This window comes from Tateyamaria sp. syn59, from assembly GCF_007995245.1.
GTDB lineage: Bacteria > Pseudomonadota > Alphaproteobacteria > Rhodobacterales > Rhodobacteraceae > Tateyamaria.
Genome location: NZ_VCBA01000018.1, coordinates 1 through 57,671, shown reverse-complemented (window position 1 = coordinate 57,671; position 57,671 = coordinate 1). Strand labels below are relative to the sequence as shown.

General features: G+C 63.6%; 45 protein-coding genes (1 of these 45 running past the window's edge). 7 read left to right on the top strand and 38 right to left on the bottom strand.

Annotation, left to right across the window (positions count from 1 at the left end; translation table 11 throughout):
• Both FD715_RS20470 and FD715_RS20465 read left to right on the top strand, forming a co-directional pair.
• Positions 1 to 455: the 3' portion of a phage tail protein gene (locus FD715_RS20470; RefSeq protein WP_147114480.1), read on the top strand. It extends 151 nt beyond the left edge of the window; 455 of the gene's 606 nt are visible here — the last part of the coding sequence; the start codon falls outside the window, past its left edge; its stop codon occupies positions 453 to 455.
• A 14-nt stretch (positions 456 to 469) separates the two neighbouring features.
• Positions 470 to 1,108 carry a phage tail protein gene (locus FD715_RS20465; protein WP_223275008.1) on the top strand — a complete coding sequence of 213 codons (639 nt, stop codon included), beginning with the start codon at positions 470 to 472 and terminating at the stop codon, positions 1,106 to 1,108.
• Between the two features lie 28 nt (positions 1,109 to 1,136).
• On the opposite strand, the gene FD715_RS20460 is transcribed toward FD715_RS20465, so the two are convergent.
• Genes FD715_RS20460 through FD715_RS20450 form a run of 3 tightly spaced genes read right to left on the bottom strand, consistent with a single transcriptional unit; the run spans position 1,137 to position 4,172 of the window.
• Positions 1,137 to 1,463, bottom strand: a complete 327-nt coding sequence (locus tag FD715_RS20460) for a hypothetical protein (protein ID WP_147114478.1) — start codon at positions 1,461 to 1,463, stop codon at positions 1,137 to 1,139.
• Positions 1,450 to 3,300, bottom strand: coding sequence for a carbamoyltransferase N-terminal domain-containing protein (locus FD715_RS20455; RefSeq protein WP_189799578.1), 1,851 nt, complete (start codon positions 3,298 to 3,300; stop codon positions 1,450 to 1,452). The genes FD715_RS20460 and FD715_RS20455 overlap by 14 nt, the downstream gene beginning before the upstream one ends.
• The gene (locus FD715_RS20450) at positions 3,297 to 4,172 is read right to left on the bottom strand and encodes a hypothetical protein (RefSeq protein ID WP_147114475.1); all 876 of its coding nucleotides are present in this window, start codon (positions 4,170 to 4,172) and stop codon (positions 3,297 to 3,299) included. Before FD715_RS20450 ends, FD715_RS20455 begins: the two co-directional genes overlap by 4 nt.
• A gap of 117 nt (positions 4,173 to 4,289) precedes the next feature.
• Here FD715_RS20450 and FD715_RS20445 point away from each other — a divergent pair, with 117 nt between their 5' ends.
• Genes FD715_RS20445 through FD715_RS20435 form a run of 3 tightly spaced genes read left to right on the top strand, consistent with a single transcriptional unit; the run spans position 4,290 to position 5,840 of the window.
• Positions 4,290 to 5,195, top strand: a complete 906-nt coding sequence (locus FD715_RS20445; protein ID WP_189799577.1) for a sulfotransferase — start codon at positions 4,290 to 4,292, stop codon at positions 5,193 to 5,195.
• Positions 5,196 to 5,226: 31 nt separating this feature from the next.
• Complete coding sequence (locus FD715_RS20440; RefSeq protein ID WP_147114469.1) at positions 5,227 to 5,454, top strand: type II toxin-antitoxin system Phd/YefM family antitoxin; 228 nt, start codon at positions 5,227 to 5,229, stop codon at positions 5,452 to 5,454.
• A complete protein-coding gene (locus tag FD715_RS20435) occupies positions 5,451 to 5,840 on the top strand; it encodes a type II toxin-antitoxin system VapC family toxin (protein WP_147114466.1) in 390 nt (129 codons plus the stop codon). The genes FD715_RS20440 and FD715_RS20435 overlap by 4 nt, the downstream gene beginning before the upstream one ends.
• A gap of 49 nt (positions 5,841 to 5,889) precedes the next feature.
• Here the strand turns inward: FD715_RS20435 and FD715_RS20430 are convergent, their stop codons facing one another.
• From FD715_RS20430 to FD715_RS20390, 9 genes are all read right to left on the bottom strand, one after another.
• Positions 5,890 to 6,879: an alginate lyase family protein gene (locus tag FD715_RS20430; protein ID WP_147114463.1), complete on the bottom strand. Its 990-nt coding sequence runs from the start codon at positions 6,877 to 6,879 to the stop codon at positions 5,890 to 5,892.
• A gap of 3 nt (positions 6,880 to 6,882) precedes the next feature.
• Positions 6,883 to 9,612 carry a sel1 repeat family protein gene (locus FD715_RS20425; RefSeq protein ID WP_147114460.1) on the bottom strand — a complete coding sequence of 910 codons (2,730 nt, stop codon included), beginning with the start codon at positions 9,610 to 9,612 and terminating at the stop codon, positions 6,883 to 6,885.
• A gap of 17 nt (positions 9,613 to 9,629) precedes the next feature.
• On the bottom strand, positions 9,630 to 10,877 hold the full coding sequence (locus FD715_RS20420) for a hypothetical protein (RefSeq protein WP_189799576.1): 1,248 nt from the start codon (positions 10,875 to 10,877) through the stop codon (positions 9,630 to 9,632).
• A gap of 102 nt (positions 10,878 to 10,979) precedes the next feature.
• Positions 10,980 to 11,783: a hypothetical protein gene (locus FD715_RS20415; RefSeq protein ID WP_147114455.1), complete on the bottom strand. Its 804-nt coding sequence runs from the start codon at positions 11,781 to 11,783 to the stop codon at positions 10,980 to 10,982.
• Positions 11,765 to 13,438 carry a right-handed parallel beta-helix repeat-containing protein gene (locus tag FD715_RS20410; protein WP_147114452.1) on the bottom strand — a complete coding sequence of 558 codons (1,674 nt, stop codon included), beginning with the start codon at positions 13,436 to 13,438 and terminating at the stop codon, positions 11,765 to 11,767. The genes FD715_RS20415 and FD715_RS20410 overlap by 19 nt, the downstream gene beginning before the upstream one ends.
• The gene (locus FD715_RS20405; RefSeq protein WP_147114449.1) at positions 13,431 to 14,849 is read right to left on the bottom strand and encodes a mannose-1-phosphate guanylyltransferase; all 1,419 of its coding nucleotides are present in this window, start codon (positions 14,847 to 14,849) and stop codon (positions 13,431 to 13,433) included. Before FD715_RS20405 ends, FD715_RS20410 begins: the two co-directional genes overlap by 8 nt.
• Entirely contained in the window at positions 14,846 to 15,910 is a 1,065-nt protein-coding gene (locus tag FD715_RS20400; protein ID WP_147114446.1) for a hypothetical protein, read from the bottom strand. Before FD715_RS20400 ends, FD715_RS20405 begins: the two co-directional genes overlap by 4 nt.
• A 9-nt stretch (positions 15,911 to 15,919) precedes the next feature.
• Positions 15,920 to 17,398 (bottom strand): glycosyltransferase, encoded by a 1,479-nt coding sequence (locus FD715_RS20395; protein WP_147114443.1) that lies wholly within the window; start codon positions 17,396 to 17,398, stop codon positions 15,920 to 15,922.
• Positions 17,399 to 17,429: 31 nt separating this feature from the next.
• Entirely contained in the window at positions 17,430 to 18,749 is a 1,320-nt protein-coding gene (locus FD715_RS20390; protein WP_147114440.1) for a nucleotide sugar dehydrogenase, read from the bottom strand.
• 318 nt (positions 18,750 to 19,067) lie between these two features.
• Here FD715_RS20390 and FD715_RS20385 point away from each other — a divergent pair, with 318 nt between their 5' ends.
• The gene (locus tag FD715_RS20385) at positions 19,068 to 19,994 is read left to right on the top strand and encodes a heparin lyase I family protein (RefSeq protein WP_189799575.1); all 927 of its coding nucleotides are present in this window, start codon (positions 19,068 to 19,070) and stop codon (positions 19,992 to 19,994) included.
• Here FD715_RS20385 and FD715_RS20380 read toward each other — a convergent pair.
• The 3 genes from FD715_RS20380 to FD715_RS20370 all read right to left on the bottom strand — a co-directional run bounded on the left by FD715_RS20380 (position 19,991) and on the right by FD715_RS20370 (position 23,064).
• The gene (locus FD715_RS20380) at positions 19,991 to 20,191 is read right to left on the bottom strand and encodes a hypothetical protein (protein ID WP_147114433.1); all 201 of its coding nucleotides are present in this window, start codon (positions 20,189 to 20,191) and stop codon (positions 19,991 to 19,993) included. The two genes, FD715_RS20385 and FD715_RS20380, sit on opposite strands and share 4 nt — an antisense overlap.
• A 374-nt stretch (positions 20,192 to 20,565) precedes the next feature.
• Positions 20,566 to 21,669: a ParB N-terminal domain-containing protein gene (locus FD715_RS20375; RefSeq protein ID WP_147114430.1), complete on the bottom strand. Its 1,104-nt coding sequence runs from the start codon at positions 21,667 to 21,669 to the stop codon at positions 20,566 to 20,568.
• A gap of 3 nt (positions 21,670 to 21,672) precedes the next feature.
• Complete coding sequence (locus tag FD715_RS20370; protein WP_147114427.1) at positions 21,673 to 23,064, bottom strand: AAA family ATPase; 1,392 nt, start codon at positions 23,062 to 23,064, stop codon at positions 21,673 to 21,675.
• Positions 23,065 to 23,578: 514 nt separating this feature from the next.
• On the opposite strand from FD715_RS20370, the gene FD715_RS20365 reads away from it, so the two are divergent.
• The gene (locus FD715_RS20365) at positions 23,579 to 24,739 is read left to right on the top strand and encodes a replication initiation protein (protein WP_147114424.1); all 1,161 of its coding nucleotides are present in this window, start codon (positions 23,579 to 23,581) and stop codon (positions 24,737 to 24,739) included.
• Here FD715_RS20365 and FD715_RS20360 read toward each other — a convergent pair.
• The 23 genes from FD715_RS20360 to gspD form a co-directional block, all read right to left on the bottom strand.
• On the bottom strand, positions 24,736 to 26,121 hold the full coding sequence (locus FD715_RS20360; protein WP_147114421.1) for an ATP-binding protein: 1,386 nt from the start codon (positions 26,119 to 26,121) through the stop codon (positions 24,736 to 24,738). The two genes, FD715_RS20365 and FD715_RS20360, sit on opposite strands and share 4 nt — an antisense overlap.
• Positions 26,118 to 31,454: a DUF4157 domain-containing protein gene (locus FD715_RS20355; RefSeq protein ID WP_147114418.1), complete on the bottom strand. Its 5,337-nt coding sequence runs from the start codon at positions 31,452 to 31,454 to the stop codon at positions 26,118 to 26,120. Before FD715_RS20355 ends, FD715_RS20360 begins: the two co-directional genes overlap by 4 nt.
• The gene (locus tag FD715_RS20350; RefSeq protein ID WP_147114415.1) at positions 31,451 to 32,740 is read right to left on the bottom strand and encodes a contractile injection system tape measure protein; all 1,290 of its coding nucleotides are present in this window, start codon (positions 32,738 to 32,740) and stop codon (positions 31,451 to 31,453) included. Before FD715_RS20350 ends, FD715_RS20355 begins: the two co-directional genes overlap by 4 nt.
• A 4-nt stretch (positions 32,741 to 32,744) precedes the next feature.
• Positions 32,745 to 36,005: a hypothetical protein gene (locus FD715_RS20345; RefSeq protein WP_147114412.1), complete on the bottom strand. Its 3,261-nt coding sequence runs from the start codon at positions 36,003 to 36,005 to the stop codon at positions 32,745 to 32,747.
• 12 nt (positions 36,006 to 36,017) lie between these two features.
• Positions 36,018 to 39,080 carry a hypothetical protein gene (locus FD715_RS20340; RefSeq protein ID WP_147114409.1) on the bottom strand — a complete coding sequence of 1,021 codons (3,063 nt, stop codon included), beginning with the start codon at positions 39,078 to 39,080 and terminating at the stop codon, positions 36,018 to 36,020.
• Positions 39,080 to 42,694: a hypothetical protein gene (locus FD715_RS20335; protein WP_147114406.1), complete on the bottom strand. Its 3,615-nt coding sequence runs from the start codon at positions 42,692 to 42,694 to the stop codon at positions 39,080 to 39,082. The genes FD715_RS20340 and FD715_RS20335 overlap by 1 nt, the downstream gene beginning before the upstream one ends.
• Positions 42,691 to 43,086, bottom strand: a complete 396-nt coding sequence (locus FD715_RS20330; RefSeq protein ID WP_147114403.1) for a GPW/gp25 family protein — start codon at positions 43,084 to 43,086, stop codon at positions 42,691 to 42,693. The genes FD715_RS20335 and FD715_RS20330 overlap by 4 nt, the downstream gene beginning before the upstream one ends.
• 3 nt (positions 43,087 to 43,089) lie before the next feature.
• Complete coding sequence (locus FD715_RS20325) at positions 43,090 to 43,389, bottom strand: PAAR domain-containing protein (protein WP_147114400.1); 300 nt, start codon at positions 43,387 to 43,389, stop codon at positions 43,090 to 43,092.
• A gap of 11 nt (positions 43,390 to 43,400) precedes the next feature.
• Entirely contained in the window at positions 43,401 to 45,131 is a 1,731-nt protein-coding gene (locus tag FD715_RS20320; protein ID WP_147114397.1) for a phage baseplate assembly protein V, read from the bottom strand.
• A 15-nt stretch (positions 45,132 to 45,146) separates the two neighbouring features.
• Complete coding sequence (locus FD715_RS20315; protein WP_147114395.1) at positions 45,147 to 45,854, bottom strand: hypothetical protein; 708 nt, start codon at positions 45,852 to 45,854, stop codon at positions 45,147 to 45,149.
• Between the two features lies 1 nt (position 45,855).
• Positions 45,856 to 46,026: a hypothetical protein gene (locus tag FD715_RS22595; protein ID WP_189799574.1), complete on the bottom strand. Its 171-nt coding sequence runs from the start codon at positions 46,024 to 46,026 to the stop codon at positions 45,856 to 45,858.
• A 1-nt stretch (position 46,027) separates the two neighbouring features.
• On the bottom strand, positions 46,028 to 46,477 hold the full coding sequence (locus FD715_RS20310; RefSeq protein ID WP_223275007.1) for a phage tail protein: 450 nt from the start codon (positions 46,475 to 46,477) through the stop codon (positions 46,028 to 46,030).
• A gap of 10 nt (positions 46,478 to 46,487) precedes the next feature.
• Entirely contained in the window at positions 46,488 to 46,919 is a 432-nt protein-coding gene (locus tag FD715_RS20305) for a phage tail protein (RefSeq protein ID WP_223275006.1), read from the bottom strand.
• 27 nt (positions 46,920 to 46,946) lie between these two features.
• Positions 46,947 to 48,482, bottom strand: a complete 1,536-nt coding sequence (locus FD715_RS20300) for a phage tail sheath subtilisin-like domain-containing protein (protein ID WP_147114392.1) — start codon at positions 48,480 to 48,482, stop codon at positions 46,947 to 46,949.
• Positions 48,483 to 48,495: 13 nt separating this feature from the next.
• Complete coding sequence (locus FD715_RS20295) at positions 48,496 to 49,245, bottom strand: hypothetical protein (protein WP_147114389.1); 750 nt, start codon at positions 49,243 to 49,245, stop codon at positions 48,496 to 48,498.
• Positions 49,242 to 49,799, bottom strand: coding sequence for a DUF4255 domain-containing protein (locus FD715_RS20290; protein ID WP_147114386.1), 558 nt, complete (start codon positions 49,797 to 49,799; stop codon positions 49,242 to 49,244). The genes FD715_RS20295 and FD715_RS20290 overlap by 4 nt, the downstream gene beginning before the upstream one ends.
• A 312-nt stretch (positions 49,800 to 50,111) precedes the next feature.
• On the bottom strand, positions 50,112 to 50,612 hold the full coding sequence (locus tag FD715_RS20285) for an SRPBCC family protein (protein ID WP_147114384.1): 501 nt from the start codon (positions 50,610 to 50,612) through the stop codon (positions 50,112 to 50,114).
• Between the two features lie 87 nt (positions 50,613 to 50,699).
• Positions 50,700 to 51,917 (bottom strand): RNA polymerase sigma factor, encoded by a 1,218-nt coding sequence (locus FD715_RS20280; protein ID WP_223275005.1) that lies wholly within the window; start codon positions 51,915 to 51,917, stop codon positions 50,700 to 50,702.
• Positions 51,914 to 52,267 carry a YciI family protein gene (locus tag FD715_RS20275; protein WP_147114378.1) on the bottom strand — a complete coding sequence of 118 codons (354 nt, stop codon included), beginning with the start codon at positions 52,265 to 52,267 and terminating at the stop codon, positions 51,914 to 51,916. Before FD715_RS20275 ends, FD715_RS20280 begins: the two co-directional genes overlap by 4 nt.
• Before the next feature lie 148 nt (positions 52,268 to 52,415).
• Positions 52,416 to 52,808, bottom strand: a complete 393-nt coding sequence (locus FD715_RS20270) for a polyketide cyclase (RefSeq protein ID WP_147114376.1) — start codon at positions 52,806 to 52,808, stop codon at positions 52,416 to 52,418.
• A gap of 269 nt (positions 52,809 to 53,077) precedes the next feature.
• Positions 53,078 to 54,295 carry a type II secretion system F family protein gene (locus tag FD715_RS20265; protein ID WP_223275004.1) on the bottom strand — a complete coding sequence of 406 codons (1,218 nt, stop codon included), beginning with the start codon at positions 54,293 to 54,295 and terminating at the stop codon, positions 53,078 to 53,080.
• A complete protein-coding gene (locus FD715_RS20260) occupies positions 54,292 to 55,749 on the bottom strand; it encodes a GspE/PulE family protein (protein WP_223275003.1) in 1,458 nt (485 codons plus the stop codon). Before FD715_RS20260 ends, FD715_RS20265 begins: the two co-directional genes overlap by 4 nt.
• The coding region (gene gspD, locus FD715_RS20255) for a type II secretion system secretin GspD (RefSeq protein WP_147114370.1) at positions 55,739 to 57,671 on the bottom strand (1,933 nt) is incomplete at its 5' end. The genes FD715_RS20260 and gspD, both read right to left, overlap by 11 nt.

Sequence of the window (57,671 nt, the reverse complement as noted above, 5' to 3'; positions counted from 1 at the left end):
CGCTTGATGGTCAAATCCTGCCCATCAACCAGAACCAGTCCCTCTATTCGATTCTAGGCACAGCTTTTGGCGGGGATGGGCGGACAAGTTTTGGCCTGCCCGATCTGCGCGGTCGGCTGGTCGCAGCCCCCTCATCATCAACGCGCGTGGGCTTACGGGGCGGCACCGAAACCACCACCATGACGGCTGCTCAGCTTCCCTCACACACCCACACCGTCTTTGCCACCAACCTCGACGGCGACAAAGGCGGCCCGCGTGACAAGATCCTGGGCGCATCCCGCATCAACGGCGTGGGCGAAGAGACAATCTACAGCGACACACCCACACCGAACAAATTCATGGACTCGCGCATGATCGCGAGTTCCGGTGCCGGGGCGCCGATCCAGATCGGTGACCCAAGACTGGCCGTCACCCATTGCATCGCGACAACCGGCATTTTCCCGTCGCGCAATTGACCCGAGACAAAGGCATGAAAAAGATGATGAAACGCGTATCTTCAAAAACCGCCTGTCTGGGCGCCGCCGCGGTCCTGGCGTCCCTGGTCGCGACAACCGGTTCGGTCAAGGCACAAGCAGCCGAACCCTATATTGGCGAGATCATCGCGACGGGCGTCGCCAGCTTTTGCCCACGCGGCTGGGCCGCTGCCGAAGGGCAACTGCTCGCCGTGTCGCAAAACGACGCCTTGTTTTCGCTGCTCGGCACGATCTATGGCGGCGACGGGCGCACGACATTCGGGCTGCCGGACCTGCGTGGCCGCGTGCCCACGCATCCGGGGCAGGGGCCCGGCCTCAGTCCGGTTAGGTTGGGTCAGCGCGACGGCAATGAACAGGTCGCCCTGACACAGGCGCAGAACGCCCCACACAGCCATATGGTACAAGCGACAAACCTCGACGGTGACAAGGGTGGCCCCAAGGACAAGCTTTTGGCGGCAGCGCCAAACCGGGGCGTCGGCCAGGAAACGATCTATTCTGATCAAGGTCCGAACGTCACCATGGATTCCCGCATGATCGGCACCACCGGCAACAGCCAACCTTTCAGCACCCTGGACCCCAGCCAGACAGTCCGGTACTGCATCGCTCTGGTCGGTATCTACCCGTCACGGTCATAGTCCGGCGCGAAAGGATCGTGCCCCGCGATCAGACCACGGGGTAGACAAAAGACAGGATACGCGGGGCAGGCGCCTCGCGGTCCGCCAATGTCAGACGGTCCTCTGCAATGTCCTCTGCCAACCTTTCGGCCAATTGCACCAAACCGGGATCGTCCGTCTGACGCGCAATCTGCACCAGCAACGCGTCGCCCTGACCATACACATCGCCAAAACTGCGCAAGGGCGCGTTCAGCGTTTCGTCAGCGGGCTGCAACAGGGTGCCGGCGTCCGGATGCTCTGCCGCCGCAGGCTGGCCCGCCTCCGTCAGATACCGGTGCAGTACGTCGTTCAGTTCGGCAATATCAATCCGGGTCAAAACGGGTCCTTCCCACGGCCTGGCTGGCCCAATCGGGCTGCTCCGATTTGTGCACAAGAAAGTCGCCGATGGCGAGGACGTCCATATGCGTGTTGAGAAAACAGTTGATCGCGTCCTGTGGCGTACACACGATCGGCTCTCCGCGGACGTTGAACGATGTGTTCAGCAACATCGGGCAACCGGTCTGTGCCTCAAACGCGCGTAGAACCGCGCCAATACGGCTGCCATTCTGCGCCGAGGTGTCCGGATCAACGGTCTGCAGTCGCGCACTGAAATCCACATGGGTGACGGCGGCTACGTCACTGGTGACAGCCGTTTGCAATGCCATCGGACCCGCCGCGCCACGTGCCCGCGCCTGGCGAATATTGGCAGGCCCGCGATGCTGTTCCCGCAGCTTTGACACCAGCAGCATGTAAGGGCTGTGATGCGGCGCTTCGAAATAGTCCACCGCCCGATCTGCCAGCACAATCGGGGCGAAGGGCCGCCAATCCTCACGAAACTTGATCGACCGGTTCACCCGGTTCAGGGTCTTGACCCCCCGCGGATCTGCGAGGATCGACCGATTGCCTAGGGCGCGCGGCCCATATTCCATCCGGCCATGGAAATGGCCCACGATCTTCTGATCGGCCAACGTAGCGGCCAGATCGGTGGCATAGCGTTCCGGATCGGGTTCGTGGCAGTAGGCAAGCCCGGCGCTGTCCAGCGCGGACTGAATGTCACCCGCATCAAAATCGGGACCCAGCAGGCTGCCGAACATCCGATCACGCTTGGCATGTTGCGGCGATGGCGCGCTTCGATGCGCCAACTCAAGTGCAGCACCAAGCGCACCGCCCGCATCACCCGACGCCGGTTGCACCCAAAGCGCCTCCAGCGTCGGCACGGTGTGCAACAGGTAACTGTTGGCCACGCAGTTCAACGCCACACCTCCGGCCATGCACAACCGCCGCTCACCCGTGGTTTCGAGCGCAGTGCGCGCCAGGCGCGCCACCGCATCCTCCAACACCGCCTGCGCCGAAGCTGCGACATTCATGTGAAATGCAGTCACGGGGGCGTCGGGCGCGCGTTGCGGCTGCTTGAACAGAGTTTCAAACAGGGGCGACGTGGTCGACAGGCTCCGGTCAAAGCCGAAGTAATCCATGTTCAACGCGAATGACCCGTCATCCCGCAGGTCAATCAGGTGGTCCCTGATCAGCTTGCGCATGTTCGGCACACCAAAGGGCGCCAGACCCATCAGCTTGTATTCGCCGGAGTTTACCTTGAACCCGCAAAACTGGGTGAACGCGCTGTAGAACAGTCCCAGAGAGTGCGGAAAGGTGATCTCGCTGATCGCCCTCAACCCCTCGGCATCGCCGTGCCAGATGCTGGTCGTGGACCATTCTCCGACCCCGTCAAGGACCAGCACAGCCGCGCTGTCAAAGGGCGATGGGTGGAATGCCGCAGACGCATGCGACCTGTGATGGGGCACAAACAGAATGTCATCGGGTGACCGGGCCACCTCACACAGCATATGCGGCAACTCCTGCGACACGGCACGCAGCGTGCGCAGCATATTCGGCCACATCTGCGCACCCCCCGGTGCAACCCGCCGCGCAGTATAGAGGATGCGTGCCGCTTTCAGCCCGGGATCTTCGTAATAGGCGACCTTGTCCGGTTTGGTGCCATCAGGCAGTTGTGACAGGCAATAGGCGATGGCCTTGTGCGGAAACCGCCAATCCCCCTTTTCACGCGTGAAGCGTTCTTCCTGTGCTGCCGCAATGATCCTGTCGCCCTGCACCAGCGCGGCAGCCGCATCATGGAAATGCGAGGAAATACCAAGGATCGTCGGGGCCGCGCTCACAATCTGACCCCGCTATACTGCTCGCACAGCTCTTCGATGATAGGCAGAAGGCCGTTGGCGTAATGGGTATTGGCCGCAACATTGGGGTGCGCGTCATCGGGCAGAAAGCGGTGGTGCGCGTCATGGGGTGTCGCGATGTCGTGCACCCGGTCCAACCGATCCTGCACCATGCGATTGAACGCAGGGTCCATCTCGTCAAGCAGGGCAAAGGCGACAGGCATGTTCGCGGCCTGTGCCGTCTCCTGCACCAGGTTCAGAACAGCCGCCGAGGCCAGGTTGATCATGAAATCGTCGGGCAGAAAAATGTGGAACACCGCATCGCGGGTCACAGGCTGCCAAATCGGGTGATAGACGATCTCCGGCCGACCGTCAGAGGCCAGGCGCGCAACGGGCACATGTTCGATCCCTTGCCGGTGCCAGGCGGGTGCCAGGTATTGGCGCATCCGGTAAGGGTGCGCGATGTTGCGATAACGGTGATCCCCGATGATGTTGAAAACGGCCACGTCCACCGCTTGTCGGGCGATATCACGCCGCAACTGCAACAGGTTCTGCACCGTGCCATGCCCGCTGATGCCGCGGTTCAGGATGCGCAGGTCCGGCAATTGCGCCTGAAGCTGCCCGGCAAAGGTCTCCTCATCCGCCAGCGCCTTGCCATAGGTGAACGAACAGCCATAAAGCCCAACGCGCAGGCCCGCCTTGTTCCCGTCGGAGCCCGGCACATGCCGCCACCCGTCGGGATCAATCCTTTGCACGACACCCGGCCGAAAGCCGACATTGACCTGGTAGCCCGGCGTCAGCGACCACCCGATCACCGGGTCCGGCCGAAACAGCGCGCGCGGCGTGCTGACGATATTGGGTTCAGAGGGGGTCATCACGCAAGGCACAGCAACTTGATGAAATGTCGGGTTTGTGACAGGGGTGAAGAATGTCCATATCCATGAACACCTTATGCCCAAAGCCGGGTGTGTTCCAGCGCTTTAAGGCGGCCTGTGTCTGATCGGCGGCCAACCGTTCCATCGCGCGCCCTTCCCGGTCAGCCGGTGGCCATCGGCGGGCTTGGCGGCAGCGGCACACGCCTTTTTGCCACCGTGCTGCGCGCAGCCGGGTTCGACATCGGCACCGCGCTCAATCGGGCCCTGGACAATCTGTGGTTCTCCATCCTGTTCAAGCGGGCCGCCTGGGTGCAGCAGACAGGCCAGACAGCGCTCGATGACCGCGCAGTGGCCGACACCATCGACCTGTTCCACCGCGCCAGCACGACAGGCTTGCAACACGGCTTGCGGCCCACTGACACAACGCTTCTCGATCACCTCGCAGCGACGGTGCATCCCAACGGCCCTTGGAAGGCAGGGCCGCGCGCCCCACTGATTGACAGACTGCGCGCATCCACCGGCCCCGCAACCCCACGCCTCTGGGGATGGAAAGAGCCGAACACCCACGTCTTTCTACCCCATCTGAACCACCATATCCCCGGCCTGCGCTACATCCATATCGTGCGCAACGGTCGGGACATGGCCCTGACCACGAAGACCTGGCAGATGCGCCATTGGAGCCATGTGTTCGACCTGCCTCAAGAGGGGGACATGCAACACCGGCAATTGCGGTTCTGGACGGTTGCAAACCGTGCCGCCATATCCTTTGGCGCGGACCATATGGCGGGGCGGTTCCTCCTCGTGGATTACGACGATTTTTGCACCCGGCCCGCGCCGCATCTTAGGCGTATCTGGTCCTTTCTGAACGTGCCCCCCGGCGCCACAGACGTCGTCGACATCGCACCCACGTCCATCGGGCGCGGGCAGGCCGTGAACCTGTCACAGTTTCCCAAGGATGATGTGCTGGCCGCCACCGCACTGCAGGAAGAGGTCGCGCGCATGGGGCGCCCCGACGGCCCTTGAACAAGTTGGCTAAGTTAGCTATGTCTAACCCATGCAGTTCAATGTCCACACCGCCAAAAGCCAATTGTCCAAACTGATCGAGGCTGCCCTCGCAGGCGAAGAAGTGATCATCGCCAAGGGCAATCGCCCGGTCGTGCGGCTGGTGCCAATGGCCCAGTCGGGCTTTCAACTGGGTGTTTTACCGGATGTAGGGGCAGGGCCCGACTTTCTCGAACCGCTCGACGCCGACACGCTGGAGGCTTGGGAAGGCGGCGCGTGACCAGTGTTCTTCTGGATACACACAGCTGGGTATGGACACTCACCGACGATCCGCGACTGACCCAGGCCGCTCGCGCGGCGATCACCAATGCAGCGCAGGTGCATGTCAGCCCAATCTCCTTCTTCGAAATCGGGCAAAAGGTACGTATCGGCAAATGGCCGGAAATGGAGCCGCACGTGCACAAGCTTGCCAGCTACCTGCGTGATCAGGGCGGCGCGGTGGCCACGATGACACCCGACATCTGTATCCGCGCCAGCACAATGGAGTGGGACCACCGCGATCCATTCGACAGGCTGATCGGCGCCACGGCAGAGGCGATGGCAGCGCCTTTGATCTCGGCCGACGCGGTGTTTGACGATCTGTCGTCTGTTGTCAGAACGTGGTGATAATCAGGCTTATGTAAATTTTTACCACCGTCTCAATCTTACTGACCCGCTACTGACCCCAGATACGGGTCTGATCCCCGCCCAGTTTCGAGTACCGCAAGGGACGGCGGCTGGCGACAACCGCTTCAAGCGCGGGATCGGCCCGCAGGGTCAGCCATGCCTCGGCCCACGACAGCTGGAAATCTTCAAGCCCAGCCAACCCGGCATCCATGGTCTGCGGGACACCCGCGATGGCAGCACTGGCAGCACCACCACTGGCCAGATCTGTGATCGTAAAATCAACAATCCGGTCCAGCGCACGGGTGCAGCGGCTCATGACTGGGACGCCTTGCCGCTCAAGCAGAGCGGCGGTGACAACCATCGGCGTGATGGCGTGAACCTGATAATGCAGCGCCAGATGCCGCCGGCGCATCTCTTGTGGCAGGCTGCCATCCGGCGCGGCCGTGCAGGCGACATAATTCAGCGACCACGCCGCCCATCCCCGCGCAATCGGATCCTGCGTCACCAGTGACGTCGCCGCAGCCGCCAAGGCCGCCCAGGCGCGCAAATTGCCGGACGCCGCGCCGTTCGGGGCTGTTTCCCAGAACGTCATCTGCTCGGCCATGCGCCGGTCCAACCACCCCTGCACAGCAGCCAGATCGGCGGTTTTCGCCGACGGGGCCACCTGCGCGGCAACCAACGCCAGCGCCGCCAGCCGGGACCCAAGGGTCAGCTCAACCGTTTCGGTCCCCAATTGCGACAGCGCGTCGGCCCGCGCCCAGTCCGCCAGCGCGGACATGACACAAGCCCCTTGCGCCGCGTCCCCCTCGCTCAGCGCCGCGTCGGTTCTCGCTGTGACAAGCGACACGAAATCATCCAACGCCGCCAGCGCCTGTTTTGCCTCTTCCTCGGCCTCGATGTCGATCTGGCTGCGGCTCTCGTCATCTTCGGCGTAGCGGCTGTCAAAGCTCAGGCTGACAACCGGCTCAGGCACCGTGCCACAGGCCGCAAATGCGTTCAGCGGCATCAGGACAAAAACGGCGGCAAGCAGACGGCGCATCGCTTATCCCTCGTCATTCAGGCGCAGCGACCGGGCCAGCGCGGCCGCGCGTGGATGGCCCAGGGCGCTGGCCTGATCCAGCAACGCTGTCGCCGCCGCCCTGTCACTGGCACGCCCCAACCCAAGGCCAAGGGCAAAGCCTGCCTCGAACATGGCGTCACGATGGCCCTGCCCCGCAGCGGTTTCCAGCCATTTGAGGGACGCCGCCAAATCCTCCGATGCCGTCGCGGTGTCGCGCAAAAGCATACCAAGCTCATAGGCCGCATCCCGGTCCCCCGCCGCCGCCGCGCGCTCAAGCAGCACCGTGACGTCCACCCGCTCGCGCACCCGGTCGCGGATCTCGTCCGGGGCCAGCCGGAATTGCTCTGCGATCAGCGCTGTTTGCGTCTCGTCTCGACTGATCAGGGCGATCAACAGATGTTCAACCGCAGCCTCCGGGTCATAGGTGCTGAGGTCGGGATTGGCGGTCAGTTGGATCAGGCGATAACGGGCGCTGGGGTCGTTGCTGGCCAGCGCACGCTCGGCCCGGTCCACCGGGTCAGGCGCGGCACCGTCATCGAACAGGCCCATCTGCCGGTTCGACAACCGCAGCTTCGACAGAACGTGGCCGCCCTCGAAATGCAGCCCGATGGTGCGCCAGTGATAGCTCAATTCGCCGTCCCCGCGTATCGCATAGGCATCGCCCAACTCGTCCGCATCCTTGGTGCCGCAATTCATCAGCGACACGGCCCGGTCGATATAGTCATCGACCTGACGGTCGCCGATATGCGGGATCGCGAACATAAGGGCCAGAAAGTCGCCCCGCGCCTCGATCTTGTCGGCGAACTGGGCAAAGACCTCCGCCTCGGTCCGGGTGCCGCGTTGCAGACGCGACAGCAGCCGAATGGCCGCCCCCTCGCCCCGGTTGCCCGCCATGGTCAGCAGGTGGACAATCTCGTCCGCAATCTCCGGGTCGCGCCCGTTGTATTCCACCAGCGCGATGGCCAGGTCGAGCGCACTGGTCACCCCATTGTTCAGGTAGACCCGGCGAAAGAACTCGATGGCAAGGTCCCGTTGCGCCGGTGTCGTGGCCAGTTCAAACTCCAGCTCAGCAAAAGCCTCCAGCGCCTGATCCGACCGGTTGAGCTCACTGGCCCAGAACCGCAACGCAGGCGACGAAGCCAGCGGATTCGCCTGTACCCGCTGCGCGTGCGAGGCCACCATCTGGATACGCCGCTCCAACGCAAGCGACTGTATCTTCCCAATCGCCTCGGGCGAGCGGTCAAGCGACAGCGCCAACAGATCCGTCGCCGACACGGTGACATTGGCATGACCCGACCCGCGATAGGCCGCCGCCCAGGGATCAGCCAGCGCAAGGCGCGGCGCATCATTGATCTGACAGCGGTAAAGACTGTCGAGATCGCGCATCGCCTCGGACATGCCATGGCGCGAGACGGCCTCGGTCAACAGGTTCTCCGCCCGGACAATCGCCGCCGGATCGTCGCGGTAACGCACCAGCATGCCCGCGAGGCGGCGCTGCCCCGGACCGTCCCCGCGCCGCACCGCCTCTTCCAACAGGGCCATCGCCTCGGCCTCACCCGCCCACCGGCCCTTGCGCACCAGCACCTCGCCCGCAAGCCGGTCAAACACGCGGCCCGGCGCCTCGGGCAACTCCGCAATCTCGCGCAGATATTGCAGAAACGGGCCATCGTCATCCGCTTCCAACCCGTCGATATTCACCACCAGCTGCAACAGCGGCGTGATCGAGGCGCGCGTGCGCCGGTCGTCCTGACTGTGGTTGAAGCCAAGGATCTCGGCCAATTCGTCCTCACTGACCGCCCCGGACGACACCAGCGCCGCCCCGGCCCGGTCATCAACGGCAACGCCCAGCTGAACCGCACGCTCAAGATAGGCGCGCAACGCGATATTGTCCTTCTGGTCCGCGTCGGCGTTCAGGTGGAACTCGACCACGCGCCAGGCCGCTTCCGCCCCACCCATATCAGCGGCAAAGCGAAACCACGCCAGCGCATGCGCCGGGTTCGCGGCCACCAGATCGCCCCGGATGTACTCCTGCGCAATCCGCGCCGCACGCCGGCACACGCCACGATCAAGACCGCCCAGAATCCCGCCAAAGGCCATGTTCACGGTCAGATCCAGCGGCGCATCCCAACCCTCGACCAACCGGCCTTCCTGCTCCAGCCGCGCGATCTCCAGAAGGGCGTCGGCACTGCCGCCAAAGGCCGCCTCGCGCAACAGCGTCTGGGCATAGGCCGGATCAGGCGCCACGCCGATCCCGTCCTGATAATACCGCGACAAAACCAGCCGCTGGGTGTTGGTCATGTCGCCCACCCGGTCGCGCAGCTGCACAACTGCGCCCTCGTCGGCGATGGCCTGCATGCGGCCCGCGCGCAGCATCAGTTCGATCCGGGCAAAGGCCGCGTCAAGGTCGGTAAAGGTGTCGTCAATTTCGGCCCGGCGCACGATCAAGGCACTGATGAACGCGAAAAAGCGGTCCGCATCCTCGTCGGTGTAATTGCGAATGTCGCGGCGCAGATAGCGGATGCGCTCGCGATCGGTCAGCTCATCCTCCGTCCCCTCGACGGTCAGATCGTCCTGCCCGGGTGCTGCTGGCGCAGGCACACACACATCGCGCGGCGCAATGGGCGGCGGCAGGAAATCCAGGTCCAGCGGGGCAGCCTGCGCGTGCAGGGCCACCGGGGTCAGTGCAAGGATCAGTGTCAAGGCGCGAAACATGTTTGCGGCCCCCCTGCTCAGAAACAAACGTTGAGTTGCGGCGCAGTACCGAATGCGGAACTGCCCGAGATGCGCACAGAGGTGACACCGTAATCTGCAAGCCCGCCCACCGGGACAAAGAACTGCCCGGTCAGCACTTGGCCGTCATGGCGATAGATGCTGCGGCTGCGCGCAAACCCGTCCGCGCCCACGAAATCAAACCGAACCGCCGCCACGCCTGTGCCTCCCGTGTTGAAGGACAGCGCCGTGCGCTCCGTTAGTTGGGCGGAGGACAACTCCGCCGTCAACGCCCCGCTGGCATCCGCCGCGCGCACCGGCACAGGCGCGCTGCACGTGGCACCTGCCGCGGCCGTCAACTCCCGGATCGGCTGATCGCCAAATTGGCCCAGCGGGGCCGACACGGGCACCTCCCACACCAGCACCTTTGGCGGCGCCGTCTGGAAATCCTGCGAGGTCAGATAGGTGGAAATCGCCGCAAACGCACCACCACCGGGCACGCCGTAGCCGAGGGTGCGCAGGCCCGTCGCCTCACTCAAGAACCCCGGCAGGTTCAGCGCCGATGTCTCGGTGATCTCCGTGCCGACGACAATCTGCGTGTCCGTATTGGCCCCGAACTGCCCTGCATTGGTCGTGAACGCGTCAGTGGACACCGCTGGCAGCTCACTCAGACAGGCGGACTGCAGCCCACTGCGCATAGCTGAGGCAAGCGTTTGCGTCCCCGCCGGGACGGACGTGAAGGATGCGGTGCGCGCATCCGTCAGGGACGCGTGATCCGACAGCGCCCCGGCAACGGTATCCGCAAGAATGCGCGCGCCGGTGGCCGTGGGCCTCGGGTCCGCTTCGAAAAACGGTCGCTCCCCCGCCAACGCCGCCGCGCGCAAGGCCACAAGCGGGTCGGCCACAACCACCCCTGCCCGTTCCAGCCGCGCAACCGTGTCGACATGCACCGCCGTGGCCACGCTCGCGTCGTACCCAAGGTCAGCGGCAAAGGGCGGCAGCATATGCGACATCACCTGCGCCCGCGTCGGCACCGGCAGGAACACAAGTGTCGTGCCACGGCCCGCAAGCGCGGCGCTCAGGTCGGCGACATGGGCGATCGTCTCTTCGGCCAACCCGTGATGGGATTGCAGCTCTGGCCGAATGGCAAAGAACACCCCGTCGCGCCCCTCGACCGCAGCAAGGGCCGGATGCGTTTCAAGCCCACGGCATCCATACGGGGACAACGCATGCGCGGTGCCTGCAAATGCCGTGAATAAGAATGTCAAAGCCGCAGCGCATCTTGCGCGCGTTCTGCCTGTTCCAGTACCCGGTTTCATTGCAAGCCCCCGCTGCTGTCCGGTTGTGTTGGTTCTGCTTCTTCGTGTTGTCTACTCGTCCGCGCCCTGCCCCACCGCCGTGTGCCGCAGCAGGTTCGCCGCCGTTGTCGAAACGGCAAGATGATTGGATTGCGCCGCCACCTGCAACAGGGCGCGCGCGTCGGTCAGGTGCTGGTCGCCTGCCGCACCGGCCTCTGCCGCGCGTTCCAGCAGACCCATGGCCATGCCCAGTTCGATACGGCCATCGCCCTGCTTTTGCGCCTCTTCAAGGATGCGGACGCGCGTCCGCTCCGACAACGGCCCAAAAAGCCGACCCTCGCCGTTGAAATCCACGACAGCCTCAAACGCCAGCCGGTTCCCGGCCCACGCATGGGGATAGAGCACCTGAATATACTTGTTGATCCGGGCCTTCGGCTCTGTCTGAGGATCAAGGCTGTGCATGGCGTCGATCATCGCGCCCAGTGTCCAGACACGGCCCGTTCCGACCGCGATGGCCGAGAAATAGGCAAGATCCGACGGCGTGCCCTTAACCGTCTTGGCCTGCAACAGCCGCACATAGCGCTGTGCGGCCAGCCCATCGCCCGCCTCTGCCAGCGCACGCAACTGGTCTGCGGTCACCGGTTCACCGGCCTGCATCGCCTTGCGCGCGCGGCGCAGTGCCGTGCTGCGCAACTGCTTGTTGCTGGTCAGTCCCGGATCAACCACGACTGAGACACGCTCGGCCTCCACACCCGCAGGCGCAATCACATTCGGGATGCGCGAGGCCGGTATGTCCTGCGCCACCGCAGGCGCAAAAGGCAGTGCCAGCGCCGCGACAAGGATCGCCACCGCCCGCATCACGAGGCGCTTCCGCACAGGGTGCTCATCTCGCCCAGCGTCTCGGCCTGACCGTTCTTGAACCGCACCATGCCTGTGCCCGTCAGATCCCGCGCCACCGGCCCGGTCAGCCGGGCGATGTCGCCATCCAGCAGACGCGGCAGCTGCCGTGCAAAATCGTTCTGCGAAATCTCGATCTCGGCGCCGGTCGCCGCAGCAAGGCCCGCGCCATTGGCGCGAAAGATATTGCCGGTGACAGAGGTGCGCGCATCCGCGCGCTGCGCCGACACCCAGATGCCCGCGCTGCCATTGCCCACGACCAGATTGTCGCGCACGACGGTGCCGTCGCTCTTGCGCACCTCGATGCCCTTCTGATCGTTGTCGAGGATCAGATTGCCATGGGCCAGCCCGCACCGCGTGCCCAGAAACTTCACGCCCGCGCCGGCGCGGTTCCACACAAGGTTGTCCTGCACCTCCACGTGGTCCGACCCCCGGTCGACCAGAACGGCCACCCGCTCGCCATGCAGGAAGATATTGCGCGACACCTGCGCATGGCTCGACCCGGTCTCAACCCGGATCGCGTTGGTGGGCGACCGGCCCGCAAAAAGGTTGCCCTCGACCCGCGCATGCGGCGCATTGATCAGGTTCAGCGTATTGTTACGCGCGTCATAGAACGTGTTGCCGGTCAGTTCCGCACCATAGATGTTGGCAAGGCTCACGACCTTCAGCGCGTCGAACCGGCTGTCCTCGATGACCACCCTGCCCTTGCCCTGATTGATCAGGTCGCCCGCAACCGACAGCCCGCTGAACTTGGCTGTGTTGCCGAACCCCAGACCGCGAAACGTGGCATTCTTCGCGATCAGCGATCCGCCACCTATCACGGTCACGAACGGCACAAAACTGGGGGTAAAGCTGTTCTCCTGCCCGGCCACCTCGACCGTGGCGCCCTCGATATCAAGCGTGCCCATGGACAGCACAAACGCGCCACTGTCCCGCGCCAGCGCCAGCCGCTCGCCCGGGCTCAGGCGCAGCGTCGCGCCCGGCCAGATCACCACCGGCATGGTCAGCGTCCCGTCCATCCGCGGCGCCCGCCCGTGCAGCGCCGAAAACGACTGCAGATCCCGCAGCGTCACGGTCCCCGACGTCACGGACAGCGCAACCGGACCCGCCGGGCCCTGCGCGTTCACAACCGCCTGATTGTTCTCACCGGTATAGACCTGCGCCAGCGACGCCAGAAACAGACGAAAATTCACGGTGCCGACATCGACCGCCGCAGATGGGGCCGCAGCGGAGACGCCGGCCAGCCCCAGACCCGGCGTCGCGGCCGTAGCCACCGGCGCAGGCGGCGCGGAGCCGAACAACGCGCCTGCCGGGCGCAAGCCGGCGGCGGCGCCTGTGGTGGCTTGCGGCGCCTCGCCAAACAGAAACGACCGCGCAGGCTGCGGGGCCGCTGGCTGTTCCGTCGGCACATCCGGAAACTGCACTGGCGCCGGAACAAACAACCGCGACCAGATCGCCTCGACATCAACTGGACCGCCCCGATCCTCCGCCAGCTCAGCGTCGATCTCGGCAAGCGTCTTGCGCAGATCAGAAAGGTCAACCGCGCCCAGGTCCCCAAGCGCGGTCTGAGGTGCAAACACCACCAGCAAGGCGGCCAGAACCGACCGCCAGCTATGTTGGCACGACCTAGCCATACAAGGCCCGGCCCATGGATTTCGGCTGAAAGTCGGTGGACGCAAGGGTCACGAACAGCAACTCGGCAGGCTCATCCGACAGGTTGGTGATGGTGATGGCGCCATCAGGGTCGGTATAGATGCGACCGCCCTCGCCCACTGTCTTCTGCCAGGTCGACCCGACGGCCTGCAACCGGCCACGCACGACCAGCGCCTGACGCGCATCGCCCGGCTCGATGGTCATGGCGCGGCCCACGGCAATCTCTGCGGCACCCACCTGGTAATTGTCGCTCTGCGCCAGCGCGGACACGGTCTTCTGATCCACCATGGGCACCATGGCGGGCTTGGCTTCGGCATGGCGTTCGGTTTCGGGGCGCGCGGTTTTCTTCAGCTCGTCCACGATGGCCTTGACGTCCTGCGTCTGGTCCATCCGTGCCACCAGCAACGCGTCAGGCGTGTCGATCACGATAACATCCGACAGCCCCACGACAGACACAAGGCGGCTGTCGGCGCGGACCATGGTGTTCTGCGCATCACGGGCAATGACATCGCCCTGCAACACGTTGCCCGCGGCATCCGGCTTGGAAATGCCATACATCGCCTTCCAGCTTCCAACATCGTCCCAGGACACGTTCAGCGGCGCCATGGCGATCTTGTCGGTGCGCTCGAACACAGCGCTTTCCGTGGGCTCCGCCGTGGCCTGGCCAAAGCTGCCGGAGGCAAGGTGCAGCGCACCGGCCTCGTCCACGGCCTCCTCAACCGACTGGGCGACGAACGCAGCCGTGTCGGGGTCGAACGCGCGATACTCGTCCAGAATCGTGCGGGCCGAAAACATGGAAATCCCCGACGCCCAATAGGCGTTGCCCGACGCGATCAGCGCAGTCGCCTCGTCATAGGGGGGCTTTTCGACAAACCGCTCAACCGCACGCACGGCATCAAATCCATCCAGCGGACCTGCGTCGACAATGTAGCCAAAGCCCGTCTCCGCAAAACGCGGCGGAATGCCAAAGGTCACGATCTGCCCGGCCTGTGCCGCAGGCAGACAGGCGGTCATCGGCGTGGCCAGATCCCCCTCAATCACGTGGTCGGCAGGCACGACGACAAAAACGGTGTCCGGATCCTCGGCATGCATGACCTCGGCCGCAGCCAGAACAGCCGGACCCGTATTGCGGCCCATCGGCTCACAGATGATGCGGGCAGACACCTGCAGCTCTTGCAACTGCTTGCGCACCGTCCCCTGGTGAATGCGGCCCGTCACGATGACCGGCTCGGCGAATGTGGGGCCGCGATGACGCTGCACGGCCGCCTGAAAGAACGTCATGCTTTCGGGCCCGCCAATGCGCTGGAATTGCTTGGGGCTATGCCGCCGCGAAATCGGCCACAACCGTGTGCCGTTTCCTCCGCATATGATCAGGGGTGTGATCCGCGTCATTGTCCATTCTCCTGCCCGATGCCGAACGCGCCGAGCAGTGTTTTTGACAACCGCAAACGCGCCGACTTGTTCATGTCGGACGGCCCCAGGCTCCCACCTTGCACCGTCAGGTCAACGGGAACGAATAGATCACCTCGAAGCGCCGAAGCGCGGGTTGTGTCACGTACCTGAACGGTCACGGGCAATGTGCGCCCATCACTCATTTCAATCGTCGCAGGGTCACCCTGCAAGGCACGTGTCAGACCTTCGATGCTGATCAATGTCCTTAACCTGATTGCATCGCTATTGTCGAAAATTGTCAGAATTAAGTCCGTAGGAAGGACAGTTGCGCCTTCAAATACATCCGTACTGACAGAGACCTGCCCCTCGCGCGGCATTTGAAAGCTCAATACGTCACCGGTCGTCGATGCGATGGTATAGGCGACCTCTCCGGGGGCGGCCTCGGGGTCCAGATATGTCAGCTGTCCCGCAACCGTGGCCTGCATCGCCAGCCCCATCCGGTCAATGAAGACGGGGTGCATTTCATACGCCGTCGTATAGCGCGAGAACACGGCCGTCCCGGCAATGAACGCGATAAACAGGGACACAAGCGCCACGCCAATGGACCGCAGGCGATCCCGGTTCGACTTGGCCTCCGCCGCCTTGGGCGATTTCGGCTGTGTCGGCCCGGTATAGGCCATCATCCCCTTCAGCGTGACGATGTCGCCCGCGATCACGCTGTTGATGATATAGCGCAGCTGCGCCAGATGCGCGCCCGTCGGTTCGGAAAACAGCAGGACAGACGTGCCGTCATCGCCACGATCCGTCGCCGTCATCTGCGCCATCAGCGTGATGGTGAAATCCTCGAACGGAAAGCTGAGCGTGGCCAGTTCCCTTGACCCGGACATCATCGTGCCCCTGGGCAGGGCAATCTCGATCTCGGTCACAGAGATGCGCTTGCCCTCGAATGTCTGACCCGCCACCGACAGGGTGAACGGCATCGTCAGCATCGGGTGCTCGTTCTCAAGCCCAAAGCCGACCGGGACGGTCGGCGTATCACTTGGATTGGTTGCATCTTTCATATCGTGCCCCTACTCCAACGTGTTCAAAAACATGATGGCCAGCGTCAGCCATGCAAAGCCAAGTGCGTGAAAGGCGGTACTTTCCGCCATTTTCAGGCGGTCATAGAAGGGGATGGCGCTTTTGCCGCCCCCACCCGCGCCCTGCCGTGTCCATTTTTGCCGGTCCAGCCGGAACAGGACGAATGTCTTGATGATCGCGCCCGCCACCTGCCCGAAATACAGGATGAACGGATGGGTGACCGGGAACCATTCGCGATTGAAGACCGCGATATAGGTGCAGAACATGTACCGGGTCAGCATCACCCAGCTGATATACAGCGGGATGATGATCGGCGTACCCAGCAGCGCGGTGATGATCACCGAAGTCGGCCCCACCAGTGTGGTCCAGCAGCTCACCCGCTGATCCAGGATCGACCACCACGTGAAAAAGCCCATGTCGCGGGGGCCCATGGCAATCGCGCGGCCGTTGGTGCGCATCATGTTCCCGAACCAGCGCACCATCAGAGTCTTGGCACTGTCGTAGAATGTGTCGCGCGGCTGGGTCTCATAGCTGCGGCTTTGCACATCCGGCAGGTACGCCGTCTCGAACCCGCGGCTCAGCAGCCAGAACCAGGTCGACTTGTCATCGCCCGTCAGAAAGTTCACCCGGCCCAAGCGCCAGTGATCCAGATAATCCTGCCCCACCGCCCGCACGAATGTCGGGTCCGTGGCCAGATCCGCGCGAAACACGCTCATCCGCCCGGTCAGGGTCAGCACCCGGTTCGACAGGCCCATCGAACACATCATCACCTGCCGCTGGTTAAAGCGCAGCGTGAACCAGTCCTTGAACGCCCCCTCGCGGTCGATGATGGCGGCCTCGTCCGTGGTCAGCGCACCGGTCTTGGGATCGGTAAAGACGGGCGCAGACCGGGCCCAGATGTCCTCGGGCACCAGCGTGTCCCCGTCGACAAACACCATGATGTCGTTATGCGTCGGTGAAAAGCTGGCCAGGATGCGCAGCGCCTGGCTCATGGCGTCGCGCTTGCCGTTCGACTTGATCCGGTCGATCACCAACGCCACGTGATTTGGGTCGATGTTCATCGCCCGGTAGATGTCGCGGATCAGCCGCTCATCCATCCCGTCCACCACGGAGGCCACAATGGTCGCCCCATCCCGCGCCGCCATCGCCGCCCGAAAGATCGAGCGGTAGACAGGCAGCGTCGTGTCCTGATCCACCATGTAACTGGTGACCATGAAAAAGCAGTGATGCCGCGCCCGGCTCTGGGCAAAGCGCGCATCCCGCGCCTTGCGCCAGCGCGGATAGACCCGCAGCTTGAAGACAAGCGCCCGCGAGAAGTTGAGCACAGCCCAACTGTAGCGCCAGATCCCCAGCGCGCCGATGATCAGGACGGTGCCTTTCGCGCCCTGCATGTCCCCCAGGAACCCCTGGGGGGTCACGCACAAGAGCAGCACCGCCACCGAAAAATAGGCCAGATGTGTCAATGCCATCAGCACGGACGCACACTCCCCTCCGGGCGGTTTACCAGCAGATGCCTTGGTACTGGCTGTTGGATGTCATCTCGCGGTTGAGACGGGTCAGATCGACAACGGGCCTCTGCTCAGCCGCAGATTTCAGCCGCTCGACCGTGTCCTTGTAGAGGTTGCCCACAAGCACAGTGCCCGAGCCTTCGATCAGCTCATCCAGATCCGCGACCATCCGGTCCTCAAGATCCGGCACCTCTTCGTTGCCGCGGCCTGCACCGGGCGTGCCGGTGTCATAGGCTTCCTGCACGAACGGGTCATACACGTTGACCTCGACACCCTTGTCGATCAGCCGCGCGGCCAGCGAAATCAGCGGGCTCTCCCGCAGATCATCCGTGCCCGGCTTGAACGAGATCCCGACAAAGCCGACCTTCTTGGTGCCGCTGTCGATGACCATCTGCTCGGCCTTGGCAATCTGCGCCTCGTTCGCATCCAGAACCGCGTTCAGAATGTGCGCGGGCGTGCCAGTGCTGTTGGCCAGATAGCGCAGCGCGCGCACGTCCTTGGGCAGGCACGAGCCGCCAAAGGCAAAACCGGGGCGCATGAAATAGGGGCTCATCGCGATCTTGTCGTCCGAGCACAGGATCTCCATCACGGTCTGCCCGTCGATGCCGCTCGCCTTGGCGATGTTGCCGATCTCGTTGGCAAAGGTCACCTTGACCGCCCGCCACGTGTTCGACGTGTATTTCACCATCTCGGCGGTGCGAATATCCACCTGGTGCATCTCGCAGGGCAGATCCTTGTTCAGACCCTCCAGAATGTGGCGCGTGCCCTCATCCAGATAGCCAAACACGATCAGGCCGGGATCATAGTAATCCGCAATCGCCGTGCTCTCGCGCAGGAACTCGGGGTAATAACCCACACCGAAATCCTTGCCCGCAACCTTGCCCGAATACCGCTCCAGCGTCGGAATGCAGGCTTCGGTGGTCGACCCCGGCACGATCGTCGATCGCACCACGACCGCATGGTAGATCGACTTGTCCCCCAATGCCGCGCCGATGCTTTCGCACACGGAGGTGACATAGCTCAGACCGACGGACCCGTCGGGTGCGGACGGCGTGCCGACACAGATGAACGATGCGTCGGTGTCCAGCACGGCCTGGGCGAAATCGTCCGTGGCGCGCAGTTTTCCCGATGCAACGACCTCTGCCACCAATGCGTCGATACCTTCTTCGACGATTGGGCTTTGGCCCGCGTTGATTGCTTTGATTTTTCCCAGATCGACATCGACCGCAATGACGTCATGCCCGTCGCGTGCCAAACACGCTGCGGAAACAACACCCACGTAGCCAATGCCAAAGACGCTAATCTTTGCCATTTCTGCTTTGCCTCAACGTACCCCCGGTTCTTTGCCTGGGGCTTCATTACTTTCTTCTATGCCTCTCACGCCCATAAGCGGGAAAGCGCCACATCCGGACACGCCCAAAAAACCCGAACGGCTGTGGTAATTCTGTCACGACAGTCACCCGTTTTTCCGCAGAGAGGTGAACGCAACCCGCCTTCCTGTGCAAAATATGCCAAAGGCAAGCGCCACAAAAACACGGCATCAAACGCCGGATCTGTCATCAAATGCCCAAATCAGCAGTCCGCAAGTAACGGGAAAACGAGGCAAATGCAGGTAATCAAGATGTGCAGCATGCTGGTCGCATGCACCGCATTGGGCGGCTGTTTGTCCGTGATCGAGCAGAACATCACGCGCTTGGCCAGCGACACAGGCGCGTTCGGCAATCCCTCTGTGCCACAGGGCTACACCCGCAATTTCAGCCCGGCACCCCACAACTTCCGCTACGGCCTCAGAACGGCAGGCGACCCCGTGCGCTACGGGGACCGCTCCGAACGGTTCGAACTGCGCAACGGCGATTGCGGCGGCTCCGATTGCCTTGAGCCCCGCTCGCGGGCCGAGATTCGGATGACCGATGACATCAATCCGGCGCGGGTCGGTCAGGACACCTGGTACAGCTACAGCTTCTACAACGCCACCGTCCCCTCCTTTACCAAAGAAAACTCCCTCCGACTGGTCTTTGGCCAATGGACCGTCGGCGGCGACAACCGGCCCGTGTTCCGGTTCCTGCAGCTTGGCACGGACGAAGGCGACTTTGACGCATGCGACCCCTCCATCTGCGCCGAAACTGGGGCGGCCAGTGGCGATCTGGTGGTCCACCTCAGCGACATCGCAAACGCCCGCGGCTGGGGATCGGCGCAGAATGATGGCTACGTCTGCCGCCTGTTCGATATGCAGGCAAAGCGCGGCACGTGGGTCGACATCACCGTGAACACCAATTTCGGCACCGGCCCTGACGGCTATCTCAGGGTCTGGGTCGATGACACGCTGAAATGCGACTATTCCGGCCCGCTGGTCAGCCCGCAAACCGCTGGCTCATCCACCACGCCGCATCACCGGCGCGGCGTGTTTTCCACATGGCACAAACGGTGGGACAAGGCGACGAACAACGCCCCCAAGCCAAACCTGATCGTGTACTATGATGAATTCAGGGCAGGACGGTCACATTTTGAAACCGACATCCGCTTTTCAATCGCGTCGGGCTCGCAACCCGTCGACTAAGCCTTGATGTTGACGGTGGTGCCGTCGACAAAGCTCACGGTGACCACATCACCGTCGACCGACACAGCCCCCTGCCCCGCCATCGCGCCATTGCTGCGGGCAAACCGCAGGGCACCGGATTGACCCAACACCGCGTGGGCGTCCTGTCCAGGTTCCACGTCGATGGTCTTGACGCTTTGGTCTTTCAAGCAGCGCATGGCATCGTCCTCGTCAGCAGCCTCGTGCAACGGTCGTTTGGCATCCGTACACACTCGTCCCTATGCGACCTTCCCAGGTGCCGCACAGGACGTTTCCCCGTGAAGTTGATACCGCGTTCCGGGCCTTTCTGGCAAGAGTTGGGCACAATTCGGGCGGAATTGGGCACAGTTCAGGGACTAAGATGCTATTTTTGACGCCGCCGATACAGTCTCTGCACAACCATTTTTGTGCCGGATCCGGCTGACCTACGGCACCGTACCCAAGGCACCGCAGGTGGCGTTTTCACGGCTGGTCATGCCCGCAAACTCGCAAAAACAGACCCTAACAAGGGCAAATGGCCGCTGGCTCCAGAAACCGGGTTTCGCCACGAAACCTAGGGCGCTTCCAGCAGCCGCCGGATTTCCTCGATCAGACTGTCCATCAGCTCGGCATCGACAGCGGAGCCCGCGATCCGGATGACATACCCCGATGAATCGCTCTCTTTGCGCAGGGTGATCCCGTTGGACAGCTGCAGCGTGTCGTTGCCATGCCAGCCGGGCTTGGGCACCTTCAGCTTGGGCCGCCCCCCGCGCGCCGTGACCTTCGGGCCGTTCTCAAACTCCGGCAGCACAGCTTCCAGCAGGGCCCATTCACTCTCCGGGTCGGTCCCCTGCCCCGTCGCCAGAACCTCGCGCAGCCGGTCCTCGCCGCCCGCCCGCAACGCCGCCGACAGCCGTAGCCCTTCCTTCTCCTTGATCCGCTCCGGGAACACCAGCAGGTCGCCCAGCTCCTCAAAGATCAGGGCAAAGGACCGGATCTTGGACCGCTTCGCCTTCGAAGCGACAGGAAACATCGCGTTGACGGCCCCTTCGGTGTTCTCAAACGCACCCTGCTGCGCCGCGATCACCGCGATGCGCCCACGCTCGTAGTGGCTCAGCGACGCGCGCACCTCGTTCTCTTCCACCATGGCGGCAAAGCGGTCGGCGTCGGCCTTTGGCTGCCGGAGGATCGCGCGGATGCTGTCATAGGGGCCGGAGCCATGCAGGGCGCGCAGGTTCTGGACGGCCATGTAGCGGCGGTAGCCCGACAGCAGACCATAGGCCGGCGCGCCGTCCGCCTGCTCTTCGAGGGCGAAGATCTCGATGGGCAGCCGCACCCCGTTGGCGGCGATGGACAGCTGCAGCTCGGTCAACTCGTCCTGCTCCAGCATGCTGCGGTCACGGATCATGGCGTCGGGTTTGACTTGATCCAGCGGCACGTCCAGCAGGATCAGGCCCTGCTCCTCCGCATCCCGCAGACGGGTGGCATCGGCCTTGTCGCGGGCCTGTTCGGCGCGGGTGGCGGGATCACCAAAGCTCAGCTCTCCGGCCGTCTCCGCCGCCACCTGGGCAATCGGGGCCGCGGCGCGCGGCGGAGGGGAGGTTTCGCGGCGAAACTCCTCTTCGATCTGGTTCATCTCAGCGGCCGTAGGGGCCTCAAGGCGTCTGCGCTTGGCCATGTCTTAACCCTCCCTCTGTTGCGGCTGCATCATCTGGCTGTCCCGCCACCACGTCCCCAGGATCACCTCCTTGACCTCGGCCCAGGTCTGGTCGAAGGCCTCGCGCCCCCGGACATAGGTGTCCCGGTTGAACTGGCGGTGGTCGGCCTCGTAGATGCCGTTCACCTGCTCGGCGGCCTGCCCGACCATGGCCGTCAGATCCTGCCGGTAGGTGGCCATGAAATCCCCGAAATAGGCCTGGATCACGTTGGCCAGATCGGTCTGCTGGGAGGCGTCAAAGCGGGTGATGAGAGTGCGCACGGCGTCCCATTCAAACTTCATCTCCGGCAGCCCGTCGCGGCGGCGCACGCTGTTCTCGCCGTCCTCGATGGAGGCGAAGGTCGAGTAGAGCATGTCGAAGAAGCGGCCCGTGGAATCGAACTCGAGGAAGCTGGCGCCAAGGGGCACGACGAGGATGTCGGCGGCGGCCAGGGCGTTGATCGTCAGGTAGCCGAGGGCAGGGGGGGTATCGAGCAGGATGATGTCGTAATCGTCAAGAATTCCCTCGCTGTCGAAGGCGTTCGTGAGCGCGTCCCAGAGGGGCCACGACCGGCTTTGCAGGCGCCAGACGGGCACCTGAAACTCGGCCCAGTAGAGGTTCAGCTGAGCGCCGATCAGGTCGATATTGGGCCAGTGCGTGGACTGGATGAGGTTTCGCGGCGAAACCTCCAGGGCTTCTGTTAACGTTTCGTCAAAGGGCAGTGCGGTGCCCCCCTGCGCCTGCCGGATGGCGTTTTCGCCCTGCATGTGGCGGGCGAAATCCTTGGCCATGAGCGGGAAGGCTGTCTGCCATTCATCCTCGACCTGACCGCCCATGATGGAGGTCATAGAGCCCTGGCTGTCAAGGTCGACGACCAGAACCTTGTAGCCATCAAGCGCCGCACTCATCGCGAGGTGGGCGCAGGTGCTGGTCTTGCCCACGCCGCCCTTGAAATTGGCGACGGCCACGATCTTGGCGGGCAGGCCCTCGGGGCGCCAGGATTTGTATTCCTTGTTCGCGGCCCCCTCGGCAGCGAAGTGATCGCGCAGCGCCATGATGTCCTCAAGGGTGAACCACTTGGTGTTTCCCTCACCAGTGCCCTGGGGCAGGTCCGGATTGGCCTTGAGCACGCGCCGGAGATGCGCGGGGGCAACGGGCAGCAGGTAACGGCACACCTCCCATGTGGAGAAACTCCGTAGACGCTTGCGCCCATCGGGGGCATAGCCGCGCCGCGCCAGATCATCGCGCCCCTTGGCCCCGAAGGCGGCAGCCTTGGCGAATCGCGCGGTATCTATAGGATCGGACAGGCGGGACGCGGCGGTGGCCGGGTCGATGTTGAAGTAGGGCGGCATGTGGGGTTTGCTCGGGGACGTCATGGAACCTCGGGGATGTGCGCGTCTTTTGGCGACTTAGGATATTTTATCGCACATGATGGATGTAAAGTGAATCCATCGTACGGTAAATTCACCCATTCTTAGGACTCGAAAAGAAGAACACGTCCAAAAAGATTGAAGAATCTTTCAGGACTTTAGAGTCTTTTCCTAAAAATACCTATTTAAATTCAAGGGGGTAAGTTCATTCAGGTGCCGGTCTGCGGGATGAAAGGCACCCTTATGCGGGACCAGAGGCGCCAGTCTACGGGACAAGAGGTGCCGATTCGCGTGGTATGGGGCACCCAGAGTCGGGATGCAGCGTATTAGACCCTAAGTGGGCGATTTAGACGCTCACCCTCAGAGCACCTATCCCGTATTCGGGTGCCTAAACCTTCCGGCTTGCGCCAAAGGCACCCCTTTGCGGGACGCCAGACCGCCACCAAACAGGCACCTTGAGCGGACTTGTCTGCGGGTGCCTTTCGGGGGATACTGTTGGCAATCAATAAGGCGAGCAGCCATGCAGGACATCGACCGGGAGAAGCTGAGCGGAGCGCTGCGGCGCAGTGCCGTCAAAAAGCATGTCGCGGCCATTCACGTGTCGGGCAAGCTGACGCTGCTCCAGCGCAAGTTGTCGAACGTGTTGCTGCTGAACGCCTATGACACGCTGACCAGCCAGGCCACACATGTCATCGATGCGCGCACCTTGTGCATGATGATCGGCTATAATTCGAACGACATGGACACGTTGAAACAGTCGCTGCGGGGGCTGGCCGAGACGGTGGCGGAATGGGACATGCTGGATGCGAAGGGGCAACAGGAATGGGGGGTTTCGAGCCTGCTTTCCTATGCCAAGCTGAAGGGGGGTGTGTGTGAATACGCGTATTCCCCGGCGCTGGCGGAAAAGCTGAACGACCCCAAGGTGTTTGCCCTGATCAACCTGAACATCCAGCGCCGGTTCACGTCCGGTCATGCGCTGGCGCTTTATGAGAACTGTTACCGGTTTGTGCGGACAGGCAGCACGGGGTGGTGGGACCTGGGCCTGTTCCGGCGCCTAATGGGGGTGGGCGACAGTGCCTATTACGAGACCTACAAGCATCTGAACGCCAAGATCATCAAGCCCGCGGTGGCGGAGGTGAACAAGTCGTCGAACATCATCCTGACGCCCGAGATCCGCAAGCGGGGCAGGGCGGTCAGCGACATCCGGTTCAAGATCAAGGAGAACCCGCAGCTGGCGATTCTGGATCTGGACGACGGGGAGGGGGTGCGCAACGCGCCGGTCTATGCCCGGCTGCGCGCGCTGGGGGTCAGCGACCGGTTGGCGCGCCAGTGGGTGGCCGAGCATGGGGAGGACCATGTGGCCGCCAAGATGGACTACGTGGCGGGCCAGCACGGCGTGCGCAATCCGGTGAGTTACCTGACAGCCGCGATGCAGGCCGATTACGAGGCCCCTACGGCGCCTGTGACATCGGATCGGGCTGCCCGGCTGAAGGTGGTGCAGGATCTGGTGGCGGGGCGCAGTCCAACCCAGCGCGATGCAGACAAGCGGTTGTTTCTGAGCCAGCTTGACGGGGCCGCCCGCGATGATTTCGAGCGTCATGGCTGGATGTCGGCGCTGAATGCGCAGGCCATCCGCGCGTTCTGGGAGGACCTGGTGCCCGGGGCGTTTGACGGGGTTTAGCCCTTGCCCTTGCGCTGGTCCGATTTGGGGCGGAAGACGCGGCCTTCCTTTTCGATTTCGCGGCGGATGCCGAGTTCGAGGTCGCGCAGTTGCAGGGTGGTTTCACCGCGTGCCGCCGCCTCGATCGCGGCGAATTGGGCGACGTTTACGATCCCCCCACCGGTGAGTTCGTAGCCGTTGATGGCGTCGATCATGGCGGCCCGGTCGGGGGCCGGGCCGCAGTCGGGCAGGGCCCTGTCCCAGATGGCGGCGCGTTCGGGCGGGGCCGGTTCGGGAAAGCGGATGATCGAGTTGAATCGCCGCAGGAAGGCGTCGTCGATATTGGCCCGCAGGTTTGAGGCGAGGATGCAGAGCCCGTCGAACTCCTCGACCCGTTGCAGGAGGTACGACACCTCCTGGTTGGCATAGCGGTCGTGGCTGTCCTTGACCGCGGTGCGTTTGCCAAAGAGCGCGTCGGCTTCGTCGAAGAACAGGATCCAGTCGCGGCGCTGTGCGGCCTGAAAGAGTGTGGCGAGGTTCTTTTCCGTCTCGCCCACGTATTTCGAGACGATGGCCGAGAGGTCGACCCGGTAGACGGCCCGCCCGGTGGAGCGGCCCAGAAGGGTGGCGGCAAAGGTCTTGCCCGTGCCGGAGGAGCCGTGAAAGAGCGCGCGGTAGCCTTGGCGCAGGCGTGGGCCAAAGCCCCAGTCGCTGGCCAGCTTTTTCTCGTGCCGGGTCCAGCGCAGCAGCTCGTCCAGTTGTTCGCGGGTGGCGGGGGGCAGGACGAGGTCGTCCCAGGCCAGTTGGGTGCGGATGCGCCGGGCCGGGAAGGCGGCGGAGAAGGGCGGCGCCTCGGCTGCGCCGAGCGTGAGCCGGTCGGCCCAGTCGCGTGCCATGACGAGGCGCCCCGCGAGGGCGGGCGCGCCCTCTTCGGGTGTTTCGAGCCGCAGGATGCCCGTGAGGGCGAACCAGTGGTCGGGGCGAAAGAGGCGCTGCACCTCGAACCTTCCTTCGAGGTCGGCATCGGCGAGCAGGTAGGCCGCCGTTTGGCCCGTGGGCAGGAAGGTGCGCGATCCGTCATGCCGGATGCCGCCGATTTCGGGGAAATCCCCCTGTTGCGACAGGGCTGCGCGAATTTCACGGTCGAGCAGCATGGGCATGGCGTGCGGGGCCAGCGCGAGCAGGAGGCAGATGTATTCGGCAAAGCTGGGCCGCCGGTCGCGGATGAGGTTGCCCAGTTCCGATCCGTCATCGAAGAAGTCGATGGCGATGGCACCGTCCGGGGCGATGTCGTCCCCCTTGATTCGCGCCTTGATCAGCCGGGCCAGCAGGGTGAACGCCTCTTCGAGGTTGGCGGTGTTGTCGGCGCCCAGATCCTCGGGGCCGTGCGTGGGGCGGTTCACAGGCGAATGTCTCCGGCTTTGAGGGCGTTGTAGGTGTTGTCGACATAGCGTTTGCGGGTGTTGGCGTGGTCATCGCCGCCATGGGCGATCAGCTCGGCCTTGACCTTGGTGTAGAGCCGCGAGCGCATGTTGGCGCGCGAGCTGAACGGGGATTTGGCGATGAGGTGGGTGGTGACGAAATGGGTGGTGACGCCGCCATGCCCCGAGATGCCCGCGAGGATCTGGCTGGTGCTGCCCTCGGCGATGCTGGGCGCCTTGGCTGTTGCGGTGAGGGGCGGCTTTTCGGGCATGGTGATGGTGTCCTGGCCAAGCGTCTTTTTCTGCCGGAAATTCTTGCCGTTCTTTTCCGACAGGCCCCATTTGACGGTGATGGATTTGGGGAAGCGGTTGACGGGGGCGGCGGCCGACCAGAAGGTCGCGTCGGCCTTGTAGAACATCGGGTCTTCGCTTTTGGCCTGTTGCGATTTGGCCTGCGCCTCGACCCCGGTGCGCATCTTGCTGTTCATCTTTTGGGTGATGGGCACGAGGTTCTTGTTTTCACCCGGACCGTGCAGGTTGTCGTTGAGCAGGTGGCCGCGCACCCAGAGGTTCATGCGTTTGCCCTTGGCATCGGTATCGATCAGGGTGGCGTGGGTCCATTCGGGGCTGACGGCGGAGGATTTGGGTGCGGAGCCCTTGGTGTTGCCTTCAAGCCGTGTGAGCGGGAGGGCGTAGGCCGATTTGGTCGAGCCGTCGGTGAATTTGACCTGTGTCTGTTCCTCGGCGGCGGATCCGAGATTGGTCTGGCGTAAGGTGTCCCTGACCGTGTCGAGCGCGGAGCGGAATTTTGCCTCTTCGGCGTTGATCTGCGATTTCTTGGCGTTCTTGGTGATCAGTTTCTGAAGTGCGGCCTCGTGCTTGAGGACGGTGCCGTATTGCTTGAGCGCCTTTTTGAAGAGCGCCTTGTCGCCGGCGTCGTCGGCCTCCTTGATCTTTTTGTTAAGAAATTTTTTCACCGGGCTGGGCTTGGACGCGATCCACAGATCGGCGCCCGCGCCGCTGCCCTTGTAGTAGAGCTCGTGCGACCCGCCGTCCTTGGAGGTGAAGGGCCGCTTGGCCTTCCACCATTTCAGGATCTTGTCCTTGACCTTTTTGGCGCCTTCCTTGGTCTTGCCCCAGAGCTTTTTGGCGAAGGCCACGATGCGGTCGATGAGCGCGTCGATCATCTTGTTGATGGGCGCGGTGATCTTGGCGATCACGCCCTGCACGGCTTCGCCGATGTTGCCCAAGCCGATGGCGGAGGCCACGAAGGAGATGACGACGGGCAGGGACCGCGCCATCGCGTCCTCGACCGCTTTGGCCGCGGGGCCGAGCACACCTGCGGCGATGTTTGAAATGGCGCTGTAGACGCTGAGCACGAAGGTCTTGATCCGTTCGAAATTGTCGATCAGCCAGAACACCAGATCCGCCAGCAGCTTGAGCGCCTTGACCAGTGCGGAGGCGGGGTTCAGCAGGCTGAGCAGCCATATGATCCCCTCCTTGATCACGTTGGTGATGGCCCAGCCCTTGATCCCGTCGATGACCGTCTGTTTGAGGTTGGCGAGCTTGGCCTTGACCTCTTCCCAGAGGCCGCTGAAATCCTTGTCGATCAGCTTTTTCACCAGTGCGAAACCGGCTTCGACGAGGTCGAAGATCTTGGCCGCCTTCGGGAATTTCTTGATCACGCGGGATTTGATGTTGTCGTAGGTGATGCCCAGGATCTGGGCCACCAGGCTGAAGATGCCCTTGATGTCCCATTTGTCGGGCAGGGTGATCGGCACGGTGGACAGCGCCCCAGTCAGCCACTGAATGGCCCCGGTCTTGAAATGCTGGCCGAACCGTTCGGCAAAGCCGCGCACGCCCATGCCGACGGCGGTCATCACGTTGTTGATGAACTTGCCGGGTGCCTTCAGGATCGCGGCCACCTGCGATTTCGCCCGGTCCATGAAGTCAAAGATCGGCTGCGGGTCGATCCCGGCGATTTCACAGGCGGTTTCGACGGCAATGCGGGCGGCCCCCGCAAAATCACCCGTCATCAGCGCCCCGGCCATGCGCACGGCACCTTTCAGGGCTGCCTTGAACTTGTCGAGGATTTCATTGAGCTTCTTGCCCAGCCAGTCGGCGGCGGCCTCGACGCCCGCGATGGCGCCGTCGGCTGCCGCGTTGACCCCGTCGACGGCGGTATCGACAACGCCGTCGATCCCCTCGTTCATGGATTTGGCGACATCGGGAAAGAAGGTGCCGACGGTCGTGTCGATCAGGCCCTTGGCAAAGGTGCGGAACCCTTCGAGGGCGGTGATGGCGGCGGCGCGGGCGGCGTTGATGATGCCGATGGCGAGATCCTTGGCCGCGTCGATGGCCGCCTTGACCAGCTTGCGCAGCCCGTCAAAGATCGCGTCGATGGCTTCGGTGATCTTGCTGACCACATCCTTGACGAAGCTGGCGGCGCGGTCGAGCAGGCCCTGTTTTTCCTTCTTTTCCTTGAGTTCCTTTTTCTTTGCGGCGGCTTTGGCCTCTTCGTCCTTTTTGTGCTGGCGGGCCTTTCCCTCGCCCTTGTCCAGTTCCTTGTCGGCCTTGCCTTCCTCGGTCTTGACGTCGTCGCGGATTTTCTTGGTGTCGTCGGTTTCGCGTTGGCCCGCGTCGGTGGCGAATTTGGCGACCCCGTCATAGGCCTGGCCGATGGCCTCGCCCTGTTTGCGGGCCACGTCGGTGCGCCCCGCCACCACGGCTTGCCGCTGCAGATCGTCCGCGTCGGTGTTGGCCTTTTCCGCGCGGCTTTCGGCTTCGGCCTCGCTGGCATCGCGGTCGGCGTCGCGTTTGCTGGCGGCGGCGACGGTTTCTGCGCGGGCGTCGGCCAGGTTTGCGTGCAGGTCTGGGGCGATCTTGGCATCTGCCGCATCGCGCACGTTTTGCGGCAGTTCGGCACCCACGTATTCGGCGGCCCCGTCATCGGGGGGGATGTCGGTGACCGGTTCGGTGGGTTCCCTTGACACGGTGGCGGTGCGTGTTTCGTCGACCTTGCGGGGCTGGATATTGCTTTGGCCCGGGTGGTTGCGGAAGGCCGCCGTCTGCTTGTCCCGTTCGCCGCGCAGTTTTTCGGTGCCCTCGGACCGTTGCCGCCCCATCTGGCCCAGATCGGCGTTGCCGGTCAGCGCGACCCGTTTGCGTGCGCCTGCGCCTGTGTTGATGCTGTCATCGCTGGTGCGGATGCTGGCCATGATGTTGGCGAACTGGTTGCGCAGCCAGTCGAGAAACCCGCCCTCGGGCTGTTTCTTGACCTTGTCGCGCATGGTCTTGGTGCTGGGGGCTGTGCCCTTTTCCTCGTAGGGATCGGGGGTGAGGTCGCCGTTTTCGGGGCCGGTGCCGTCGGCTGCGAGCGTGGTGTCGGCAGGTGTGGGAATGTCGGAAGGGGCGGTGAGTTCGGGGTTCAGTTCGCCCCCGGTTTGCGCCTTGAGCACAGGCGGGTTGTCGGCGGCGTCCGCCTTTTCGCCATCGGCCTTGGCGTTGAGCGTGCTGCCGACGGTGGGCGCGGTCATCGCCATCTGGCTGGGCCCGGCGTCGAGGAAGGACGTCATCGCCTGGTCGGAGGATCCTTCGAGCGTCAGCTTTTCGATCTTGGCGGGGGGTTCGACGGAGGCGTCGGGAGCCGGGGGCAGGTCGACGCCCACCTCTTCGGTTGAGGGTTGCAGCACGTCGCCGGGCAGTGGGGGCGGGGCGGCGTCGGCCTCGTCGGGGGTTAACTCGGCCTCGGGCGTGGGGTCTGCGCTGTCGGTCTGGGGGACGTCTTCGGGGCCGAGGCCGCCCAGATCATCGGACGCGCGGTCGGTTTCGATCAGCGGCACGTCGGGCAGGTCGACCTTGGCCGTGGGGTCAAAGAAGTGGTCCCAGAGCCGGGCGGGCAGCCATTTCTCCTCGACCTGGCCGCCGAGGTTGTCGTTGCCTGCGGTGTTGCCGTCGACCGTGCGGATCATGACCGCGTCAAAGGGTTTTCCGGCGGCGGTTTCCACGCTTTCGACGCCCGTGACGAGGGCCTGGTGGTGGGTGAACTTGTCGAGGCCGGGCCATTTCTGCCGGTAGGCGATGTCGCCCTTTTCCGGCAGCTTGTTGGGCGGGCGCGGTTCGACATGGGGCAGGATGCTTTTGCCCAGTTGCCAGGGCGGCAGCGGGATGCCCGCCTTGCGCAGCATGGACCAGGCGAAGATGCCGCACCAGTGCGGCAGCCCTCCGGGATCTTTCATGATCGGTTTCTGGATCACCGCCGGGCTGATCACGTCGCCGTCAAAGGCGCCGCGGAAGATCTCAAGCAGCCGTTCCCAGCCCTGGCGGTTGCCGTCCTCGTCCGTCAGCTTGGTGTTGATCTTGCCGATGTGCTGGCGGGCGTAGCCGATGGCGCGCAGGCTTTCTGGACGCGAGGCGACGGTGTCGCCTTCGGGGGCGCGTTGGGCGGGGGCGTTGTCGCTGAGTTCAATGGCGCCCTGTTGCAGCGTGTGGGCGACCTCGTGCGCGATGAGGTGGTCGCCGCGCTGGGTGCCGGGGGAAAAGCGGGTGGGCGAAAAGAAGATGTCGCGACCGGAGGCAAACGCCTTGGCGTTCAGCAGCTTGGTCATCAGGGCCGCGGGCGTGTCGGTGTGGATGCGCACGCCGGAGAGATCGGCACCGAGCCCCGCCTCCATCTTGCGCCGGGTGGGCTCGGGCAGGGGGTTGCCGCGCCCGCGCGCGGCCCGCAATTGCCGTTCCACGCGGGCCATCTGGATTGCGCGGGCGGAGGGCGGGGCACCCTGGGCGCGTGCCTGGACCTGCTCGTCCTCCGGCGCCATCTGCGCGTCGTCTTCCGCCATCTGTGCCTCTTCCGGCGCGGTCTGGACCTCGTCCTCGGCCATTTGGGCGTCTTCGGGGGCAGTTTGCACCTCCTCCTCCGCCATCTGGGCCTCTTCCGGGGCGGTTTGTGCCGTCTCTTCCTCGGCCATCTGGATGGGTTCGTCTTCGACGGTGGGGTAGTCGGGGCGCTGGACCGGTTCGTGTTCCTCGTATTGCGGGTCAGAGGCGCGGTCGTGCATGGCCTGGGCGGTGTCATCCTCCATCGCGCGTTGCACAACGGGTGTCATGCGGCTGGCGATGGGGCCGCCGCGGCTGAGAGGGCCGCGGCCATGCACGACGGCATCCGCCGCCTGATCGGCCTGCCGTTCGTGTTTGTCGCCGGGGCGGGAGACGTTCAGCTTGGCCTGCACGGCAGGGCCGCTGAAAAACGGGCCCTGCGGACGCCCGGACGCGCGACCGGTTTCGGTCTGCGACTGTATCCGGGCGGCGGTTTTCATATCCAGTCCACCTTGAGCGGGGCGGGCATCCACGGCAGCTTGATCACGCTGAGCGTCCAGGGCAGGCGGTCGAGCAGGATGTCGACGCCGCGCCGTTCGAGGGTCAGGCGCAGGGCATCCTCCGGCCCCTGCAGGAGACCACCACGTTGCAGGAAGGTTTCGCGCAGACCGGCGGGGGACATGTGGCCCACGCCCTTCCACGCCGCGATTGCAGCGTCGAGCATGCGGTCGGCTTCGGCGAGATGATCGGGGTCGAGCGGAGCAAGTGGCAGCACGGGCAGATCCGGGGGCACGGCGCAAAGAAGGCGCGGTATTCCGAGGTCGGGTTCTTCGCCTGCCTCATCGCCGGTGGCGATGGCGTGGAGCAGACGGGCTGCGGTCACTTGTGCGTCGGGACTGACGAAGTTGCGCCCCTCGGCAAGTCCGATGCCGGTGAAATAGGCGGAGAGGAATGGATGCAGCAGCACCAGTCCGGCATTGTCGCATTCGATGCCGTATGGTTCGGCGTTGGGGTCCGTGTCACGTGCCTTTTCCTTGCGTGTCGAGTTTTGGGAGGTGGGGTGTGCTGTCTCCAGCAGGCTGTCGATCTGATGGGCCAAGGTCTCTGCGCGCCCCGTGTCAGGGTTTTTTGTGCCTCTGGGGGCAGGGGAGAGGGTCGCCTTGATCGCGGCGGCCGGATCGGGAAACGCGGCGGTCAAAAGGCGCAGTGCCAAATTCGGCGGGGCGGTTGCAAAGAGGCGCAAGAGCACGGCAAGCCGCCCGGTGCGGGTTGAGGACAGCAGCAGGTCGCGGAAGTCCATGGCCGTGGGGCCATTGTCGGTTACGGCGTCGTACAGCGTGGCAAGATCCGGGAACGGGGCCTGTTGGCTGATCTGGCCCGTCGCGAGGTAGTGCATCAGCGTCCGCTGGGCCGACAGACCGCGCGTGAGCCGGTAGGCGCGGCCCGGTTCGGGCGTTTCAGGGTCGCTGTCGGTTCCGGTGCCGAGCGCTCCGGAATCGCGGGGCGTGTCGATCCTGACGCGATGCAGGGCCTTTTGCGTGGCGGCGGTCAGTCGGTCCAGATCGAAGTCGTCGGGGGCGAATGTGCCGAGGTCGACCACGAGCCTGTCGATGACAAGGATGTCATCGTCACCGGGCGATACCTCGGTCAGCGCCGTGTCGAGGGCGGCGGGCAGATCGTCTGCGCCTGCGGCATCCAGCCGGGTCCGCCACTGCAGAATGGCGGATTGGTCGGGCCCCGTGACCTGGAACCGCACGCAGCCGACCCGGTGCACATGCCGCCCCACGGGATCAGCCCCGGCGCCGGCTGACCACGAGGACGATGTCGTGTTCTTCGCCGGGATCGAGGTGCAGCGTGGTCATTGTACCCTGCAGATCGGGGGAGGCGGCGCCCACGGCCATCATGCCCGGGCGGACCGTGATTTCGAACCGTCCGTCCTCCGTGGCGATGTGGCGCGTGGCGGCTCCGGCCTCGGACAGGATGACCTCGGTGTCGGGGATCGGGTCCGCGTTACGGCCGGGTTCAAGCGCGACGATGCCCCGCAGGATGGCACGTTCGCGCGTGATCGGGATATCGGGTGTGGGCAGGGGCTGTGACCCGTCGTCGGGGTCCGTGGGCACCGGGCTTTCAGCGCGCCAGAGGATGCCGCCGGGGGTTCTGATGCTGTTGACCACGGGACGTTCGAAGCGACCGGTGAAACTGCCCGGCCCGCCGAAATTGCCGCCGCCGCCGGGTCTGGTGGGTGTGTCATCGTCAAAGGGTGGCACGCCCATGGGGCCGGGATCGACCTCGCGCCCGAACGGGCTGGCCGAGAAGCGCCGCCCGATATAGCGGTCGGAGCAATCGGTGTCGCAGCATTGGTAGGGCAGTTCGAAGTCCGCCACGACGACAAACCGGTCAAGCGGGTCACGGGTTGCGGCCGCGCGGGCGCCTGTGGCCTGGGCCAGTGCGTTGTCCAGCGGTGGCGTAGTGTCTGTGAGCGTTGCGATCGGGGTATTCACCGTCACGCCGATGCGTTCGGCATGTTCCAGCAGCGCGTCGATGGAACAGTAGGCAAGGATGAAGGTGCCGCCCGGCTCGACCCCGGCGCTGTGTTCGAGTCCGGGGTGCCGCCTTGCATATCCGTCAAGCGTGAGTTCGGACAGCAGCTGTTGGAGGGCTGCGGTGATTTCGGTGTTGATGTTGGACGCGGCGAACGCGCTGCTTTGGGCCGCCACAAGTTCTGCCGAAGCCACGATGCGCCGTTGGCTTTCGGCCACGTCGGGTGCGGCGGCGGGGGTTGTCCGCACGGTGTCGGCGTAGTTTTCGTAGGCCTGCGCGAAGCCGCGGTAGAGTGTGCTGAATTCGTCGACCCGGAAGTCGGCGAGGCTGTCGATGGAGAGTGTGTTCATCAGCCCGACCGACTGGTTGATCAGGCTGACCGAGGCGTAGGCCGCGCGCACGTCCGCCTCATCGCCCCCCTCTGCCCGGATCGCCCGGTTGGTCCGGTCAAAGAGGTTGCCGCCGCCGCGCGGATCGCCCACCTGCGCAAAGAGCGCGCCTGCCGTGCCGTCCGCCGGGGTGTCCGCGGTACGCTCGAGCACTTCGGCGACGGCGAAGGGGCGTGCGATGATATCGCTGCGCAGGCTGTCGGCGCGCAGGCGCAGTGCGTCGGTGTCAGCCGGGTCGAGATCGAGGGCAAAGCGCGCGACGGTGGCGGTTTCAAAGAGGCTGCTGGCCGGGCCGCGCGCCGCCGTGTCGCCGGGATTGAGCGTCAGGCTGTCGGTCGGGGCAAGCAGCGCGCCGGGCGTGGTCGGTTGATCCGACAGGCGGCGGATCAGCAGGACGAGGAAGGCGAAGATGGCGCGGATGACCACCAGGAAAATCAGGTCGATGGGGCCGAGCCTGCAGAGCAGGAGTTGGCGGGCCGCTTCGAGTGCCTGCCGTTGGGCCACGGCGTCAAGCTGCTGACCTGCCGCGTCGTCCTGGCCAAGGGCGAGCGGCATGAATACCGGTTCGATGGCAAAGGACAGGCCCAGTTCGCGTTTCCACGCGACCAGTTGCGCCATAGCGGAGCCGAGCGGTTTGCCGACGATCCCTTCGATCCGGATGAAGTCCTGATCGTCGAGCCGGAAGAGCAGCGGATGCGCGTCGTCGGGGGCGCTGAAGATGTAGGAATAGACGGTGTTCAGGAGCCGTGTGCGGGTCTTGCCGTAGCTCCAGTTCAGATGCAGGTCACTGCCTGGTTCGAATGCGTAGTAGAAGGGGATGGCCCGGTCGCTGAGCGGTGCGTCCCCGGTCTTGGACGGGGTTAGGCGTATGGGCGCTGTGGCTTGATCCACGGTGCTGTAGGCGAGGGCCAGCAGGTGCATTCGCATGAAAAGGGCGCGCAGTTCTTCGAGCCGGGGGCCGTGGGTATGTGCCGGGGACGGCACGAAATGCGTGCGCCGCGCTTCCGCCCGTGGCCGCAGGCCCGCGCCGGTGCTGGCTGTCAGCGGGTCGAAAGCCAGCACATCCGCCGGGGTCGGAAAGCGGGTGGCGAAGGCATCGGGTTTGGCCGTGGCATCCCCGAGCAGGACGTGGCGGGGGAAGCGGCCAGGGTTGGGCAGGCATTCCTGTTCGAACCGTGCGGCGGCGGCGACGAAGTCGTTATAGGCCATGACCACATCGCGCATGTAGTCGTAGAAATACTGTACCATGAAGATGTTCTGTGCGAGCTGCCCCCACACGTTCGAGAAGTAGGTGTCGGGAAAGACATCCTCGCCCGGCGCGTAGAGATCGGCGATGATGTAGTCGTAGGCGGCGTAAGCGTCGCGCAGGGCCTGCGGCAGATGTGCGGAAAGCTTCAGGGCGATGCCGACGATGCGCAGGATCAGCGCGCCCATGTTATTGGTGCCTGTGGCGTCAATCCGCAGCTTTTCCACGCGCAGGTGGGGCAGGTTGTTCATGGGGTGGGTGGCGCGGTCCACCGGGCGGTTCGCGATCTCCGCCTCTTGCGCGATGATGGCGTCGGCCTGCTGGTGCGTTAGCAGAAGCCTGCGCAGGGTAAAGCGCAACTCGCTGCCCCGGTCCGAGCAGTCGTTCACATCGCAGCTTTTGAGGGATTCCAGGCGGCATTCGAGAAACAGCATCACCGTTTTGTCCGCGAGAAAGGCGGAGGTCAGGCCTTCGGGGTTTTCTTCGCCCGGGGCGGGGACGAAATCGGTATCGACAAGCTCGAACAGCGGGATCTGGGTGTCGTTGGCGTCGAAGAAGAAGGGGTAGCGTTCTTCTTCCAACTGCGCTTCGGTGACGTCTTCGGAATCTGAAACGGGAAGCTCGTAGGGGCGGAAGCGGTCAAAGCTTTGGGCCTCGTCGGTGATCAGGTAGCCTTCGGAAGTGACGGCGACGCCCTTCGATATGTCGACCCGCGCACCTTCGACGTCCACGTCGAAACCGCACACAACGCCGATGCCCGAGAGCGTGCGGCGGCTGAGCCGGTCCTGGCCTTCGAGATACGAGACGACGTCGTTCAGGGCGCGCGCGCCCAGCACCTGGCCGGATACGAAATGCGCGATGGAATGGTCGTTCATGGCGTTTCTCCCTCAGAAATACCCGAGATTGGTTTCATCCAGCCGGACGATGTTGTCGTCACCGCCGTCGTCGCAATCGTGCAGCGTGGCGGCTGGATAGATGGTGCGCAGGCTATCGAGCACCGCGATCAGGGTCGCGGCAGCCTCGGACAGCGCCGCGTCGTCGCGGGGCCATGCCGCAAGTGCCCTGCGCCAGTCCTGATGCGCTGCGTCGAGGGCTGCCATATCGGCATTGTCGACCCAGCAGATGCGCGGATGGATATGGGCCGGGCATTCCTCGCGGATGACCCGTTCGGCAAAGCGACGGAAATGCAGGTTGCGAAAGCGTTCTGGCCAGTAGGGCAGGACGACGGACACCCGGAAGGAATAGGGATCCTCTTCGCCACAGAACGCACAGTCGTCGTTCAGGCAGACCTGGAAAAACGCGTCGTTCGTGGTGCGCGGGCGCAGCAGGATGTGCTCGATCAGGTGCATGCCCTCGCTGTCGCAGAAATCCTCCTGCAAGAGCGCGTTGTGGCGGTGCAGGATCTGCCGTGCTGCGTCAAAGGCCGCGTGCGTGTCGTCGAAGGTACCCCGTTGGGTCAGCATGGTGCCGCCCCCTTCGAGCCGCAGGACCACGGCTCCGTCGCCTGCGCTGTCGTCGATGACATAGGTGTCTGCGTCGGCCATCAGGAATTCCAGGGGGCGGGCGGCATCCAGCGCGTCCTGTGCGTCGGGGAACGTCTCTTCTGACGAAAACAGAACCTCGTCGCTGTCGTTGACGATCTCGACGCGGAAGTTGCCGGCAGTGTTGCGGGTGGAAAACAACTCTTCGAACACTTCGGCGCAGTGCAGGTCGCGCCGTGTCAGGTCGGCGATGCCAAGCAGCTTGCCTGCCCGCCGTTCCAGCCCCGAGATGTTGTCGCTGTCCCAGATGTCGTCCGGGTCCTCGGGCATCTGGTTGAAGCCCTTGCCCCGTTCGCGGCTGAGCCGGGGGTAGTCCGCCAGAAAATCGCAGCGTTCGTCAATCAGCTCGCGGGCCGTCATCAGCCGATCGCCCGACAGTTGGAACGAGATCAGCGCGTAGTCGGCAAAGCGTTCGGCAAAGCGGGCGATCAGGTGGTTGAGCGCGCGGGCGCGGCGATCAAGAAACCCTTCTTCGGTCTCGTTCAGGCGGACGCGGGTTGTGTCATTGGACAGTTCGGCAGGCAGCGCGAAGAACTCGGTTTCGAATGTGTCGCGCAGGCCTGGAAAGTGATCGAGATAGGGGGGGAACCACGTCTGTTCCAGCGTCTTGTCCGGTGACAGCATCCGGCGGGTGCCAGCCAGTTGGCCCAGGTAGTCCGCCAGCACCTGGTCGAAGAAGGTCAGGTATGCCTTGAGCTGGCGGGCCTGTGCGACCCGTTCGGCTGGCACGTCACGGGGCAGGCCGTCGCGCCCCGTGCCGAAGTTTCCGGGCAGATCGTTCTGCAGGGTCGGCACGTTATCAAGGTCGCGCCAGCGCCCGATGACAGGCGGCAGGACCTGATCTGGCGGCACGTATAGTTCGGACCGGGCCAGCGCGCGCAGGTGTTCCAGCGTGCGTTCCAGTTCGGTGGGCTGCGCGCGGTAGGGCAGTTCATTTTTGTAGAGCGTCAGCTTGGTGCCGGGGAAGAACAGCACCGGCTGGTGGCCTGCGGGAATGTCCAGTGTCCAGTGTTCGGTGTCGCCCTGCGCCACGCCTTGGGCATCGTAGGCCCGCAGGGTGAGGTTGCGCACCGCCACCACCCCGTCGAGATCCACGAGGATGTTGATGATGTCCGACACGTGCACCCGCCGCCGCAGGTCACAGGCCGCAAGGTCATCATCGGTGATGAAGCCGGGCTTGGTGAAGACGGGCCGCCCTTCGACCTCGAACCCGAAGTCGATGAAGGGCCCGTTGAAGATTTTGTCGGCAGGCATGCCGTCGGACAGGAGGGCATCCAGCGTGCGAAAGATGGCGGGCGGATTGAAGTATAGCTCGATGGCGTGGAGGATGCGCGCCTCGACCTCTTCGAGGTCGGCGTCGGGGGTGACGTCGATGTCGGCACAGATGCCGATCCGGAAGGGGGCGACGGTGGCGATCTCGAAATAGTCTTCGCACAGGGGTCGGTGGGCGTGCAGGACACGCCGCACCGCTGTCAGGGCCCGCCGCCGCGCCTCGCGTTTGCGCAGGTAGAGCGCCACGGGCCCGTCCGCGCCGGGATCGTCCAGCGCGTCCTCGAGGTCCGCAAGTGTGACCGGGATCGGGTCTGGGGCGAGGCGCGGGCGGTCTTCGAGCACCGTGATGCGCATACCAGTCAGCGTGGCGATGTCGTTGCCGCCCTGCGCGACCGTGATGTCGGCGCCGAACTCGATCCCGTTGCCCGCGTCGCTGGTGTTGCTGAGGGTGATGGTCTCGGGGTCGATGGGGTCGGGCAGGGCGGCGTATTCGTAGGGCAGGGTGGTGTCACTCGGTTGGTCTAGCGCGATCACCACGCCCTTGAGCGGCCCGGCGCGCAGCGTGACTTCGAGCGCGGCCTCGTTGAGCGAGCCCAGCAGGTCGTCCTTGTCCAGTTCCACCAGCACGCGGTAGAGGCCGCTGAGCTGCACCGGGTGGTTGTCCTCATCAGCGGCGTTCTGTGGGTCGTGAGACAGCGCGTCGGCGAGGCAGTCGGCAAAGATGGGCGTTTCAGACAGCCGGTAATTGTCCGGGTCCTGCGGGTCCGTCATCGGGTCGAACCAGGCGTTGCGCACCCCTTCGACCCGGATCAGGAGGCGGCGGTGATCGTCGATGGTGACCGGCGATGTCGTCAGAACCTCGTGCGCGGGGAACAGGCCGGTTTCAGTGGCCGGTCCCATGCCGCCCGTGGGCCGCGTCATCAGGTCCGCCATCGGGAAGGCGGTGCGGTAGCCCAGGTCGGTGATGCCGTAGGCCATCGCCTCGAGCATCGCGATCCCGGCGTCGGGGCTGTTCTGGTTGGTCCATACGTCACCGCACAGGGCGGTGATGCGTTCGATGCCAAGCCTGCGGAGCGCCTCGTAATCCTGTGCGCCGGTGGCCGTGGTGGTGCGGGGGATGAACAGATCGTCCGCCATCAGACCAACCCGATCACGTGGCTGCGGGCCGACACCAGGACAGAGCGTGCGGTGGTGGCGCGGATGATGTCCAGGTCAATCGGTGGAACGGGTCCATCTGCCTTGGGTCTGTGAAACATCTGCACGTCCTCGAGGAAATCGACGTAGGCCAGTTCCTCGACGAAATCTATGATCGTGGATTTGTAGACCTGCCCGCCGAATTCGACCCCCGCCGCGCCCTGCCGTTGCCAGGGTGTGAGGTGCAGGATCAGCGCCTCTTCTATCTCTTTGCGGTAGAAATCTGTGTCGGCGATCCCGTCGCGGAAGGCGACGTTCATGCGGATGTGGATTTCCTCGAACTTGGGGTTTGTCGTTTCGAGACGGACGAAGGGCGAGCAGCGCTTGGCCAGATGGTCATGCAGCGCCGTCAGCGTCGCGCGGTCCGCGTAGGGCCGCAGCGGGTCGCGGGGTTCGATGTCGAGGACGTAGGGCACGGCCACGACGGTGACCGCGCCGGGGGCCAGTTCGTTGTCTGCGACAACGCTGCCGTTCTGGCGCTGCAATTCGGTGTGGTTCAGGCATTTGACACGGTATAGATTGGGCTGCGCCTCGAGAGCGAGATGTTCGTGGTCCCACATGGTCACAGCGCGGTCCTTGTGGCGCAGCCGTTCCGACACACGCCGGTGGAAGCGGGGGCGATCCTCGGGCCCGCGTCCGCCGAAGCTGGCGAAGGGTTGTGTCAGGCCCTTGACCGCCGGATCGGGGATCAGGAGTTTGCTGATCGTGCCTGCGGGCAGGGGCGTGTCCAGAAAGGCGGGATCGTTGCCGTTGTCGGTAAAGACCGCACGCACGCCCTGTGCCGCCACCATGTGCAGGCGGTTCACCGCAGCCGGGTTTTCGGCGGCAGATACACGGAGCCAATGTAGACCGCCGGGCATCTGTGGCGCGTCGATGGCGGCGTCATCGGGCATGGCGTAGGACAAGAGGCCCGAGCCCGCCAGATCGCCGGTGCGGTCGATCACGTCCTGGTTCTTGAAACTGGTCCAGGCGTTGCGGCCCAGATAGGCATGATCAAGCGTGGGCAGGTCCAGCAGCGGATCGCCGGTGCCGTCGGCCACCTGCATCAAGAGCGACAGCCGTTCCGGCGGGTCCAGCGCATCCACCCCAATGAACAGTGCCCCCTCGAAGGGGAGGTCGGGCAGGATGCGTCCGGGCCCGGTGTCAGGCTCCACCCCGAACGGGTGCAATAGCCAGACCTGTGCTGCCGCCTGCTGTTTGGCCTGATACTCGAGCGTGATCTCGGCCACTTCTGGCGTGAAGGGCGGCTGGGGCAGACCGGAGGCATTGTAAACGATGCTGACGGATGGCGTGCCGCCGGCTGCGAGGACATCGGTGAACGTCTCGGTCGGATCGGGCGGCGGCTCTGCCCCGCTGGCCAGCGCGATGAGGGCGAGCGTCTTGGCATCGAGATAGTGGGCATGACCGAAATCGCGGTTGAGGGTCATGCGCATGAACCCGGTGCGCTGCGTTGCGTCGTATTCGGGGTCTTCGAGCGTCAGTTCGGCGTCGGACGGAGCGCTGTCGACCCCTTTGGCCGCGAGGGTGCGGGCGCCTGCGCCGCCAAGGTCGAGGGACACGGTTGCCGTGCTGCCGCTGGTCCAGTTGCCCCCGAACAGATAGTCAAAACCCACGCGGTAATTGCCCACAGCGACGTTGTCGAAAAACAGACCCTGGCTGTAGGGCGCGGCCCATGTCACCTTGAGAGACAGGGATTCGAGCGGGCGGCAGAACACTTCGGCGGACCCGATGATCCAGGTGCCGTTGCGCCGCGGCACTGCGCCAAAGGGCAGGAAGCCGGAGGCCGGATCCGCTGTGCCGTCATCGGTGCGGATTGTCATCTGGCGCAATCCGTTGGCATGGGTTCGGATCTGGATGGCGCCACGGCTGGCATTGCGAAACAGGGCCATCGCGCGGGATGCGGCAATCTCGGCGCCGTCCCAGTCGAGCAGGATTTCGGCGACGGGTATGCCTGCGGGGTAGGGGCCCTGATGGACCTCTGGGTCGTGGGGCACGATGGCGGGGTGATCGCCTGAAAGCGAGAGGTTGAACACCACTTGCCCTGCGGAAAAGGTGGCCGTGAAGGCGCTGCCGTGGGGCAGTTCAAGCCAGCCGTCCTCTGTGGTCAGGCGGATGCGAAAACCCGGCATCGGTGACAGCGCGCCGGGCTGGGTCGTTGTAAATCGGATCTCAACCCCGCGCGTGCCTTCGCGCAGCAGCAATTGCCGGTCTGCCACGGCAAAGCCCACGCGGGCAAAGGGGCTGTCTGCGGGACCGAACGGTGCGAAATGCGGGGCGTCCTTGGGCAGTTCAGCGCCCAACCCATCGGCGGACATCGCGACTGGGGCGGCGCGCACGCGCGTATAGGGCAGACCGGCGAACATCGTTGTGTCGACCGACACGGCCTTGAGATCCGCGACCTGTGCGCGGTTGGCGACAAAATCCTCCTCCAGCGCATAGGTGACATCGGTGCCGCTGGCATCCTTGCCTCCGCGCAACAGCGTTCCGGCCGGCAAAAGATGCGCTTCGGTGCCCCGCGCGAGGTCCACGAGCAGGTGCACATGGTCGGCCTCGGGCGGCTTCAGGGCGAGGCGCAGGACCTCCTCGAAATAGAAATCCATATGCCGACCGGTCAGGTCGTTCAGTTCGGTCTGCGCCCGGTCAAACATCGACAAAAAGGCGAGCCACAATCCGTAATGCGGGGTGTGGCTGGCGAAATTCTCAAGGCTTTCAGCGAGTTGCGCGTTGGCTTCGCTGCGGGCGCGCGACAGGGCCTGGAACACGCGTTCGATGCTGGAGGACAGGAGGTTGTAGTTCAACGCGTCAAAGATCCGGGCATAGGTGTCAGCCCCGTCCGCGTAGGGGGAGGGATCTGGGTCTTGCGCGGTGTAGAAATCCGGCCAGCCTGTGGGTGCAAATCCCTGCACGATGTGCAGGGGCAGGGTGACATCCTCAAACGCGGCGGTGCCGAAGACGATATTCGCGACCTCGTCCGCGATCTGGATGCCCGGACCGGCATTGGCCCCGATGGTGAAATCCGCGGGATCAAGCGGGCCGGTGTCGATGACGCCAGCGGTCACGCCGCCCTGATGATAGCGGGCCAGATCCGCAAGGCGGGGTGCGATGGTCTGGCCCAGTTGCCGGGTCAGGCTGCGCCATAGCGGATGTTCGGGCGCCAAGGGTGTCAGGCGCTGGGTCAATTCCTGCACCAGGGCCAGCGGCAGGTGAAAACTGAGCGTGAAATGTGCGCGCAGCTCTGCCTCGGGTCGGCCTGGGTCCGCTTCGAGGAAAGATTGCGCATCCGCCAGCGCCCGGCGGAACGGGTCAACCGGCAGGCGGGCGATGGAGGCGAGGATGGCGGAAATGTCGCTGTCGAAAAAGCTGGACCAGTCGCCCGTCGGCGTGCCGTCGGGGGCGTAGTAGCGCAGGTAGCGGGCAAAGCGCCGACCGAAGAGGATCAGGTCGGCCACGTCGCGTTCGTCGAGGTGAAAGTGATCGGCCCGCCGTTCGGCCATGTCGCGGTCAGGCTGGGCCGTGCCTGTTCGAGAGAGGGGGCCGCGCCGGTCGCATGCGTTCATGGCGCCGCCTCCAGCTCATACGGCAGCACGAGGCTGAACCGGGATTTGGCGCCGCGGATCTCGTATTCGATCTCGATCCGCAGGGTGCCTGTGTTCTGGGCTGCGGTGACTGCGACCCGCTTGGCATCGACGCGCGGTTCGTGCAGCAGGATGGCGCGGCGGATGACGGTTTCGATCATCGTGAGGCGGGTCGCATTCATCGGGCCGAAGAGTTCATCCTCGATCAGGCAGCCGAAATCGGGGCGCATCAACCGTTCGCCCAGGTTGGTGGTGACGATGGTGCGCAGGCTTTCGCGGATGTTGCGCACGCCGGTCGTCATGAGAACTTCGCCATTCTCGAAGGTCGGCGGAAAGCTCCAGCCGGTTCCGATGAAGCGGTCCTCAATCGCCATCCTTCATCCTCCGATCTGGACGGTGGGCAGACCGACGGCGATTTGCCCACCGTGAATTGTCGGGTCGCCCTGCCGTGCGGCGGGCCGTCCTCCGATCCGCACGGTTGTGGATCCGCTGGCGATGGCGTCGGGCGGGCCGACGCAGATTGCGGTGTCGCCCACCACCGCGGCGACCATGCCCCCGATCCGGACGGTCGGCACCCCCGGCCCGGCGATCGGGCCACCCACATGCGGCACCGGTACGACGGCGGGGGTCTGCAGGGGGCAGCTGTGAAAGTCGGTGATCCGGGCGGCGGGGGGCATGGCGTTTGGTCCTAGTTGATGTCCACGGTGGCGCCGCGGACGACGGTCGAGCCGCTGCTTGTCAGGGTGGCGGAGGCGTTGCCTTTCAACTCCGCCCCGATTTTCGCAGAGCCGGTGATGTTGGTGCCGTCGAGCGTGATGTCGCCCTGGGCGCTGAGGGAGATGTCGGAGGCGCTGTTGAGCGCGATGCCCTGGCTGCTGAGCGTGACCTCGTTTCCGGCCTTGTCCGCCAGGGTGATCACGCCGTCCGCGTCGGAGAGCGTGATCGAGCGGCCGTCTGCCGTTTCGACCGTGAAGGAGGGGCCAGCGTCGTCGAAGACCAGCCGCGTGCCTGTGCGGGACACGATGCCCTTGAGGTCGTTGCCATCCGCGCCGGGCAGGGGGGAGCCCGCCGCGGAACTGTGCAGGCCACCGATGAGAATGGGATCGCGGGGGTCGCCGTCGAGAAAGCCCAGAAGGCATTCGCTGCCGGGGTCCGGCAGCATGGCAAAGCCCCGGTCGGCCCCGCCGCCAATGCTCATCGGGCGGGCCCAGATGGGTTCGGATGTTTCGGTTTCGGTGACCAGCCGCACGGCCACGCGGTCTTCGCCAGAAGGGTCGCCATGGACCTCTTCGACGATGCCGATCTGAAGGCCGGAGATGGCCGGGATCAGCCCCGCGGCGGGTGGTGCGCAGATGTCGTGGCGCTGGTCGTGAAAGGCCGGGTCCAGCCCGATCTGGACAAAGCTGCGCCAGTCGCCCCGCACCAGCATGTGCCGCAGGCCCGAGACAAAGCCCGCACCGTCGAACCGGGTGCCCAGCCCCTTGAGCGTGAGCATGTCGCCGACGGCAAGGGTATGCGAGCCCTGAACCTGCACCACACCGGTGACCGCTGACAGGCGGCGGCGTGTCATGACGGCACGCGCCCAGTCGTCCAGCTCTGCCTGATCACGGTCGCCGCCGTGGCGGGGCCTCGGTTTGGTGTTGGTGACGTCTCCCAGGGCGGACCCGTCCAGATCACCGGGTCCTGCCACGTCACCGGCATCGCTTTCGGCGGTCTGGACTGCGGCGTCTGCCGCGCTCCAACTGCCGACGGTGATGGCACCGGCCTGCCCCTCGGCGTTGAGTTCCAGATCCACGCTGAACACGGTCCGCCCGTATTCGACCTCGGTCGCCGGTTCCGCATCCAGATCGGGTTCAAAGAGCCGGAGGCCATCCGTAGTCCCCACCATCAACTGGCCGATCCGTTCCCCGCGCAGGACGGCAAAATCCCAATCCGTCGCCTGATGCTGGACCAGCTGGGGCCGTTTGGCGGTGGATGAGCCGTCAAAACTGATCCCGTGGGCGGCGGCGAGATCACCGATGGCCTCGGCGTCTGTGACATCGGACCAGACCCGCGAGTGCCGGGCGTGGTGCATCCGAAAAGCGGGGTGCTTGACCTCGACATGCAGGCGGGATGAGCCGTGCAGAGGCGCGTCGGCGCGCAGCCGCGTGGCCACGCCGCGAAATACCAGCTCTTCGAGCCGGTTGTAGCCCAGGTCGATCTCGATCTCGGCGCCGGGCACGAACTCAGGTGCGGCGGCAATCTCGAAATCTTGCTTGGCCGGATCACCGTCCTGGAAAATCAGCTGGGCGTAAGGGATGCAGCCACAGACCTGCGACACCTCGAGAGACAACAGCGCATAGGTGCCGGGAATGTCGGATCCGTTTGACCGGATGGTCACGGTGGTCAGGGCGGCGCTGGTTTCTGGATCAAGGGGCATGGCTATCTCACCAGTCTACCGCACGGGCGGCAGGATCAGTTCTGATCCGCTGTCGAGTTGGCGCACCGTGTTCAGACCGTTGGCGCGTGCCACGTCAAGATACCTGCCGGGATCGCGATAGATCCCGTAGACAACATTCGGCAGCGTATCGCCTTCATGGACCAGGCGGCCATGGGTGATGTCGGGGCTGGCGAGGTTCTTCTCCTTCTCCTGAACTTCGGGATCCTTGTGTTCGATAAACGTGGCGCTCAGGTCGGCCCGCAGCGGATTGCCCTGCGGATCGAACAGCTTGTAGTTCACCGAATAGCTTTCGAGCGCGCAGCTGACCGAAAGGGTGCCCCAGACCAGATGCAAGAAGCGCTGGCGGTGGACCTCACCGGAAAAACCGACCGTTTCGCGAAAGGCGTTGAGGCGGTCCTGAAGCGATTGGGCCGAACTGGGCGTGCTGCCGTGGCGGCCATCGACGTCGAGGGCGCCGGACCCTTCCTCCTTCAGTTCCAGCGTGAACGAGCGCGGCTCGATCCCCTTGACCTTGGCTTCGTTGCCATCCGCGCCCTGTGGCGTTTCATCGGAATTCATCTGCAGCTGGACCGCATCGGTGTATTCCGCCGGATTGATCTGCGCGACAAAGGGCGGCCCGGACGGCTGGCTGTCGGCAAAGGCCTTGGACGTGTCGTAGGGCACGATCATCAGCTTTACCAAGGTCCCGTCGACCGGTGCCATGTCAGCGCTCCTCCCGGCGCCGCATCACGGCCATGGCTTCGGCGACGGCGGCGGATATGATCTTTTCCCGCTCTGCCGCCTTTTCGGTTTTGGACATTTCACTTTCCGGCTTGGGTGTCGGGCTGCCTTCGAGACGGGCGCGGAATTCGATGAGATTGATGCTGACCGTCATCTCAGATCTCCTGAAAATGGGCGTAGGCAAGTTCCAGCGTTTCAACGACGATGTCGCTGGTTTCCGCGTTGAAATCCGACACGTTCCACTTTTTCGGCCATGCGTTGATGACCGAAAAACTGCGCACTGGCTCAAGTTGCGTGTCCAGCAGGATCACGGTGACGGTGACAGGGCGGATGACAAAACTTTGTACCGCGTCGCGGATCCAGGTTGTCACGGCGCTTTCCGCGATCAGGCCGCGTTTCAGGATCAGGTCCGGGTAGCTTGCCCGCACAGGCACCTTGTGGACAAAACGGTTTTCGCCGCCTTCAGTGATCGTTTCCTGCTCCAGTTCCATCGACAGCCCCGACACCTCGCGAAAGCGGATGTCCAGATCGCCGGCATCGGGCAGATCAAACTCAACCCGGAAATTGAAGGCGAGCGGCAGGTTATAAGGGTGCGCGAGGGCCAAGACCGTCGCCTCAGGGTACGGAGACAGAGATGGAGTCGCCGCGGACTTCCATCGTTTCAATCGCGATCTCGTTGCCTTCGGCCTTGAGGTCGGTCGACGAACACTTGGTTACAAATGCGTTGGAGATGACCCAGACAAAGACCGGCTCGCGGACTTCATCAAGAAGGGTAACCTGGATGTCGCGTCGGTTGGCGGGATCCAGAATGGTCTGGAACCAGTCATGGATGTCATTGTCGCCCCGTACCATGCCCCGCTTGAACGAGATGGTACTGTATTTGAACATGCCGGGCATCACGATCTTGGACGGCGATGTAAAGGCACCTTCGCGGTACTCGATGACCTCATTTTCCATGTCCAGGCCCGAGACCTCGGTAAAGCCGATACGGGTGAATCCGTCCATTTCGACCTCGAAATTATACTTCGCCAGTGGGTAGTCGATCATGGCTGTGGTCCTCTCAAAACGGGCGGATCAGGCCGCTTGTGCTTTCTGGGTGAATTGCAGGATGATTTTCTCGGCCGGGCCCGGAATGGCGACGCGCACAAGGATGCGCATCAGCCCGTCGATGATGTCCTGCTGGGTCATGGTTGTGCCCAGGCCGATGGTGACGTCGAAGGCGTCCGGGGCCGTTGGGCCGGTCAGTGTGCCTGCTCGCCATTCATTCAGCAGAAAGCCCGAAATCATCCGGTTGGCGCGGACCCATGTCTTGGGTTCGTTGGGTTGGAAGACGAATTGCTCCAGTGCGGTTGCAATGCTTTCTTCCAGATAGAGCGCGGTGCGGCGGCGGTTGATGAACTTCCAGTCGCCGCTGTTGCCCGCCAGTGTGCGCCCACCCCAGACCAACGTGCCGCGACCGGTAAAGGCGCGGATCGCGTTCACCGATTTGCCGGACGTGGGGTCCACGTTCAGCAGGCCCTGTTCGGCATCTGTGATGGCAAGGGCCGGTCCGGTGATGTTGTTGACACCGACATTGGCGGGGGTGACATGCACCCCGCGCTGCCGGTCCGTTCGGGCATAGATACCCGCCATGGCGGGCGAGGGGGGCATGATGAGGGAGGTTCGGCCCAGAAGGGCGAGCACCTCGGCCTCGACGTTCTTTTCGCCGGGGGTGCTGTTGGCTGGAGTGACGGTGTCGATAACGCCCTGGAAAAACCCGTCTGACAAGGGCAAGTCGTTGCCGCCGCTGAACAGATCCGCGCCGCCATCCTCGTTGCCTTCTGCATCGACGGTGATGAGTTGCGAGGCGTCATCAATGTCGACGGTGTCGGGGTCAAAGAGGATCGGCATCGTCGTGTTGAGGTCAGGCATGTAGGCGGCGCCGTATTTCAACTCGTCCTCGGCGACGGTCGTGACGTTGTCGCGAAACTCTGACGTGACCAGCTCAGCGAGGCTTGGGCTGGGATTGGCATTGTCGACGGCCCCGCCGGGGCGCGCCTCGAACACGTCTGCAATGGTGAAGCGGTCCTTCATCCGGCGGCACGATTGCAGGGATGCCGTGACCAAGGCTCCATAGTTCACGGCATTCGCACCTATGGTATTCAGAATGACGTTGATCGTGATCTCGTCGATGCTTTCGAGCGCTCGGATGGCGTCGACGTAATCCTGCTGTGTGGCTGCGGCATCAATCGGGCGGATATGGCAGGGGCCGCCGCCATTGGCAAAGTAGTGGTCCATCCCGTGGAAGAGCAGGCGCGCGCCCGTCGGGACACGTTCGGGTTGGTTCACATACCTGACATCGGTGCCCAGAAGACCGCCTTCTTGATCGACGAACTTGTCGACATGGATCAGAAAGGTGCTGGGTGTCGGGGTGCCAAACAGGAACTTGAAGTCCTCGAACGAACTGATGCGCCAGGTGTTGCCGACCAACGTGGTGCCGTCCGGGCTGGTGGGGTTTTCCACGGGGCCGATGAAGGCGGGAATGGCCGTTGCAACCCCGGCGATCGACTGCGGGAAGGCTGACTGTTCCAAGACCGCCACGCCGGGCGTCGAGAGCATAAGGTCATTCATTGCGGTTCTCCTGTCAGGGGGCGAGGCGGTTGCGAAATGTTGCGGTGAACTCGGCACCGGCGGGGACGGGCACGGTGTCCTGGCGCTGATCCCACCAAAGATCGAGGATCACGGGCACACCGGACCGTGCGATTTCATTGTCGGCGTAAATCTGTTGATCGAGCGCACCGGGGACGGGGGTTGTCAGGCGCGCTGCCGGGTGGGGCAGGGCCTGAAGGTCGATGTTCATTTGCAGGCTGGGACCGGGCGGCGGCGAAAACAGTTGTTCCAGCAACTGGGTATTGTCGAACCGGTCGCGCGCGCGCACCCGGTCGGGTGATCCGCCCGTCAGATCAATGGTGACCGGGAACGCGCTGGCCGGACCTGCATGCACCAGTTCGGTCTGTTCGACGGTGTCACCAGCACTCAGGGCACCGGACAGGCGGATGGCCCCGCCCGCATCGAGATTTTCCAGCAGAATCTGCCGCCCGGCGGCAGACAGGTCCGGATGATAGCGGCTGAAGAACTGCCTGTCCTGCAGGGCCACGCCAAAGCTCAGCCTGATCCGGTCACTGATGGGTGCAATCAACGGATCCGCCGCCTCGGGGGACGCGCGGCTGAACACTGAAAATCCGGCGGGCTCGGATCGAAAGACCAGCGCATGGTTTTCCATGATCTTTCGCGTGGGCGCTGTCGGTTTGCAGACAAGACTGGTGACCGCATCGCCGTTGTCGTCATCAAAGGCGACGCGCAGGAAGCGGTTATACTGCCACACGAAACTCATGTGCCGCTCGTGTCCATGGCGATGGTGCGGATGGGCGGGCCGGGCAACTCCTCGGCCTCATGCCGGATTTCGAGAAGCCGGACCTTGTAGATCACGCAGGGAAACAGCGTGCCGCCCATGATCGACCAGAGGTTGTTCAGCGCCTCGAAGCTCATGTTGTGATGGTCAAAGGCAAGTTGGGCGGCGCGTTCGGGAAAGGGGTTGTCGACGCTGCCGTCGGCGGCCGTGAATATCCGCCTGTCCTGAAACAGCGCAATCGTTTCGGACAGGTTGAGAAGGCTCATCCCGTAGTTCGGAAAGTCGAACGCAAAGAGCAGATAGAGGTTCATGAAGGCCGACGGCTTGCGCGTGACGGGCTGCCCGTCTGCGATGATCGTGTTCGGGGTATTTCGAAGTGCTGGCTCTTCCTCGACATTGATCAGCGTGATGGCGAGCCCTTCGGCCGTGCCCTCCTGAGCAAGCACACGCGCGCTTTCCAATTGCGCCTCGGCATCGCTCACATTCAGGTGGTCCCGCACCTCACGTCGGATAAATTCGAGCGCTTCATTAATCATGGTCAATGTCCATGAACTTTTCCCGAGCTATCTAAGCATCAGAAACAAAACAGAAAAAATTACGTACAATTCCGGCGCCGGTTAGAAAAATTCAGGCAGGCAGCGCCAATTCAGCAGAGGTCACTACGCTAGGTTGATGGCTTACGTTGCGTCAATCTACGTTATGTGACATCGGCAAACTTTAGCCGACAGGGTCAGTAAGACATCACATTTTCATGAGGTCGCAGCCGCGATGACACCGATGGCCCAAGAGCGCGTGGGCACAAAAAAGGGGGCCAATCGGCCCGCTTTTCTCCGGTCACTGAAACACGGTCAGGTCAGCGCGGCGATGTTTTTGAGGCCCCGTTCATAGGTTTTGCCCAGGATCCGGTCCATGAACAGGCCAAAGATGCGGAACACGGGGTTGAAGCCCAGGTCCGAGGTCACCGTCCACGTCACGCGTGTGCCCGATGCCGTCGCCTTGGCTTCGATCACTTGAACCGGTTTTCCCATGGCCCCCAGATCAATGAGGTGCGTGACCCGTGTGGCCGTCACGTCCGTCACGGTTTGCGTGCCCTTGCCCTCCTTGCCGTCAAAGCGGAACCCGGAACCGATGCCTTCGGCCGGGCCGAACGGCGTAATCTTCAGCGCGGGGTCTGTGGTGCGATAGGGGTTGAAGGTCTGGAACCCTTCGGTGCTGGCCACGCGGGCGATCACGTCCTCGACGCTCAGATCGACATCCGCGTGACGGGACACAACCACCTTTCGCGGCAGGAGCAGTGCAATCAACGCGACGGCGGCAAGGATGGTCAGGACAGTGTAAACAATGGTCATTGGTCTATTCCCTCTGGACTGTAGGTTACGAAGGGTTTTCGGTCCCTTCCGCCCACACGACGAAGACCAAAGCCGCCAATCGACAGCTCACGACATTTTTTTGCGCAGAGCCTCGATTTTTCTTTCCAGCCATCTTTGCGACGGCGCGTCGGTACTTAGGGAAAGGGCGGTTCGGTAGGCGACCACCGCCTCGGCTGTCTGGCCTAACTCTGCGAGACAGTGCGCCCGAACGGCGTGAAACGGCTGGTAGTGTTGCACACCGTCAAAGTCGATCAAGGCCAGCATCCTCAACCCCTCTGCCGGGCCTGCGTCCTCGGCGACAACGGCGGCGCGGCTGACGGCGGCACCGATGGAGGGATAGCTCTGCATCAGCCCGTGATACAGCTGCGACAGCGCCCGCCACTCGGTCTTGCCCGTCACCGACCGCGCGGCATGCACCGCCTGGATTGCCGCTTCCAGCTGGAACCGCCCCAACGCCCCTTGCAGTGAGGCCTGGGTCAAAATGCTGGCGGAACGGTCGATCAGGGCCGCGTCCCAAAGGGTCACATCCTGTTCAGGCACGGGGACCAGAACGCCGTCCTGCACGCGGGCATCGCGGCGGGCCTCGATAAACCCGATCAGCGCCGTGAGGCCCAACGCCTCGGCATTGTCCGGCGCAAGCTCGGCCAGGATAGTCGACAAAAAGAACGCCTCATGGCTCAAATCGCCGTCACCGTCCAGCCAGTCCACGGCATAGGCGCCGTAGACCGCCTCAAGCACCGCGCCCATGCGTTCGGGGAGCGCTTCCGGTTCCGGTACGACAAAGGGAATGCCGGCAGACTTGATCTTCCTCTTGGCGCGCACAAGGCGCTGCGCCATCGCCGCAGGTGACAGCAGAAAGGCCTTGGCGATCTGCTCCGCCTCCAGCCCCAGCACCGTCTGCAACATGAGGGGCGTGCGGATGGTTTGATCAATGGCAGGATGGGCGCAGACAAAAAGGAGTTTCAGCCTTTCGTCCAATTGCGCCTCTTCGGGTTGGGTGGCGTGTGCGTCGGCCATGTCGCTTGCCTCATCCGTGATCACCAAACGCGCATCCCGGCGCGCCTGGTCGGTGCGTTTATTTTTGGCCACGGTCAGCAGCCAGGCTTCGGGCTTGTCGGGGATACCCCGGTCGGGCCAGGTTTTCAGGGCCGCGACAAAGGCATCGGCCAACGCATCTTCGGCGGCGATGATGTCGCCCGTCCGGCTGGCCAGCATCGCAATAAGCTTGCCATAGGCGGCACGGGCGACATCCTCCGCCCGCGCCTGTGCGTCGGGTCCGTTCACACGCTGTCCATGGCAGACGCGCGAATTTCGACCTTGCCATAGTGCACGGCGGGGCATTTTTCAGCCCATGCCAGCGCCTCATCCAAGTTCTCGAGCTCGATAGCGAAGAAACCACCGAGCGTTTCCTTGGTCTCGGCAAAGGGTCCGTCCTGCACCCGCTTTTCGCCACCGGCGAGCGTGATGGTCGTCGCCGTATCCGCAGGGTGCAGCCAATCAGTGTCGATAAAAACGCCAGCCTCCTGAAGGGCGGCGATGTATTTGCCAAAGACCTCTTTGGATTCTGCCCAGTCCTCAGGCGTCATGTGGGCAAAGTCCGCGGGGTTTGAATAAAGAAGAAACGTGTAACGCATTGTTTTAATTCCTTGTTGGTGTTTCAGATTAAGCCGCAACGTCAGCAATGTTGGCAAGGCCAAGTTCAAAGCTCGGCCCGATCATACCGTCCATGAACAGGCCCATGACCCGCAGGACGGGGTTGATGCCCAAATCCATGTCCATCCTTCATGTGACCTCGGTCGCACCATTGGCCAGCACCGCCGAGATCGCTTGTGTCGGCTGCCCCAGCGGGCCGAGATCAAGGGCAAAGATCACTTGGTCAGACGCCACGGATGTCGCGGACTGCTGGCCCGCGCCGTCTTTACTTTGAAAGGTGAAGCCGGAGCCAACGCCGGAGGCGGGACCGAACATGTCGACCTGCAGGTCCGGATCAAGGTCCTTGTACGGGTTGAAGGTCTGGTAGCCCGTGTTGGAAGCCGCGAGGTCAAGGACGGCTTGCGGTGCCACATCCATCACGGCCTTGCGTTCAATACTCACGTGGCCGGGGAGTGCGAATGTTGTAACAGCGAGGGCCGCGATGCCGCAAGCCGTATAGATGGCGTATGTTTTGACGTCCATTGGTCTGTCCTCTCGTCTTTGTCGGCGAAGGGCTTTTTGGCCGCTTCATCTCAATGACGAACGGGGAAGACGCCAATCGACATCTGGAAGACGAAATTCAAAAGAAATTTCGACAGCCCACGGCAAGTGCGCGCAGATGGCTTGCTACATTTAATCTTAAGGCATTGAATTAATTCACTTTACCCGAAGGGTGCAAAGCTTGCCCTTGCACTACGCTGGAACTCGTCTTGGTGCCGATGCTGTGCCGCCATACCGCTCGAGGTCTGCGTTCAGCCTGCCACGACCGCCTGCAGATCAAAGATCGGCAGCAACACGGACAGAACAATGATCAGGACAAAGCCGCCCACAATCATCATCAGGATCGGTTCAAGAAGAGTGGTTAGACGTTTACGCTCGATGCTCAGGCCGTTTTCAACCAGAACGGCGCTGCGGTCTGTCATGCGGGCAAGTCGGACCGAGGCTTCGCCTGCGCGGATCAACTGACGCGCAACCGACGGAATGATGCTGAGCCGGTCGAGTGCTTTGGACAGCGTTTCGCCCTGGCGAATGGCGACACACACAGCATCCGCCTCTGTTCGGAACGTGTCGATGGTCAGCACACTGGCCGCGTTTTCCGCAGCGGACAGAACGGAATGCTTCGCGCCGAGGATCAGTGCGAGCGTGCGTAGGTATTGCACCGCAGCAGCGAGCCGCATGAAGCGCCCGATCACTGGCACACGCAACAGCAAGCGGTCGCGTGTCTTGCGCAGTGTGGGCACGATCCCGGCGGCGATGATCAGGCAAAGACCGGCCAGACCAAAGGCACCCAGCCCCAGCGCATTGCGCTGCATCCAGTCGCTGACCGCCAGCACGTTCTGCGTGATCGCTGGCAATGGTCTGCCGGTGACCTCAAACATGGCGACGATTTCCGGTGCGACGCTGACCATCAGGATACCGCAGACAAGGATCGACACAGCGGCGACAAAGCCGGGATAGATAAGCGCACTGGTGATCTGTGCCCGGTCTGTGCCGCGGGTTTCCAGGAATTCGGCGAGTGCATCGAAGACGGTTGGCAAATCGCCAGCGGTCTCACCAGCATGCACGGCTGCTGTAAAATAGGGGGCAAACCCGGCACCGGATTGAGCCAGTGCCTCGGACAAGGGTGCGCCATCCATCAGGGACGCGCGGGCGCGGGCGGCCACTGTGTCCAACGTTCCTTGCCCGCCTTCCCGGACCGCTTCGAGGGCGGCCTCGACCGGCAGTTCTGCACCGAGAAGAACGGCCATTTGCCGTGTGAACACCGCTTGGAGGTCGGCGCTGAGCCGGGCCGTCCGCTGACCCACAAGGGCCGCCCGCCAGTCGCCGCCCGCCCCGCGCAGTTCCAGATGTGAGACATGCAGCCCTTGTTCCTGAAGCTGTGCGGCGGCGTGGCCTTCGGTCTCTGCAATGATGGTGCCGTTGCGCCGTTTGCCCGCATGCGTGAAGGCGGTATAGCCGTACGCGTTCACGCGACATCCCCGACAACGCGCAATGTCTCGGCCAGCGTGGTGCGACCGGCGGCCACTTCTCGCAGGCCCTGACCGATCAGGGTTTCCGTTTCGTTAAGCGCGAGGGCCATCAGGTCCGTCTCGTTTGCACCACGATCTACTGCCTGTCGCAACGCATCGCCAATCTCGATCATTTCAAAGATGCCCAGTCGGCCCGCATATCCAGTCCCGTTGCAGGCGGCGCACCCTGCGGCGTCAAACACGACGTCAGGTATGGTCAAGCCGTGGCGCCGGAAATGGGCGTCATCCTCGTCGGTCGGTGGGCGCGGTGAGGCGCAGTCCGGGCACAGGCGCCGCAAAAGCCGCTGCGCGATCACACCGCGTAGCGTGGCTGCGATCAGAAAGTTGTCCAACCCCAGATCACGCAAGCGCACGACGGCCCCCACCGATCCATTCGCGTGCAGGGAAGACAGGACCAAATGGCCGGTTAGCGCAGCTTGACTGGCGACGGTGGCCGTTTCCGCGTCCCGGATCTCGCCCACCAGAATGACATCCGGGTCCTGGCGCAGAGTCGCGCGCAGCCCTGCCGCAAATGTCATGCCTATGTCTGCATTGATCTGTGATTGGCTCACACCCGGCAGGTCGTATTCTATCGGATCTTCGACAGTCACAATGTTGCGCTCATCATGATTGGCGAGCTGCAGCAGGGAATAAAGCGTCGTGGTCTTGCCTGCCCCGGTGGGCCCGGTGGCCAGAATGATACCGTTGGGCATCGCCGCCATGCGTTCCAGCAAGGTGATCTGGCTGTCCGACAGCCCCAGGTCAGCCAATGGGCGCAGACCGGAGGAGCGGTCGAGGATACGCAGCACAATCCGCTCGCCGTAGTTTCCGGGCAGGGACGACACCCGCGTGTCAATCATGCGCCCGCCCAGTGACAGGGGAATACGTCCGTCCTGTGGTAGACGTGTTTCGGCAATGTCGAGCCCGGCCATGACCTTCAACCGGGAGATAATGCGTTTTACCGGCACATCCGATCTGTGCATGACAGGTTGCAGGAAGCCATCAATGCGCATTCGTATGCGCAACCCGTCTTCGGACGGTTCGAGGTGCAGGTCGGACGCGCCTGATGTGACGGCCCGGCGCAGCACCTGATTGACTAGCTGGATCACCGGCGCTTCTGAACTGTCCTCGAGCAGATCGCGCTGGCGGATAGCGTCCGTTCCGTCCTCAAGATCGAAGAGAAGGGCATCGGTCGATGTCTCTTCATCGTCGGTGCCTGATTGATAGATCCGGGACAGTTCAAGCGCGAACGTGTCCTGGTCGACGACGTGCGGTCTGGGCGCCTGACCCGAGCCGAGGCGCCGCTGCGCCTCGCGCAGACCGATCGTGCTGGCGTGCGGCCCAATGACCAATCGTGTACCGTCCAGAATGACCTGCTGGTCCCGCGCAAAGGCAAAGGGCAGCCTAGTTTTCACCAAACCTGAGCCGTGAGGGGAGGGGTGGGAAATTGCGTTGCTGGGCGACTTCATCCACAAATCCGGCGTCAAAGGGCTGATTGAGGTCGGCACCGTCAAAGGGCAGCCCAACCATGTTCGTGCGGGGGAATTGTTGCTCGTTCACGGGGGCGATGGCAAGGCTTGCGGCCTTTGCTTCGCGCGCCAGCTTACGCGTCAGACGCTGCGCCTCGGCTTCGGACTTGACGACTTGTGGGCGGAGCAGGATCAGAAGAACACGCTGGTTCTTGGTCGAATTCTTGCCGCGGAACAACCCGCCGATCAATGGCACCTCGCTCAATCCCGGCACTTTTTGCGACACCGACCCCGATCCGTCTTCCAAGAGGCCGCCCAGCATGATCACATTGCCGTCGTGCACCAGCACGTTGGTGGTCAGCGCGCGGCGGGCCGTGATCTCGCCCCCGGCGGAGGCGGTCGCGTTGGTCAATCGCGAGACTTCCTGTTCAATCGACAGCTTCACGGTTTCGTCCGCGTTGATCTGCGGCACGACCTTGAGGGTCAAACCGACATCCTGCCGTTCGATGGTTTGAAAGGGATTGTCCGGCAACGCAGAGTCGCCCACCGTCGAAAACGAACCTGTCACAAACGGCACGTTTTGCGCCACGATGATTTCCGCTTCCTGGTTGTTCAGGGTCATGATGGACGGCGTGCTAAGCAAGCGCGTCGAGTTGCTGCTTGCAATGGCACTGATCAGTCCGACGATGCCATCACCCTGACTGCGTGCGCTTACCCCAATCGTCCCGCCATTGCCCGGTGACGCGATGTCGCCATCAAGGACCGAACTGACAAGGTTTGTCAGGCTGGGGCGCCCCGTTAGTGTAAATTCAACGCCGCCAATGATGGCGTCGTTCAGGATGGCGCCGAACTGGGCGGACAGATCGGCAAAACCGTCCACCGACATCTCGAAAATGACGGCTTCGACCAGCACCTGGGTCGGGCGCCGATCTAGGAAGTGGATCATGTTCACGATGTCATCTACGCGGTCCTGCGGCGCAGTGATCAGGAGCGTATTGGTCTGCGCCTCGGGGATAATGCGTATGGTGTTCTGGTCCGCCGGATTGTCGCCAGTCTGATTGGCAATCGCGCGCAGAACCACGTCCGCGAGGGCCGCACCGTCCGCATAGTTCAGTTCAACGGCCGTGCTGACGATGTTGTTGCGCTGCGTATCCAGACGAGAAGCCAGAACACGAAGCTGTTGCTGCAGGTTCGGCGGGCCGGAAATGATCAGCGCATTCGACCGCTCGTCCACGGACACGGCAGCGCCTGGCGGCACGATGTCCATGGATTGGATCACCTCCAGCACGTCCCGCGCATCCGCGTTGCGCAGCCGTATCATCTCGATCGGGCGTTCGCGGGGTTGATCCAACCGCTCGATGAGTTGCGCGATGCGCGCATGATTGTTGCCACGGTCCGACAGGATCAGCAGCTTCGATCTGGGAACCGGCGTCAGCACCGCTTCGGCGGGCAAGAGCGGTCGGACGACTTCGATGATCTCTTCCAGTGAGGTGTTTTGCACTTCGATCACGCGGGTCTCGAAATTTCCGGTGATGTTTTGCGTTGAACCGGTCGACAGTTCGCGCGCGACATTGATCGGCACGATACGGTCAGCGCCCACGCCTTCGACGATGGTCAAGCGGTTCAATTCCAGCACATTCAGGAAAACGGCATAGAGTTCATCGGCCTCAAGGTCTTGTGGCGCCAACACGGTGACGGTGCCGCGCACCGCTTCGTCGATGACAAAGTTCTGGCCAGTCGCTTCGGAGACGATTTCGACAAAACTGCGCAAGTCTGCGTCGCGCAAATCCACCTGTACCTGGGCATTTGCACTGCTTGCGAGCAGGGCTGCTGTGCACATGCATGCTATCAGTCCCGCAAGCGCACGC

Excerpts from the sequence above, each read along its gene's own strand:
- FD715_RS20450 (WP_147114475.1), bottom strand. The coding sequence starts at position 4,172 with ATGACCCCCTCTGAACCCAATATCGTCAGCACGCCGCGCGCGCTGTTT.
- FD715_RS20345 (WP_147114412.1), bottom strand. The coding sequence starts at position 36,005 with ATGAACGACCATTCCATCGCGCATTTCGTATCCGGCCAGGTGCTGGGC.
- FD715_RS20440 (WP_147114469.1), top strand. The coding sequence starts at position 5,227 with ATGCAGTTCAATGTCCACACCGCCAAAAGCCAATTGTCCAAACTGATC.
- FD715_RS20295 (WP_147114389.1), bottom strand. The coding sequence starts at position 49,245 with ATGAGTTTCGTGTGGCAGTATAACCGCTTCCTGCGCGTCGCCTTTGAT.
- FD715_RS20465 (WP_223275008.1), top strand. The coding sequence starts at position 470 with ATGAAAAAGATGATGAAACGCGTATCTTCAAAAACCGCCTGTCTGGGC.
- FD715_RS20320 (WP_147114397.1), bottom strand. The coding sequence starts at position 45,131 with ATGCCCCTTGATCCAGAAACCAGCGCCGCCCTGACCACCGTGACCATC.
- FD715_RS20285 (WP_147114384.1), bottom strand. The coding sequence starts at position 50,612 with ATGACCATTGTTTACACTGTCCTGACCATCCTTGCCGCCGTCGCGTTG.
- FD715_RS20330 (WP_147114403.1), bottom strand. The coding sequence starts at position 43,086 with ATGGCGATTGAGGACCGCTTCATCGGAACCGGCTGGAGCTTTCCGCCG.
- FD715_RS20355 (WP_147114418.1), bottom strand. The coding sequence starts at position 31,454 with ATGAAAACCGCCGCCCGGATACAGTCGCAGACCGAAACCGGTCGCGCG.
- FD715_RS20425 (WP_147114460.1), bottom strand. The coding sequence starts at position 9,612 with ATGTTTCGCGCCTTGACACTGATCCTTGCACTGACCCCGGTGGCCCTG.
- FD715_RS20375 (WP_147114430.1), bottom strand. The coding sequence starts at position 21,669 with ATGGCCAAGCGCAGACGCCTTGAGGCCCCTACGGCCGCTGAGATGAAC.
- FD715_RS20385 (WP_189799575.1), top strand. The coding sequence starts at position 19,068 with ATGCTGGTCGCATGCACCGCATTGGGCGGCTGTTTGTCCGTGATCGAG.
- FD715_RS22595 (WP_189799574.1), bottom strand. The coding sequence starts at position 46,026 with ATGACGGTCAGCATCAATCTCATCGAATTCCGCGCCCGTCTCGAAGGC.
- FD715_RS20430 (WP_147114463.1), bottom strand. The coding sequence starts at position 6,879 with ATGCGCCGTCTGCTTGCCGCCGTTTTTGTCCTGATGCCGCTGAACGCA.
- FD715_RS20300 (WP_147114392.1), bottom strand. The coding sequence starts at position 48,482 with ATGAATGACCTTATGCTCTCGACGCCCGGCGTGGCGGTCTTGGAACAG.
- FD715_RS20405 (WP_147114449.1), bottom strand. The coding sequence starts at position 14,849 with ATGACGCGGATCACACCCCTGATCATATGCGGAGGAAACGGCACACGG.
- FD715_RS20395 (WP_147114443.1), bottom strand. The coding sequence starts at position 17,398 with ATGGCATTGACACATCTGGCCTATTTTTCGGTGGCGGTGCTGCTCTTG.
- FD715_RS20270 (WP_147114376.1), bottom strand. The coding sequence starts at position 52,808 with ATGGACGTCAAAACATACGCCATCTATACGGCTTGCGGCATCGCGGCC.
- FD715_RS20290 (WP_147114386.1), bottom strand. The coding sequence starts at position 49,799 with ATGATTAATGAAGCGCTCGAATTTATCCGACGTGAGGTGCGGGACCAC.
- FD715_RS20400 (WP_147114446.1), bottom strand. The coding sequence starts at position 15,910 with ATGAAAGATGCAACCAATCCAAGTGATACGCCGACCGTCCCGGTCGGC.
- FD715_RS20370 (WP_147114427.1), bottom strand. The coding sequence starts at position 23,064 with ATGACGTCCCCGAGCAAACCCCACATGCCGCCCTACTTCAACATCGAC.
- FD715_RS20315 (WP_147114395.1), bottom strand. The coding sequence starts at position 45,854 with ATGGCACCGGTCGACGGGACCTTGGTAAAGCTGATGATCGTGCCCTAC.
- FD715_RS20325 (WP_147114400.1), bottom strand. The coding sequence starts at position 43,389 with ATGCCCCCCGCCGCCCGGATCACCGACTTTCACAGCTGCCCCCTGCAG.
- FD715_RS20365 (WP_147114424.1), top strand. The coding sequence starts at position 23,579 with ATGCAGGACATCGACCGGGAGAAGCTGAGCGGAGCGCTGCGGCGCAGT.
- FD715_RS20335 (WP_147114406.1), bottom strand. The coding sequence starts at position 42,694 with ATGAACGCATGCGACCGGCGCGGCCCCCTCTCTCGAACAGGCACGGCC.
- FD715_RS20340 (WP_147114409.1), bottom strand. The coding sequence starts at position 39,080 with ATGGCGGACGATCTGTTCATCCCCCGCACCACCACGGCCACCGGCGCA.
- FD715_RS20390 (WP_147114440.1), bottom strand. The coding sequence starts at position 18,749 with ATGGCAAAGATTAGCGTCTTTGGCATTGGCTACGTGGGTGTTGTTTCC.
- FD715_RS20305 (WP_223275006.1), bottom strand. The coding sequence starts at position 46,919 with ATGATCGACTACCCACTGGCGAAGTATAATTTCGAGGTCGAAATGGAC.
- FD715_RS20380 (WP_147114433.1), bottom strand. The coding sequence starts at position 20,191 with ATGCGCTGCTTGAAAGACCAAAGCGTCAAGACCATCGACGTGGAACCT.
- FD715_RS20410 (WP_147114452.1), bottom strand. The coding sequence starts at position 13,438 with ATGGCTAGGTCGTGCCAACATAGCTGGCGGTCGGTTCTGGCCGCCTTG.
- FD715_RS20275 (WP_147114378.1), bottom strand. The coding sequence starts at position 52,267 with ATGCGTTACACGTTTCTTCTTTATTCAAACCCCGCGGACTTTGCCCAC.